38 protein-coding genes, 1 pseudogene and 3 CRISPR repeat arrays (2 of these 42 cut by a window edge) are annotated in these 57,671 nt (G+C 46.9%); of the genes and pseudogenes, 20 read left to right on the forward strand and 19 right to left on the reverse strand.

Annotated features, from left to right (window positions below; genetic code table 11):
- Nucleotides 1–666 carry the 5' portion of a hybrid sensor histidine kinase/response regulator gene (locus tag OCU74_RS20460; RefSeq protein WP_087482915.1) on the reverse strand. 1,989 nt of this gene lie to the left of the window's left edge, so the window shows 666 of its 2,655 coding nt (coding positions 1–666); its start codon is at nt 664–666; its stop codon lies beyond the left edge, outside the window.
- Nucleotides 667–767: 101 nt separating this feature from the next.
- On the opposite strand from OCU74_RS20460, the gene OCU74_RS20465 reads away from it, so the two are divergent.
- Together OCU74_RS20465 and OCU74_RS20470 are read left to right on the forward strand one after the other, a co-directional pair.
- Complete coding sequence (locus OCU74_RS20465; RefSeq protein ID WP_234993648.1) at nt 768–1,208, forward strand: type 2 periplasmic-binding domain-containing protein; 441 nt, start codon at nt 768–770, stop codon at nt 1,206–1,208.
- A complete protein-coding gene (locus OCU74_RS20470; protein WP_234993647.1) occupies nt 1,205–2,242 on the forward strand; it encodes a porin family protein in 1,038 nt (345 codons plus the stop codon). The genes OCU74_RS20465 and OCU74_RS20470 overlap by 4 nt, the downstream gene beginning before the upstream one ends.
- Before the next feature lie 27 nt (nt 2,243–2,269).
- On the opposite strand, the gene OCU74_RS20475 is transcribed toward OCU74_RS20470, so the two are convergent.
- The 4 genes from OCU74_RS20475 to OCU74_RS20490 all read right to left on the reverse strand — a co-directional run bounded on the left by OCU74_RS20475 (nt 2,270) and on the right by OCU74_RS20490 (nt 6,396).
- Entirely contained in the window at nt 2,270–3,307 is a 1,038-nt protein-coding gene (locus OCU74_RS20475; protein ID WP_087482914.1) for a hybrid-cluster NAD(P)-dependent oxidoreductase, read from the reverse strand.
- Between the two features lie 110 nt (nt 3,308–3,417).
- Nucleotides 3,418–5,079 (reverse strand): hydroxylamine reductase, encoded by a 1,662-nt coding sequence (gene hcp / locus OCU74_RS20480; protein ID WP_087482913.1) that lies wholly within the window; start codon nt 5,077–5,079, stop codon nt 3,418–3,420.
- A gap of 230 nt (nt 5,080–5,309) precedes the next feature.
- Nucleotides 5,310–5,924: a LysE family translocator gene (locus OCU74_RS20485; protein ID WP_087482912.1), complete on the reverse strand. Its 615-nt coding sequence runs from the start codon at nt 5,922–5,924 to the stop codon at nt 5,310–5,312.
- A 7-nt stretch (nt 5,925–5,931) separates the two neighbouring features.
- Nucleotides 5,932–6,396, reverse strand: coding sequence for an Lrp/AsnC family transcriptional regulator (locus OCU74_RS20490; protein ID WP_087482911.1), 465 nt, complete (start codon nt 6,394–6,396; stop codon nt 5,932–5,934).
- A gap of 189 nt (nt 6,397–6,585) precedes the next feature.
- Between OCU74_RS20490 and yjeH the strand changes: the two genes are divergently transcribed.
- Entirely contained in the window at nt 6,586–7,848 is a 1,263-nt protein-coding gene (yjeH, locus tag OCU74_RS20495; RefSeq protein WP_087482946.1) for an L-methionine/branched-chain amino acid transporter, read from the forward strand.
- 38 nt (nt 7,849–7,886) lie between these two features.
- Here the strand turns inward: yjeH and OCU74_RS20500 are convergent, their stop codons facing one another.
- Nucleotides 7,887–9,203: an MATE family efflux transporter gene (locus OCU74_RS20500; RefSeq protein ID WP_087482945.1), complete on the reverse strand. Its 1,317-nt coding sequence runs from the start codon at nt 9,201–9,203 to the stop codon at nt 7,887–7,889.
- Between the two features lie 384 nt (nt 9,204–9,587).
- On the opposite strand from OCU74_RS20500, the gene OCU74_RS20505 reads away from it, so the two are divergent.
- The 3 genes from OCU74_RS20505 to OCU74_RS20515 all read left to right on the forward strand — a co-directional run bounded on the left by OCU74_RS20505 (nt 9,588) and on the right by OCU74_RS20515 (nt 15,003).
- Nucleotides 9,588–11,399, forward strand: coding sequence for a family 43 glycosylhydrolase (locus OCU74_RS20505; RefSeq protein ID WP_087482910.1), 1,812 nt, complete (start codon nt 9,588–9,590; stop codon nt 11,397–11,399).
- A 112-nt stretch (nt 11,400–11,511) separates the two neighbouring features.
- Nucleotides 11,512–12,192 (forward strand): hexitol phosphatase HxpB, encoded by a 681-nt coding sequence (gene hxpB / locus OCU74_RS20510; protein ID WP_087482909.1) that lies wholly within the window; start codon nt 11,512–11,514, stop codon nt 12,190–12,192.
- 519 nt (nt 12,193–12,711) lie between these two features.
- Nucleotides 12,712–15,003: a methyl-accepting chemotaxis protein gene (locus OCU74_RS20515; protein WP_159457481.1), complete on the forward strand. Its 2,292-nt coding sequence runs from the start codon at nt 12,712–12,714 to the stop codon at nt 15,001–15,003.
- A 41-nt stretch (nt 15,004–15,044) separates the two neighbouring features.
- Here the strand turns inward: OCU74_RS20515 and OCU74_RS20520 are convergent, their stop codons facing one another.
- From OCU74_RS20520 to OCU74_RS20540, 5 genes are all read right to left on the reverse strand, one after another.
- Nucleotides 15,045–16,016, reverse strand: coding sequence for a diguanylate cyclase (locus OCU74_RS20520; RefSeq protein WP_087482907.1), 972 nt, complete (start codon nt 16,014–16,016; stop codon nt 15,045–15,047).
- Nucleotides 16,013–20,815 carry a CHASE domain-containing protein gene (locus OCU74_RS20525; RefSeq protein WP_087482906.1) on the reverse strand — a complete coding sequence of 1,601 codons (4,803 nt, stop codon included), beginning with the start codon at nt 20,813–20,815 and terminating at the stop codon, nt 16,013–16,015. Before OCU74_RS20525 ends, OCU74_RS20520 begins: the two co-directional genes overlap by 4 nt.
- Nucleotides 20,812–21,780 (reverse strand): putative bifunctional diguanylate cyclase/phosphodiesterase, encoded by a 969-nt coding sequence (locus OCU74_RS20530; RefSeq protein WP_087482905.1) that lies wholly within the window; start codon nt 21,778–21,780, stop codon nt 20,812–20,814. Before OCU74_RS20530 ends, OCU74_RS20525 begins: the two co-directional genes overlap by 4 nt.
- Before the next feature lie 15 nt (nt 21,781–21,795).
- Nucleotides 21,796–22,893 carry a response regulator gene (locus OCU74_RS20535; RefSeq protein ID WP_087482904.1) on the reverse strand — a complete coding sequence of 366 codons (1,098 nt, stop codon included), beginning with the start codon at nt 22,891–22,893 and terminating at the stop codon, nt 21,796–21,798.
- Between the two features lie 240 nt (nt 22,894–23,133).
- Complete coding sequence (locus tag OCU74_RS20540; protein WP_087482903.1) at nt 23,134–23,388, reverse strand: hypothetical protein; 255 nt, start codon at nt 23,386–23,388, stop codon at nt 23,134–23,136.
- A gap of 83 nt (nt 23,389–23,471) precedes the next feature.
- Here OCU74_RS20540 and OCU74_RS20545 point away from each other — a divergent pair, with 83 nt between their 5' ends.
- On the forward strand, nt 23,472–23,831 hold the full coding sequence (locus OCU74_RS20545; protein ID WP_087482902.1) for a MerR family transcriptional regulator: 360 nt from the start codon (nt 23,472–23,474) through the stop codon (nt 23,829–23,831).
- Between the two features lie 47 nt (nt 23,832–23,878).
- Nucleotides 23,879–24,454 carry an NAD(P)H-dependent oxidoreductase gene (locus OCU74_RS20550; RefSeq protein ID WP_087482944.1) on the forward strand — a complete coding sequence of 192 codons (576 nt, stop codon included), beginning with the start codon at nt 23,879–23,881 and terminating at the stop codon, nt 24,452–24,454.
- Between the two features lie 156 nt (nt 24,455–24,610).
- Here the strand turns inward: OCU74_RS20550 and OCU74_RS20555 are convergent, their stop codons facing one another.
- The gene (locus tag OCU74_RS20555) at nt 24,611–25,768 is read right to left on the reverse strand and encodes an iron-containing alcohol dehydrogenase (protein WP_087482901.1); all 1,158 of its coding nucleotides are present in this window, start codon (nt 25,766–25,768) and stop codon (nt 24,611–24,613) included.
- Nucleotides 25,769–25,933: 165 nt separating this feature from the next.
- Nucleotides 25,934–28,594, reverse strand: a complete 2,661-nt coding sequence (locus tag OCU74_RS20560; RefSeq protein WP_087482900.1) for a cation-translocating P-type ATPase — start codon at nt 28,592–28,594, stop codon at nt 25,934–25,936.
- A gap of 283 nt (nt 28,595–28,877) precedes the next feature.
- A CRISPR array of direct repeats spans nt 28,878–29,145; the repeat unit is 28 nt; unit sequence CTTCACTGCCGCATAGGCAGCTTAGAAA.
- Nucleotides 29,146–29,285: 140 nt separating this feature from the next.
- Between OCU74_RS20560 and OCU74_RS20565 the strand changes: the two are divergent.
- The 6 genes and pseudogenes from OCU74_RS20565 to cas6f all read left to right on the forward strand — a co-directional run.
- Nucleotides 29,286–29,522: pseudogene (locus OCU74_RS20565) on the forward strand (type I-F CRISPR-associated endonuclease Cas1f); the annotation flags it as partial.
- Between the two features lie 97 nt (nt 29,523–29,619).
- Nucleotides 29,620–32,961, forward strand: a complete 3,342-nt coding sequence (gene cas3f, locus OCU74_RS20570; RefSeq protein ID WP_087482899.1) for a type I-F CRISPR-associated helicase Cas3f — start codon at nt 29,620–29,622, stop codon at nt 32,959–32,961.
- A 32-nt stretch (nt 32,962–32,993) separates the two neighbouring features.
- Nucleotides 32,994–34,292, forward strand: a complete 1,299-nt coding sequence (gene csy1, locus OCU74_RS20575) for a type I-F CRISPR-associated protein Csy1 (protein ID WP_087482898.1) — start codon at nt 32,994–32,996, stop codon at nt 34,290–34,292.
- Complete coding sequence (csy2, locus tag OCU74_RS20580; protein ID WP_087482897.1) at nt 34,289–35,242, forward strand: type I-F CRISPR-associated protein Csy2; 954 nt, start codon at nt 34,289–34,291, stop codon at nt 35,240–35,242. The genes csy1 and csy2 overlap by 4 nt, the downstream gene beginning before the upstream one ends.
- Before the next feature lie 10 nt (nt 35,243–35,252).
- Nucleotides 35,253–36,236: a type I-F CRISPR-associated protein Csy3 gene (gene csy3 / locus OCU74_RS20585; RefSeq protein WP_087482896.1), complete on the forward strand. Its 984-nt coding sequence runs from the start codon at nt 35,253–35,255 to the stop codon at nt 36,234–36,236.
- A 2-nt stretch (nt 36,237–36,238) separates the two neighbouring features.
- Nucleotides 36,239–36,793 (forward strand): type I-F CRISPR-associated endoribonuclease Cas6/Csy4, encoded by a 555-nt coding sequence (gene cas6f, locus OCU74_RS20590; protein WP_087482895.1) that lies wholly within the window; start codon nt 36,239–36,241, stop codon nt 36,791–36,793.
- Between the two features lie 140 nt (nt 36,794–36,933).
- Nucleotides 36,934–37,382: direct repeats of the CRISPR family, unit length 28 nt; unit sequence CTTCACTGCCGTATAGGCAGCTTAGAAA.
- Nucleotides 37,383–37,407: 25 nt separating this feature from the next.
- On the opposite strand, the gene OCU74_RS20595 is transcribed toward cas6f, so the two are convergent.
- Both OCU74_RS20595 and OCU74_RS20600 read right to left on the reverse strand, forming a co-directional pair.
- Nucleotides 37,408–37,728 (reverse strand): hypothetical protein, encoded by a 321-nt coding sequence (locus tag OCU74_RS20595; RefSeq protein WP_143693318.1) that lies wholly within the window; start codon nt 37,726–37,728, stop codon nt 37,408–37,410.
- Nucleotides 37,703–38,089, reverse strand: a complete 387-nt coding sequence (locus OCU74_RS20600) for a hypothetical protein (RefSeq protein WP_087482894.1) — start codon at nt 38,087–38,089, stop codon at nt 37,703–37,705. The genes OCU74_RS20595 and OCU74_RS20600 overlap by 26 nt, the downstream gene beginning before the upstream one ends.
- Nucleotides 38,090–38,437: 348 nt before the next feature.
- Nucleotides 38,438–38,825: a CRISPR direct-repeat array (repeat unit 28 nt; unit sequence CTTCACTGCCGTATAGGCAGCTTAGAAA).
- 169 nt (nt 38,826–38,994) lie between these two features.
- Here OCU74_RS20600 and yiaY point away from each other — a divergent pair.
- Nucleotides 38,995–40,143 (forward strand): L-threonine dehydrogenase, encoded by a 1,149-nt coding sequence (gene yiaY / locus OCU74_RS20605; RefSeq protein WP_087482893.1) that lies wholly within the window; start codon nt 38,995–38,997, stop codon nt 40,141–40,143.
- A gap of 227 nt (nt 40,144–40,370) precedes the next feature.
- Nucleotides 40,371–41,231: a helix-turn-helix domain-containing protein gene (locus OCU74_RS20610; protein WP_087482892.1), complete on the forward strand. Its 861-nt coding sequence runs from the start codon at nt 40,371–40,373 to the stop codon at nt 41,229–41,231.
- Between the two features lie 65 nt (nt 41,232–41,296).
- On the opposite strand, the gene OCU74_RS20615 is transcribed toward OCU74_RS20610, so the two are convergent.
- On the reverse strand, nt 41,297–42,157 hold the full coding sequence (locus OCU74_RS20615) for an AraC family transcriptional regulator (protein WP_159457480.1): 861 nt from the start codon (nt 42,155–42,157) through the stop codon (nt 41,297–41,299).
- Nucleotides 42,158–42,289: 132 nt separating this feature from the next.
- Between OCU74_RS20615 and OCU74_RS20620 the strand changes: the two genes are divergently transcribed.
- From OCU74_RS20620 to OCU74_RS20635, 4 genes are all read left to right on the forward strand, one after another.
- Entirely contained in the window at nt 42,290–43,726 is a 1,437-nt protein-coding gene (locus tag OCU74_RS20620; protein WP_087482890.1) for a sucrose-specific PTS transporter subunit IIBC, read from the forward strand.
- A gap of 123 nt (nt 43,727–43,849) precedes the next feature.
- Nucleotides 43,850–45,517, forward strand: a complete 1,668-nt coding sequence (locus OCU74_RS20625) for a glycoside hydrolase family 13 protein (protein WP_087482889.1) — start codon at nt 43,850–43,852, stop codon at nt 45,515–45,517.
- A 324-nt stretch (nt 45,518–45,841) separates the two neighbouring features.
- Complete coding sequence (locus tag OCU74_RS20630) at nt 45,842–46,537, forward strand: phosphatase PAP2 family protein (RefSeq protein ID WP_087482888.1); 696 nt, start codon at nt 45,842–45,844, stop codon at nt 46,535–46,537.
- A gap of 222 nt (nt 46,538–46,759) precedes the next feature.
- A complete protein-coding gene (locus tag OCU74_RS20635; RefSeq protein WP_087482887.1) occupies nt 46,760–48,397 on the forward strand; it encodes a phosphoethanolamine transferase in 1,638 nt (545 codons plus the stop codon).
- Between the two features lie 32 nt (nt 48,398–48,429).
- On the opposite strand, the gene OCU74_RS20640 is transcribed toward OCU74_RS20635, so the two are convergent.
- The 3 genes from OCU74_RS20640 to OCU74_RS20650 all read right to left on the reverse strand — a co-directional run.
- Nucleotides 48,430–49,608, reverse strand: coding sequence for a glycosyltransferase family 9 protein (locus tag OCU74_RS20640; RefSeq protein WP_087482886.1), 1,179 nt, complete (start codon nt 49,606–49,608; stop codon nt 48,430–48,432).
- A gap of 88 nt (nt 49,609–49,696) precedes the next feature.
- Nucleotides 49,697–51,403: a cyclic peptide export ABC transporter gene (locus OCU74_RS20645; protein ID WP_087482885.1), complete on the reverse strand. Its 1,707-nt coding sequence runs from the start codon at nt 51,401–51,403 to the stop codon at nt 49,697–49,699.
- 9 nt (nt 51,404–51,412) lie between these two features.
- Nucleotides 51,413–57,671, reverse strand: the 3' end of a protein-coding gene (locus OCU74_RS20650) for a non-ribosomal peptide synthetase (protein WP_087482884.1). The gene runs 7,484 nt beyond the window's last position; 6,259 of the gene's 13,743 nt are visible here — the last part of the coding sequence; its start codon lies beyond the right edge, outside the window; it ends in the stop codon at nt 51,413–51,415.

The raw sequence follows: 57,671 nt of genomic DNA on the forward strand, positions 1-57,671 counted from the left end.
GGCACCGAAATTGACAAAATATTCCAGATAGGTCTGCTGTCTGGCAATAATCTCAAAGTATTCCTGCCTCAGAAAAGAATCGACATGCTGATTCATCCGGATTTCCTGCATCAGCCAGGCTTCCCGCTCAATCCAGTACAAAAACCAGCTTAACTGATCAAAAGTCGCTTCCATCTGGTAAATATTGGTGGGAGCCAGATGGCCTGACTGTTTCTGTAGGGCAACCAGCATTTCATAGACTAAATCAAACCCCCACAGAGACTGAGCAATCAGCACTTCATTCTGAATGCCGGACAACCGATCCGTCAGTTCTGACAATTCATCCAGATTGGAGACGATAACCTGCCGGTCGACAGAAGCCAGAACGTCCTCCGGTCCCTGTTTTAATCCGGTTCGCAATGTGTCGGAAGTTTGATGAAACAGAGATAACTGATGAGGCTCAATCGATCCCATTTCCTGTCTGATATTCAAAAGCTGGTAAAGTTGATCAGATAATGTAGAAATTTTCTCCAGCATCGAAATCCGGAATGTCGTATTGGCATATCCGCTCATCCGGTCTTCCACCTGCATGAACCATTGATACGCACCCCAGCTAATTATCATGGCCGGTACGATACATAGAACAATGAGTCGGGTTTTTATCGATAAACATCTGAGTATCGACATGATTTCTTCCTTGAAACTTTGCGAGGCTGACCTACTGTTTAAATATAGACGCTATGTAATGACTTGCCCGAACTTAATTTCACTGCCATGGAGAACTATATTTGCGTATTGTCGGTGTTTGGTGGTTTCTCTGTATTTCATTGTTCAGTACGTCCTGTATTGCAGATCAGTTCGCAATTGTTACCGGGGCCAATGCGCTCCCGGAGTTAACCGACATTCAGGTCAAGATGCTCTACCGGGGACGATTGACTCATATCGGCGGCAGCAACGTTCAGTTAGCCGATCTTCCTTCCGGTTCTGCCATCAGAGCGCATTTCTACCATCGTCTGCTGGGGAAGTCTCCGACACAGATGCAGGCAATCCGGGCCAGACAAAGTTTCTCCGGCAAGTTTATCCCCCCTTATGAATTACACAATGAGGATATGAATACCGTCAGCCAGTGGCTGAACGAACATCCGAACGGCATTGCTTACATTCCTCAGGACTGGATTTCAGATCAGGTACGCATTCTTTATCGTTTGGGTGACGAGGAATCTCTATGAAGCATTGGATAATAATTATTTCATTATGGATGATCACTTTCGGAGCCTGCGCACAGTACAGCTTCAATGATGCCATTCGTGTCAGTGGATTCGGCACATTCAGTCTCAGTCGTTCTGACAACAGCGTTCCGGTATTTTCCTACCGGGATATTCATGATGAAACCTGTGAAAACTGCGACAGCACACTCGGACTTCAGCTCGACTGGGTTATCAATGAACAGTTCCGCAGTTCAGTTCAGGTTGTTAAACGCCCACAGGACGATTATTCAGACCCGGAACTCGAATGGGCTTACCTCGCTTACACTCAGGGCAGTTCAACGCTGAAGCTTGGCCGTCTCAGAATCCCGATTTTTCTGCTGTCGGAATATTATTATGTTTCAGCAGCCTATCCCTGGATTCGTCCGCCCCACGATATTTATGACAGTTTTGTCGGCATTACTCACTACAACGGCGCAGCATACGAATGGGAACACTGGCTGACAGATCAGTTACAACTCAAAGTTTCTCCCTATGTTGCTGCACCGGAAAAAAATGATTACCAGTTCTACGGAGAACCGTTCACACTTGATAGTGACAGTGCTTACGGTCTGACCGTCGATCTATTTCAGGACGATCATCAGCTACACCTGTCTTATCTGTCCGTCAACTCCGATCAGAAACAGAACGGCAATACAGTCTATCACTATGATCTGGATATGCTTTCTGCCGGATTTAACTATCTGTATCACGGCTATAATATTTCCTTTGAAACCCTCTATGAATCCGGGCTTTTTGCCGACTGGTATCTTGGCATATCCAGAGATATCGGGAGCTGGTCGCCTTATGTTCAATACGGGCAACTGCGCGGACATGCCAACCAGACTTATCTGGCCGGCATTCGTTATCCGATCACACCACGGCTGGTGCTGAATGCTGAATGGGAATATGTCCGTACTCCGAAGATACCATTGACCGGTCACTTTACTCAGGTACAGACCGCTCCCATTGATAACGACAGCAACATATTTACGCTGGCTCTGTCATTTACATTCTGACCACTATCGGGATGGCATGACTTTTCCTCACAGGGAAACTTTCAGATCCGAGCGGATACGACTCGAACAGGACAGAACATAACCTGACCGAATCTCTTCTTCACTCAGGGTTTCCTGGCTGGAAAACTCAATCTGTCCCTGTTCAACCCGGCATTTACATGAGCCGCAAATCCCACTGCGACAAGCAGCTATCACAGGCACACCGGCAGATTCCAGCGCATCCAGCAACAACTCCCCTTTCTGCGCTTCGACTGAAACACCAAATCCGGGGACATCAACCGTGACAGGTGAGTTACTGCTATCGGATACCGGAGAGAAAGTCTCCATTCCCATCGCTTCGGCGCTGAACTTCTCCTGATAGCAGTCGTCCATCTGAAATCCAATCTGCTCAAGGTAAGTTGTCACATCCTGCATAAAACCTTCCGGCCCACACAGGTAAACTGTTCGTTCCAGAATATCCGGACACAGTTGCAGCAGGTAGTTCTGATCCAGCCGTCCTTGGGTATGGCTGCTGTCCCCGGCCTGCTTGAGCAGTAGCTTCAGATGAAACGACGGGTGAACCGCATTCAGATGCAGCAGTTCTTCATAATAGATAGTATTAAGTACATCTCGGGCAATATGGATAAACACAATATCGACATCACCACGGGACAACCAGTCTGCCGTCATCGACATTACCGGCGTGATCCCACATCCGGCACTGATCAGTGCCACACGACCCCGGTGGGTACAATCCACATTGTTAAATGCGCCCTGAGGTTTCAGCAACTGAACAATGTCACCTGAATTCAGGCTGTCTACCACATGGTTTGATACTTTTCCGCCTTCGACCCGTTTGACCGTAAACTTCATCATCGTCTGATCAGGCAGTGTACTGATCGAATAGGCGCGATATTCCACTTTTCCGTTAATCTCAAACCCCAGACTGGCAAACTGGCCGGGTTTAAACTGAAAACGGCGTGCATTTTCCGGGCAGGCCAATACAAAACTGACAGTATCCGGCGTTTCATGCCACTTCTCGGTACAAACTAAGGCTACCGGCGTATCAAAGTCCTCTGCGATCATGTTTTATACTCTCTTGAATGACTGTTCTTTTCGAATCATGGGAAACGACAAATGCTCCTCCCGGTAAACCGGGAGAAGCATAAAATATGCATGCACGAGCATATCTATAATTACGCTGCAAGAATTGTATTCAGATCATTTTCGACCGTGGTAATGCTACGCATATCAAATTCGCGTTGCAGAATCTCCATCAGGTTCGGCGTCAGGAATGCCGGAGCCGACGGCCCGGTATAAATTCCTTTCACACCTAAAGCCAACAGTGTCAGCAGAATCACAATAGCCTTCTGTTCAAACCATGACAGCACCAGTGTCAGTGGCAAGTCATTCACACCACAATCAAATTCACCCGCCAGCGCCAGTGCCAGCTGGATAGCTGAATAAGCGTCGTTACACTGACCGACATCCAGCAAACGAGGAATACCGTTGATGTCACCAAAGTCATTTTTGTTGAAGCGATACTTTCCGCAGGCCAGAGTCAGAATCACACTATCCTGAGGTGCTTTCTCGGTAAACTCGGTGTAATAGCTTCTTTCCGCTTTGTCCCCGTCACATCCGCCAACCAGGAAGAAATGTTTGATATTGCCCTGTTTGATCTGATCAATCACCGCCGGAGCAGCCTGCATCAAAGCATTACGGCCAAATCCAATGGTAATGAAATGTTCGATTTCGTCATGGCGGAATCCTTCCTGAGCCAGTGCACACTCAATCACCGGGCTGAAGTCATCCCCTTCGATATGCTGAACACCCGGCCAGCCGACGATACTGCGGGTAAAAATCCGATCGGCGTACTGACCGATATTCGGATTGAGCAGACAGTTAGAAGTCATCACAATCGCACCGGGGAAGTTCGCAAATTCTTTCTGCTGATTCTGCCAGGCACTTCCGTAGTTACCGACCAGATGCGGATATTTTTTCAGTTCAGGATATGCATGGGCAGGTAACATTTCACCGTTGGTATAGACATTGATGCCTTTCCCTTCGGTCTGCTGAAGAATTTTTTCCAGATCGTGCAGATCATGGCCGGAAACCAAAATACATTTGCCTTGTACCGGTTTGACGTTGACTGTAGTCGGCTCAGGATGACCAAAGGTATCGGTTTCTCCTTTATCCAGCATTTCCATGATCTTAAAATTCATCAGACCAATTTCCATTGCCGTATCCAGCAGAGGTTTGGCTTCTTCCGGATCGCTGCCCAGCCAGGACATAATCTTATGATATTGCGCGTACATTTCTGCATCAGTCTGACCGAGAACCCGGGCATGTTCCAGATAAGCCGCAGCACCTTTCAAGCCGTACAGACACAGGAGTCTTAAACCAATAATATCTTCATGAAGCGAGGAATGTCCGCGGTTCACGGCAGCATCCGGAGCAAGAGCCAGCAGCGCATCACGGCTTTCCGGCAAATCGTTTTCTGCGGCAGCATAAGGTGCCGGAATCTCAATATTATGCAATACAGCCGCCGCACGCACCTGTTCAGCCAGTGAACGACGATACTGATTCGATTCGATTGCCAGCTCAACAATCCGGTCCGGATCAAAATTCACATTGGTTAATGTTGAGAAGAAAGCTTTCGGCGCCCACTGATCAATGATCGGGTCAATCACTCCGCAACGCCGTCCAAGATTTGCCCAGAAAGAGACACCCTGAAGTGAATAGACCAAGACATCCTGAAGATCAGAGACCTCAGCAGTTTTTCCACACATGCCCTGTGCATAGGCACAACCTTTTCCTGCCGGGGTTTGAATAGTCTGTTCACATTGAATACAAAACATAGGCTCGCTCCAGTTATTGTTGTATATACCCAAATAACTTCTTCAGTAACTCAGGTATGAATCCACTTTAATCCGGAGCTGAAATGGCATAAACCGTGCCACTTAATGTGCTTATATTTATCAATAAGTTATATTAATAATTTTGTTCCATTCGGGTCATTTTAACACGACCACATTATTCATAAAGACACAATGGAGTCATAATGACTCCATGCAAAAATTGATTTAAATCAAATAGTTGTCAACACCCGACAGGCTAGTGCAATCAAAACGACTCCGGAAAGCCGGTCAATCAGAACCGCTTTTCTCTTGAGTCGATTCAAAATCACCGGGCTGGAAAGAAACAGCGCCAGCAAGGTGTACCAGAGCCCATCGACAACCAAAGGTGTAATAACAACGATTGTCTGACTCCAGCGGTCATGAGCCAGTGTGATAAACTGGCTGAATAACGCGATAAAAAACAGCGCAATTTTCGGATTCAGCATCGAAATTAAGAATCCTTCTTTCGCCGACTGCCAGACAGAAACATTTGTCCCGGTTTCCAGATTGGCAGCGACACCGCCCTGCGAGCGGATCGCCTTCCAGCCCAGATAAGCCAGATAACCGGCCCCGGCAAAGCTGATCAGACGGAAAAGCCATTGCGCCTGCTGTAATACAATCGATAACCCAACAACCGTCAGGAACGCGTATGCACCAATGCCTACAGCATGTGCCCACGCCGTTGCAATACCATTCCGACGGCCTCCGGCAAGACTGTGTTTAGTTACCATCGCCAGACTTGGTCCCGGAGACATCGCTCCTAGCAGACAAACGGCAAACAGTGATAGCCAGGCTGAAAATGTCATATGGAATTTATCCTTCTTTCTGGGTGAGATGGTTGAAAAATTCATTAATCACCGTATGTGTCACAAGCTGCCTCAGATGCGGGTAAGTCTGAATCGTATCACGGATTTCCCGGAGTCTTGCCATCGTCGGAACCGCAACATAGAGGATGAGATCGGTTTCACCACTAATGCCATGGCACCACTGCACACCTTGAATATCTTCCAGTGAGCGGGCATAGTCCGCACACTGATGCGTTCCGGATGAGGTATCGAATTTCAGCGCCAGATAAGCACAAATCATCGGCTGCTCATCTTCCGGTGTCCCGACGGATATTTCCGCCCGGTAACCGACAATCACCTGAGTCTGTTCCAGTTTTTTTATCCGGGCAGTTACCGCTGAACGCGACAAGTTAACAGCCTTGGCAATATCACTCACCGGTGTGCGGGCGTTTGTTCTGAGAATCTCAATAATATGTTGATCAAATTTATCCATGTTCTGGCTCATCACCCTATCACAATTTATGTCATAACCCCTTGTGTCATAACCCCGATAACCGCCAATGTGACGGCTGATATTCCCCCAAACCGTCACTTTGACTTATGAATATATCATTTTGCCACGTGCATACGAACACAGAACACCATAAACTTGCCACATGATTCGTTATTCAGAAATATTGCCGTGTCACAACAGCTTAAGAAAGAAATCACCCTGATATCCGGTATCGGTCAGCTTTCCACAACCCTGATGGGAACCGGATTATTTATGATTCCTGCGATTGCAGCCGGAATCGCCGACAGAATGACCCTTTGGGCATGGCTGTTTCTGTTTATCGCAGTGTGTCCGATTGCACTCACTTTTGCCGGGCTGGGCAAACGCTATCCCAATGCAGGCGGAACGGCTTATTTCGTCCGGATGGCATTTAATCCTCGTCTGGAAAGATCCGTTGCCTGGCTGTTTATCAGTGTTATTCCGGTCGGTATTCCCGCGGCCATCACTATGGCCGGTGGCTTTTTACAGCAGCTATTACCATCACCACTGAATACATCGCTCTGGGCACAATCGATCACCTTATGTTTATTAGTGCTGGTGAATCTGTCCGGCTCCAAAACCAGCGGGCGTCTGCAATCGCTGATCGCACTGAGTATTTTTAGTCTCGTGGCTGCGCTGCTTTGGAAGGGACAGATTGCGCCGCAGGACTTCACGATGCCACCACTGACAAGTACCAGCCTGTGGCCTGTGGCTTCAGCCCTCGGCGTGATGTTCTGGTGTTTTGTCGGAATCGAAGCATTTGCCCATATGGGTGAAGAGTTCAAACGTCCGGGCCGGGATTTCCCTTTAGCCATTTTACTTGGCTGCCTGATTGCCGGCCTCACTTACTGGGCCTGCTCGGTCGTTATCCTGAAGTTTGGTGCCTACGGCACGCCGGAGTTTGATGTCACCTCAATTCCCTGGCTCAGTGATCATCTGTTCGGAACGCAGGTTTCAGCCCTGATAACACTAGTTGGATTCTGCGCCTGTTTCGCCAGCCTGAATCTGTATCTGCAAAGTTTCTCTCGCATGCTCTGGGCACAGACTAAACAGTCCCGGCCTCAGAGCCGGATTGCCCGGCTCTCAGCCAGAGGGATTCCGGCCAATGCGACGCTACTGATTGCGGCAGTTATCTATCTGTTGATCCTGCTCGGAGAATTTGCCCGGCTGGATTTATCCCTGTTTCTCAAACTGGCAAATAGTGTATTTGTCTTTATCTATCTGCTGGCAATGCTTTCCGCCTGGAAACTACTACACGGCATGGCTCGTTATCTGGCAGGAATTGCTCTGATCTTATGTGTGCTGGTATTTTTCTGCCTTGGCTGGTCCGCAATGTATGCTCTAATCATTTTTATTGTACTGGGATTCTTTCCGGGCAGGAGAACCGATCCGCTTCAACAGCACGCAACATGACAAATCTATCGCGTCATCAGATTCATCATACAGGGACGCTATGATGTACAACAGCGCTGACGCACTTCACCGATATACGGATAAAGAAACGCAATCCGCCCGATATAAAATAGGGTAAATGCCAGCCAGAGTCCCTGATTTTCCAGCGTATCCAAGGCGAGATAGATGGTCAGCAGAAAGACTAGCAAGGCCATAAAAGTAGAGTTTCTGACCGGACGGGTGGTTCCACTGCCGGTAAAAATGCCATAAACCGTCAGACCGAATCCCGCCACCAGCGGGAATGCGATCAGCCATAAACTAATCTGGTGAAACTGCTGAACCACTGCCGGGATGTGAGTAAACAGCAAGACCAGCTGGCTATGCGTCACGGCAATCACAAGCGTCAGCGCCACCACAAACAACAGAGTCCACTGAAAATTCATTTTTAACACCTGCGCAAGCAGAGCCGGTGATTTTTCTCCGACAGACTTCCCGCTGAACACACTCGAAGCATTGGCAATCCCGTCGAACATATAACTAATCAGAAAGGTAATCTGCATTACCACAGCATTGGTCGCTAACGTATCGGCTCCCAAAGCTGACCCGAACCGGGCCATGCTGTTGAACATCACCAGCAGACAGACAGTACGCAACAGCAGATCGGTATTAGCGGAGATGATGGTTTTCAGTTCCTCTCTGCCCATTCGGGCCAGCGCAAGATAAGGTGCAAATGAAAAACCGGCGGCCTGACGCACCAGCCAGATGCCGACTGCAAATGTTGCGATCTGAGCTATCAGTGTCGCAATCGCTACTCCGGCAACCCCCATATCCAGAACGGCTACAAACAGAATATCTAAAACAATATTGAGTACATTGCCGAAGATCTGTGTCAGCAGGGTTTCTTTCACCTTCGCCTGCCCCATCAACCAGCCAATCACGGTGTAATTGAGCAATACAAAAGGTGCGCCCCAGATCAGAATCAGGAAATACTGCTTTGCCTGTGCTGCTACTTCAGCCTCAGGCCGGATCATCCACTCAGAAGCCTGCCAGAGAATGCTCTGACTCAGAATAAAAATCCCCCCGACAATGACCGCCAGCACAAACGGATGAAGCAGACTGACGGCTTTGGATTGCTCACAGTTTTTGCCCAGAGCAATCGCACTCTGACCCGTGGTGCTGACCCGGAAAAAACCGAACAGCCAGTACAGTGTATTCATGATCACCGTACCAATCGCCACCCCGCCAATCAGCGCCGCAGAACCAAGCTGGCCAATAACCGCTGTATCCACAGCACCAAGTAACGGCTGGGTCACGGTTGAAACAATAAAAGGCAGTGCAATTTTTAAGTAATTTTTATGCGTCAGTAAGGTTGTCATATTGGTCATCTGGGGCATTCAAACATCAGCCGGTATCGGCAATGGCGTTATATTACTGATCGGTGGTGGATCGTAAAGTCTATTTATCGATAGTTTGCTGAATTGTGAAGATTAATCTACATCTGGATTATTACTGGCTGAATGGTTTGATGCGTAGACAAACATCCGTGGGATCGGTAACCGCCTCCTATACTCCTACCTTTCTATCAATAAATAACTTTCATTACTTGGATTACTTCACCCTTTCAAATTGTCAGCTCCGATACTGACACAAACCATCGATATATGAAATAAAATGCATTTGTTTATCAATGTTAATTCAGATAAATGGCAATTTCTCATTCAATAGTGAAGCAAGCAATTACAACAACTAGAGAGATAACAATGAACATAAAATACACATTACCAACGTTAGCGAGTTTGATATTATTAACCGGTTCCCCATTCAGTTGGGCGGACAACCCGATTATTAAACACATTTATACTGCGGATCCGGCAGCGGCGGTATTTAACGACAAAGTTTACATCTATACCGGTCACGACGAAGCCTCACCAACGGATCGCAACTATAGAATGGATGACTGGCATGTATTTTCTTCCAGTGATCTCACAACCTGGGAAGATCATGGCGAAGTCCTGTCGCTGGATGACTTTAGCTGGGCTTCAGCTGACGCCTGGGCAGGGCAAATGATTCAGCGCGGCGATAAATATTATTGGTATGTCCCCGTCAATAATGACAAACAAGGATGGTTTGGTATCGGCGTCGCTGTCAGTGATTCACCAACCGGCCCTTTTCATGATGCTCTGGGCCATGCGCTGATTTCCGATAACATGACCCCGGATGAAACACTGGATATTGACCCGACCGTTTTTATTGATCATGACGGACAGGCTTATCTGTACTGGGGGAACGCCACAAATAACGGGATCGTCAAAGCAGTTAAACTGAAAGACAATATGATCGAACTCGATGGCTCAATTCAGAGCATCGGGACCGATCAAGTCCCAGACTTTACCGAAGCACCCTATCTCCACGAACGGAACGGAATCTACTACTTATCCTATGCCGCAGGATGGCCGGAACGCATTGAGTATTCAACAGCGACTCATCCCATGGGGCCTTTTACCCATAAAGGCGTGATTCTCAATGCCGATGATGTGAGTTCTCCAACCAGCCACCAATCGATCATCGAATACAAAAATCAATGGTACTTAGTCTACCATAACGCAGACTTGCCGGATGGTGGTGAGTTTCGTCGTAGTGTGGCAATGGATAAACTGTATTATGACAACAATGGCAATATCAAAAAGGTAATTCCGACCAAAGAAGGGGTTGGAACTCCCGGAATTGAAGAAGGCCAGTACGTCGTTAAAAATGTCCTTAGTCACCGTTGTTTACAACCTCTCGACGGAGCAACCAGTGATGGCACGCAAATCGTACAACACAGTTGTGACGATTCAGCGGCCCAGAATTTCACCTTAAAACACTCATTAGACGGTCGTTATAAACTGGTACATCAGCAAAGTGGTAAGTTGCTTGATATCAGCCGTGGCTCAGCAGCAAATGGGGCCAATGCAATATTATGGTCCGATTATGACGGCCCGAATCAATTCTGGAACCTCACCAGAGAACGAGACAATTCACCATTGTTCAGTATCGAAAATGATCATAGTCAGCGTTTACTGGAAAGTCTGAATGCCAGTACCGAGCAAGATGCAAAAGTTGGTCAATGGCAGGATAATGGCGGTAATCAGCAACGATGGTGGCTGGCGAAACCCGGCGCAATTCAGATTGAGCCGATCGCCTATCCGGACAGAGTGCTCACCTATCGGGCCAACGGTGTCTGGATGGAAGAAACACCCGCGCCACTGTCATCCAGCCAGTTCAAGCCGGTCCCCGGACTTTATGATTCTACCGGTGTATCTTTTGAATCCGTAACCCATCCCGGATACTACTTACGCCATCGTAACTACACGTTATACATGGAATACAACAATCATAAAGGCACTTTTGCTCAGGACGCCACATTCTATCGCCGGAGCGGATTGTCCGACAGCAAAGGCGTTTCTTATGAATCCAGTAACTTCCCGAATTATTATATTCGCCATGAATACTATAAACTGCGCATCGACCCAATCGAATCGCAACTTGATCGCACTGATGCAACTTTCTTAGAAGTATCACCACTGAAATAAGTCAGTGTTAATTTTTTGATATTGCTGATTCAGGTAGAATCACCGTTGCGTAACATGGTTTAGGTATAGCAATAACTTTGGTTGCTATACCTTTTTATTTTTTGAGGTAAGTATGTATAAAAAAGCAGTTATTTTCGATATGGATGGTGTTCTCATTGATTCTGAACCTTTGTGGCAAACAGCACAAATGGAGTCACTCGTCAGCTTCGGTGTTGTAATAACCCCTCACGATTGCGAACAGATGACAATGGGGAAGCGTATTGATGAAATAGCGCGTACTTGGTGTGAGGCCTATACACTGCCTGTTTCAGCGCAGCAGTTGCAAACCATGATTCTGACCCAGTTGTGCCATCTCATTTCCACCACAGGTGAGGCGATGCCCGGGGTTTACGAAGCTCTGGACTATTTTGCCAGCCAAGGATTAAAGATTGCGTTGGCAACATCTTCTAACCATGTGGTGATCAAGGCAGTTTTTGATCGTCTCCAGTTGTGGAATAAATTCAGTGTTGTCTGTAGCGCTGAAGATGAAGTGCATGGCAAACCTCATCCGGATGTCTATCTAACGGTGGCTGGTAAATTACAACTTGCTGTCACTGAATGTTTAGTGATTGAAGACAGCTTTACTGATCTGACTGCGGCCAAAAGAGCGAACATGACCACTTATTTAGTTTCTCCATATAGTGAACAAAGCAAATTTTCTATTGCAGATAAACGCTTCGTCAATTTAGATTGTGTTGTACAAAGCTATGAAAAACTAGTCTCTCAATCGAATCTTTCAGATTCTCTGCAATAATATAAAATTTTGCTCTGCCGATTATGCTATGGGTAAAAGCCCCCACTTCCCTAGCCCGCTAACAGTAAAATACTCCAGAGCCAGCCTTAGTATTTCTGCAGCATCGTGCGGCGTGATATATTTGTGCTCCCCGATGGCAAGCAAGCCGTGTTCGGTGAGTTTCTCCTGCACTGCCGAAATATCTTTCTACTCAGATTCCGGTAATATTGAACGCGGTGAGCATACTGCAATAGTTCGTCTTTTCTCTGCTCTTTTGGTAACGCAACGTCTTTTGAAATCGGTTAAAAACGTTATCAACCTCCGGCATACGGGATTCTGAGTCCTTCCGTATTTCACATCCCATTACATTTAATTTGATGATTTCTGCGAGGTAGTTCTACTTAATTCAATATGAATCCGACTGAATATTGATTTCAATCATCATGTGAGCCGAAAAATCCAGTCTTAAAAATGAATTATCTATAATTAACACAATAATGACAAATAATGCTCATTGGTGTTTTGTATGGAGTTGCTGTAATGAAACATGTCAGTTTGCTTGTCCGTTTTAGCGTTACAGGTTTTATTTCTATTATATTGATCTGTTTTTTGTTTCTCTGGGGAACAATACGTCTGGCTCAGCAGCTATCTGACGATTTCATTTCTGGAGAAATGGTGGGATTAGAGCAACAGTTTAACGCCCAGATCGACTCAATGCTGGCTCAAAGCAAATTAGCTGTAGACACGATAGCTGCGTTACCAGAGGTACAGCAAGCCGTTGCCCTGCATGATAAAAATGCGCTTTCCCGGTTATTTGATGCTCAATGGCCGGATATCCGGGCCGCAGGGGTACGTCAGTTTCAGTTTCATCTTCCACCGGCATACTCTCTTTACCGGGTACATAAGCCTGAAAAAAGTGGTGACGACTTGTCGTCTTTTCGTCATACCGTCGTTGACGTCAATACATTACATCAATCCGTTGCCGGCATTGAAGAAGGTGTCGCGGGGATTGGCTTGCGTTATGTGAGACCCGTCAGCTTTGAAGGGCAACATGTCGGTAGTGTTGAGTTCGGTATGTCTTTGAACCGGGATACTTTTGCTGATCTGTTAAGTGATAAGTTACTTGATTTGACCATTCGTGTTCATCACTCCGGCGAACTTAAAACAGTGATACAACCACAGTCAGGCGATGTGTTTTCTCTGAAACAGGAACAATATCAGCAGGTACTTTCCGGTAACACCCTGAATATAAACATGAGTCTGCATGAACATAGTATGGTTGTCCGGGCTTTTCCGCTGAAAGATTATTCCGGCAGAATCATCGGTATTGTGGAGATAAGCCATGATATATCTCCATTGCAGGCAGTCATTTGGTCAGATGTAAAAATGTTGATGCTGTATGGATTGCTGAGCGCATTGGTAGTTGCTTTAGGGCTGGTCTGGATGACCCGGCATTCGATCAAACCGGTTCAGCAGATCATTACAGCAATCGATCAAATGGTTGAAGGCCAGCAAGGGCTGGGAGCCAGATTAGAACAGAGCGGTCCTCAGGAAATAAACCAGCTGACGCAGGGTTTCAACCGCTTCTGTGATAAATTACAGTCAACCTTTGAGCAGATGTCAGACTCGGTGAATCATATGGCCATGCAATCTGAGCATTTGTCTAAAGAGTCGGTCATGAGCGATAAGGGGATGAAAGATCAGAAAGAAGAAATCATTCATATTTCTACAGCGATGACTGAAATGACAGCCACGGTTCACGAAGTGGCGCAAAGTATTGTGCAGGCAGCGGAAGCTGCATCTCATGCTAATGATAAAGCACAGTCAGGCAGAGAAGTACTGCAACTGGCCATTGAACAGATGCTCCATCTGGCAGAGTCGATTCAGCAGACCGGAACATTGAGTATGCAGGTTCATGAAGCAACAACTGCGATTGCCTCCATTCTGGAAGTGATTCAGGGAATCTCAGAACAAACCAACCTACTGGCATTGAATGCGGCGATTGAAGCGGCTCGTGCCGGTGATCAGGGCCGGGGATTTGCCGTCGTAGCGAATGAAGTCAGAGATCTGGCCCAGAAAACACAGGGTTCAACCGAAGAAATCAGACAAAAAATCGCAATGTTGAAAAACAGTGTCAATGAAACCGTTACTGTCATTAAATCCAGTCAGGAACAGGCGCAGAAAAGTGTGGACGATATTCAGAGTACGGGGGAAGTCATCCGCGATATGGAACAGTCTGTCAGCCAGATACACGATATGAACACACATATCGCGACAGCTTCAGAACAGCAGGCCCATGTTTCTGATGAAATCAATGCCAATGTAAGCAATATCCATGAGTTATCGGAGGTAACCGCCGAGTCTTCTCTTCGTACGGCGAAACTGGCAGCTCAGATTGCCAGAGATATTGAAATACTGAGTTCAGAATGTGCCACGTTTGCCGGAGATTCGGACTTGCAGAAACTGAAACAGGCAAAAACGTCTCATTTAGCGTGGAAAACCAAAATTCGCAGCTACTTAGCCGGGTTAACTCAAATGAGTCAACAAGAAGCGGTTTCCCATAAAGAATGTCGTTTTGGCTGTTGGTATGAATCCGCCGGTCGTCAGAAATTCAGCCATATTCCGGCTTCCAGTGCAATTGATCAGCCCCACATGGAACTACATCGCACCATTCAGGAAATCATTCATGCCAAAGAGAACGGAAACCTGCAACAGGCTGAAAATCTGTATAAAGATATCGAGAAACATTCAGCTCGGGTAGTTTCTCTCCTCGATGAAATCATTCATCACGTAGAGTCTCAGGAATCATCCCGGCATCACCTGTCCGGTTAAAAAATGATTCACAGTCTGATGTTCAGATAGTTTATGAGCGCTCACCCTGGCTGCTGCCCGGAAGCATTAGAGTACAATATTGGAAGGTGCTTAAATGTCGCCTGATTACGTCCATTATCCTTTGATATATAAAGAGCTTCGTCGGCAGTCTGTACCAAGTCTATTGCCGTAATTCTGTTGAAATCACACTGCTCCGGCCACATCGTTGTATATCCGGCAGAAACCGTAATAAAACGGTGTGTAGCATCAGGTGCATGATTAATTTCTAATACTTCAATCTTTTTCATTAACTCGGTAAAAACCATGATAGCACCATGATCATCGGTATCCGGCAGAATTAAACTGAATTCTTCACCACCATATCGTGCCGCCAAATCGGTAGGTCGTTTAGCAACTGTACTTAACGTTAGTCCGATACTCCGGATACATTTATCCCCCGAGATATGACCATAGTAGTCGTTGAATTTTTTAAACTCATCAATATCAATCATCATGATGGTTAAAGGTTCCTGCTGCCGCCTTGCCCGTTTGAATTCCAGCTCCAGTTGTTCATCAAAAGTTCGTCGGTTTGCTAAACTGGACAGACTGTCGGTATGTGCTAATTCATCTAGCTGGAGCATCGCCCGGTGATAAGCCAGATGAGTCTGAACCCTCGCAGCCACAACCCTTGGTTTCAAAGGTTTAACGATGTAGTCTGATGCGCCTGCGTCAAATACCTTTTCTTCGAAACCGATCTCAACTCGGCTGGTGATAAAGAGTACCGGAATGTCACAGGTTTCCGGGTTCTCTTTGAGTTTGTTGCATACATTCAGCCCATTCATATCCGGTAATTCTACATCAAGTAAAATAAGCTCAGGCTTTGTCTCTTCAATCAGCAGAAATGCCTGAGCGGCATCAGATGCAAAACGAATTCTGCCGATATGACAAAGCACTTTATGCAGCGCCATCACGACTGTACTGTCATCATCTATAATCAGAATATTAGGTAATTCCCCTTCTGTGGATTTATTCATGATGGTTTTCCTGATTTTTCGCTTAGTTTCTCAATCAATACCGTTGCCTGTTTAAAATCCAATCGCTCTAACGAGTCAGCCAAAGCCTGAAAATCAGCACTTCCCATAGCAGAAAATAACCCTTCTCTGTTGGCTTCGACCAATTCAAGTACACTCAAGTCCTGATCTGTGAGTAGCTCTAATAAATGCTGAAGCGTCTCAGGAGAAACCTGTTCATCTGACTTCACTGCCATTTGAGATAATGATGACAGGGTGGCTTCATCCCAGGCAGCCAGAGCTTCTTCACTTGCAGCAGATAATCGCCGTAACTCTACTGAGAGTTCTCCCAAAACCAGACCGGCAGATGAATTTGGCTGACGTAGTATGTTTTCTGCATCTGATGCCAGCACGTAAATTTTTTCAGAACCAACCATACCCGCAGTGCTGCGTAGCTTGTGGATCTGAGCTGCGAGCGCAAAACGTAACTCATCCATATCGGCATTATCAACTGTTGATAAATCGTCATTGATGAGATTACGGTTATCTTCAAGCAGATGTTTCAGTGTCGTATAAAACAAATCTTTATTTCCCGACAAAAGCTCTTTTGACCGTTCGCTATCGAGTCCTTCAATTTGGGGCCAGTTCCCGGAATCAGAAGTCCGAGAGAAAATTTCTTCAATATTAATTTCTACGCCCCTGTACTGAGTAATGTGGGAGCGTAATACATTGATTAGTTTTGAAGGGCTAATCGGCTTAGTCAGAAAATCATTCATACCGGCTGCGAATGCCCGGTTACGTTCCTCAACTAATGCCCCCGCCGTCAACGCAATAACAGGCAATGAAGTCTCCTGTAGTGTCTGCCGGATGTAGCGCGTCGCATCTAACCCGTCCATTCCCGGCATTTGGACATCCATCAGTACAGCATCGTATTTATCTGGTGATTTTTCCAGTTTCTCGAGAGCATCTTTAGCATTGTCAGCGATCTCAGGAATTGCACCCTGTTGCATCAGCATATGTTCTGCAACCTCAAGATTTATTGCATTGTCATCCACAACCAGCACATGAACACCCGGTAACCATTTGGCCTTAATCGTAGTCGTGAAAGTTGACTGCAAAACTTTATCAGCGATACCTGTATGGCGGCTTACAACTTCATTGACCGAGTTAAACATCGAAGACGCGTTCACAGGTTTTTGCATAAAATCGTTGATCAGATTTTTGGAATCAAATGCTTTAATCCGTTGATGATCATAGGCTGAAACCATCAATATGGCCGGCACTTCATCCGGTCCGATTGTCTGAGTAATCTTATCAACCGCAGCCAGTCCATCCATATTCGGCATTTGCCAATCCACAATTAAGGCATCGGGCAGACGTAAAGCTTGATCTCGACGTGAGACGATGGTTTCAACCAAAGCAGTACCATCATTGACAACTTCTGTACGCCACCCTAAAGAACGGGTAATCGACTGAAGATATTCCGAGTCTTCAGGATCATCTTCCGCAATAAGCACATATAAGGTTTGTTGCTTATACTGCCCCTGAATTTCCAGTTCCCGCTCTGAGACCTCCAGAAACGGAATTTCAACCCAGAAGGTACTGCCATGGCCTTCGCTACTTTCAACGCCAACTTTACCTGACATCAGATCAACAAGGTTTTTGACTATAGAAAGTCCCAGCCCTGTTCCGCCAAATAATCGGGTTGTGCTGATATCGGCCTGAGAAAACGGTTGGAATAAGTGATTCTGAACCTCTTCGGAAATACCAATACCGGTATCAGTCACTACAAATCGTAAAGTCGTTCGGGTATGGATACTTTCAAGTTCCTGCTCTTGCTGACCAATGACTTCGGCCTGAAGTTCAATTTTACCCAGATTGGTAAATTTCAATGCATTGTTGAGCAAGTTCATCAGAATCTGACGCAGGCGGACTGCGTCGGCCTCTATCCACTGTGGTAGTTGAGGATCCAGCGTCAAAGTAAAACTGATATTTTTAGCTTCGGCCTGAATCGAGAAAATATTACCGATTTCGTCTATAAATTCCCGTAAATTCAGAGGTAGCATCTCCAGAGACATTTCGTTTGCTTCGATTTTCGATAAGTCAAGAACATCATTGACGATTCCAAGCAGAGATTTACCCGATAAATTGATCTTTTCAACCAGCCGACGCTGTGATTCAGTCAATTGTTCCTCATCGGACAAAAGATGAGTAATGCCAATAATTGCATTCAGTGGTGTTCTGATTTCATGGCTGGTATTCGCTAAAAAGGCACTTTTTGCCTGTGTAGCACGCTCAGCTTCGTGCAAGGCATTTTTCAGTTTTTGTTCAAAGTCTATACGTTCAGTAATGTCACGAATAACGACTGATACTAAAACTTCATTCTCCATAGAAACTGAATTTAAACTGACCTCTATCGGAAACTCTCGACCATGCGCATCAACGGCAAACAGTGGCAAATTTTTCCCCATACGACGCTTGTGCGGATTTTTGAGAAATGTTCTGACATGAGAGGCGTGCAACGTTCTCAGGTTGTACGGAATTAACCGTTCGATCGTATGATTTTCCAGATCACAACGATCATAACCAAATATTTTTTCGGCTTCCTCATTTACCATTTTAATGTAGCTATTTGAGTCAACAATTAATGTCGCCTCGGGAGAAGATTCAAGTAACGCTTTGAAACGGGCAAGTTCTTGTTCTTGCCAGGACTGAATCTGGGTATTCCATTCATTTTTTCGGGAGGTTAACTCACTTAACCATAACCAGTATTGGATTACAGCACCGATGATGCTCAGGGAAACAATAGTTATACCAACCATCACAATTTGCCCGAATATACCGATCACCGACGGCGTTTGTTGCATCGTGCTATGAATGGTTAATATCCGGGAATCACTCAGCGGATACACCCATTGCTTTTCCCAAACGGTGCCCTGATCGCCAATTAAGCTTTGAATATTCTCTGCACCAAAAGAAAACCAGCCACCCGACTGAAAACTATCCTCCCAGCGAAAAGAACCGCCACGATCAAAAGCAAAACTCTGATGCGAACTGGGATGATATAGATATTCATCCTCCGTATTTGTAATAAACAACCTGATATTCTGATTTGTCGCCGCGGTGAGCAATTGCAGCATGTGAGTCGCATCAACATTAATGATCACAATACCGAAGGGAAGCCCGTTATCAGAAAAAACCGGAGTCGCAATACGCCACATGGGACGTTCGGGATATTCGACAACGCCATACTCGCGGTTCAGATTAATGTCTGAGACATAAACACCAGACTCACCGACCTGAAGACTCTTCTGTATGTAAGGCTCGCGACTTTTATCCTGAAGGTTATTACCATAAACTTTTATCAGTTCTTGATTATTACGCTGTACTTTTACCCGCTCCGACCAGCCAGATTCAGCCGTGAGCAATCTCACCTGATAAACATCCGGAGAGGTCAGCATATAAGCCTGAAAAATATCGTAAAGTCTCTCTTGCCATTGTGCTATATCGTCCAGATCATTGGGAGTAACCTTAGTCTGCATATCTGCTAACATTCTGACCGGAGATGTACTGGCAAGGAAAAGTACATCTCGGCTGAGTTGTTTCACTTTAAGGTCGAGAACAGATAACGCAGCATCACCACTACGATTGATCTGGTTGATTACTTCTGTACGTCCATGATCAACGATAACCCATACAGCAGCAGAGTATATCAACAACATAGCGGTAATAATGACTGGCCAGGTCCGTTTGACTAATCCACTATGTAAAAACAAAAAAATACTCTGAAGACCTCCGGGAATATCCTGCGAAATATCGGACTCACGATCAACTTTCATACGTAATATGTTCAGAACAAATACCACTAAAAACGTTAAGCTCAATCCGATAAAAATGGTCTGGCGGATATCCCAATGGTGGTATTGATATGCCAGCTCATTGGGGATGATTTCCAGTTTCCAGTACTGCCCTAAAACATAAATTTCGCGGGTGATTCTGTCTTGAGGGTAGTATTTAACGTTTCCTTCACTGGTTCTGAAAAATGGTTGTTCTTCAAGCCGATTACTTAATAAAAGCTGAGCCTGATCCATGACATTATTCAGATCCGACAGAACATCATCGACGACCAAAGGTGCATAAGACCAGCCTAATACATGCTGCTCGCGCTGCTCCGGTGTATTCAACTCGGCCTGACTGTCATAAACCGGGAGCAGGATAAGCAGTCCACGCCGCGTTTTTTTGTTTTTCTGGACGAGGGTGATAGGCGCGGTTAAATAAGGTTTATTCTCACGAGCGGCAGCCAGCGCAGCAGCACGACGATTGGCTTCAGAACCGATATCCAGCCCTACAGCCTGTATGTTGGGCTGTACCGGATAAATATATTGAATAATAAAGCGATCACCATCATGAGGTGTTAAGGTTCTGATTGAGAAGCCAGGAGCACTGTCACGCCTTGCCGATTCAATAAAACTGGCCTCTTCCATCATAGGAACACGTCTGATAAAACCAAACCCCAGCGCACCGGGAAACTCTGTCTGCAACTCCCGGCTATTGATGTAGCTCTCGAATTTATCCCGTGTAATATCATTCACACCAGCCGCAATTATCGCCCCACGTGTTCCCCTGAGCCCATATTCGAAACGGCGAAAATGTGCTTCGATAAGCGCTTCAGATTTATTCGCCAGTGACTGGATATGAAGCTTGTCATCATGTTGATTCTGATAGTGAAACACGATAGAAATCAACGTCGTCAGAAGGATCCCTAAAAAAAGTGGGCTCCACCAGATCAATGAATAAACTTTATTGAAAATCGTATTTCTCATAGCGGATAATTCTTCTGAATATCTTTCGCAGGAACCGGGCGAGAGAAGTAATAGCCTTGTAACAAGGATACGCCAATATCTTTTAATCGCTGAGCTTGAAACCGGCTTTCGACACCTTCAGCAACAGACTGAAGACTCATGCCGATGGCTAACTGAGCAATCGTCTGTACCAGAGCTTCATCTGGATTTTCAGTCGAGATTTGATTTATAAATGCTTTGTCGATTTTGAGTACATCCACCGGTAATTCTTTAAGATAACTGAGACAAGAATATCCGGTACCAAAGTCATCAATCGAAATCGAAATACCAAGCTGTCTGAACTGCATCATATCCCGGATGATCTGTTGTAAATTTTGCAACATAAGACTTTCAGTGACCTCTAATTCAATCATTGATGGCTTCACACCATAGTGTTCAATAGCACTAAGAAGAAAGGGGACAAAATGAGGATCGAGAAACTGAACCGGAGAAATATTCAGGCACAGGCGGATCGACAACTCGTTCTCATGCCATTCTTTCAACTGAGCCAATGCCAGATGGATCATCTGCTCTCCCAGAGGAATGATTAAGCGTGTTTCTTCGGCAAGTGAAATAAATTCGACAGGCGGAATCGTATTCCCTGCTTCATCCCGAATCCTCATTAGCGCTTCAACCGCCTCTACATCTCCGGTAAATGGGTTAACCATCGGCTGATAAAGCGCTATGACACGTTGGTGACTAATTGCATTTTTGATTTGAGCATAGTGCGCACGGCGGGAAAGACTTTTGGACTCCATTTCTTCTGAATAAAAACAGATACCTTCATGATATGAATCGACTTTCGCTTTGTGCAATGCTGCATCGGCATGGAGTACCAGTGACTGAGAGTCAATGGCATCTTCAGGGTATACACTTAGCCCGATACTTACAGAAAAGCCATTGATTTCAGGATGTAACTGGCCAAACTCTGCAATATTTTCTCTCATGGACAGAGCCAGATTTTACAACTCTCCCGGATGATTCATTTCCGGGACTAAGACCATGAATTCATCTGCATTGTGTCGGCTTACCATTTCATTATTGCGAAGGTGTTTTTTAATTCGCTGAGCAATTTTTTTTAAGAGAGTGTCGCCAAAGTCGAAACCAAACTCCTCATTAATAAGCTTGAAACGATTAATATCGAGTAACAGAAGACCCAGTTTTTTCTTATTGTGCTCGGCTTTTGCCATTTCTTTACTGAGATGGTCCATAAACAAGAAACGATTAGGCAAACTAGTAAGCTGATCATACTGAAGAGTGTGAGACATCTTCAGTGCCATAGCCCGGGACTCATTGATATCATCAAATACAATCACGCCACCGAGGGTTTCACCAGACTCAGAAATTAATGGTGCGGCACTATCTTCAACAGAAATCCATTGTCCATTCTGACACTTCATCTGACAGTTTAATGCCATACCGACCACTCGCTTATCCTGAATCGCCAGTCGGATCGGATTTACATGTGAAGGTCCGTCATCACCGATTCTCAGCGGCATGACCTCTTCAATCGTTTTCCCCTGCGCCTCATTGAAGGTCATTCCAGTGAGTAATTCTGCTGCCGGATTCATATAAGTGATATAACAGTTTTTATCTGTGGTCATCACTGCATCGCCAATTGAGTCTAAAGTCACCTGAGCATGACGATAGATATCGGCAAGCTGTCGTTCACGGTTGCGAAGCATAAGTTGAGTACGGACACGCGCAGCAACAACGGGGGGTTGTAGTGGTTTAGAAATAAAATCAACAGCTCCGTTTCTTAAACCATGGAGCTGATCTTCGACTGAATCATGCGAAGTGATAAAAATAACAGGAGTCAGTGCCGTCACATGATGGCTTTTTAATTTGGTCAATACCTCGTAACCATTCATACCAGGCATTTGTATATCTAATAAAATGATATCAGGTTGAATATTAACGGACTTCTTTAATGCTTCTATTCCATTTTGTTCAAAGAAAACCTGACCAATCGATCTCAATACCTGATATAAAAGGTTAATTTGATCAACATCGTCATCCACTAACAAAATTCGCGGCGAAGATCCACTGACTGAAAACATACCATATCCCTATCACTCAATACGCTGAGATTCTGTTCAAATAAACATAGATACTGATGAAAGCTGTCGGCAATACTCCTTCTTATATAAAAGACACAAAGGATGCATATGATTGAGTATAGAAGAAAATTGTGATATGTGTTTTCAACAACGCCCCGAACAACCTGACCATTCGTCCCTGAATGGTTTTTTCGTTCTGTGGTCAAACAGACTTGGTTTAAATCCCTCTGCTGTGAACAATCAAGAGACTGTCTGAGTTTCTTCCATTTCTTCTTTCCTCAGATTAATTTCATCAAAAGTAATCAGGTTATTGAGAAACAGCAGAATCTCCCGCAGTTCGTTTTGGTTGGTCGTGGGATCGGTATTGGTAATAAGAAAATCAATCAGATAGCCGCGGGCGGTCAGGTGTAAATCGAGTGAACATGAAAAAGCAATAACGACAGATTCGCAACGCTTGGCATTTTTTGTTTGAATTGATTTTAGTGTATACGGCACAATGGATTGGTTCAGTGGTGACGTTGCTCTCCCCTTAACGAGGCATTAGTCATCCAAACTAATCTACAGGATAAGGACTCCAAATGTTTATTAATGAAGCATCTAAATTATCTGGAGCGACTCAAAGAGCAATCAGGTTATACGAGTCTCTCGGATTACTGAATGTTTCTAGATCAGGGAAATACCGTGTTTATAATCAAGAAAATATAAACATGATAAAGATAATTAAACAAGCTCAAACTCTTGGGATTACGCTTTCCGATATGGTTGCTTTAAAAAGTAAGCAAGAAGATTTTGACTGGAAATCAGTCAGTAAATTTCTGCTTCAAAAGCAAGAAGAAATTGAAAAAAATATAAAAGAGCTAGAGTTACAAAAGCAGCGTATTAAAAATTATCAAATTTCGATTGATAAGTGTGTTCAAGGACTTGACTCTGACCTTTAGGTAAGAGTTTAAACTGCACTTTCTACCTAATTCGGATATGTATGTTTATGAAAAAAGTGTTAGTTATCAATGCGAACCCCAAACCTACTAGTTTGTGTAAGTCTTTAGCTGAACAGTATACGTCGGTTGCGACAGACAAGCATAGTGTTGAACAGATTAATATAGGTGACTTGAATTTCGCAATAAGTTTAGACGAAGGATATGATAAAATTATCGCCTTGGAGCCTGATCTAGTGGATTTCCAAAAGAAGATTCAATGGTCTGAACATGTTGTCATTATCAGCCCTGTTTGGTGGGGAACGATACCAGCAAAATTTAAAGGTGCTATTGATCGAGCATTTTTACCTGGCTTTTCATTCAAATATGCTGATGGTAAATCAATTCCAGAGAAGTTATTGAAAGGGCGTACCTCTGAACTAATTATTACACTTGATACTCCTCCTTTTTGGTATAAATATGTCAAAGGTAATGCCATATATAAACAGTTAAAGCACTCCATTTTGGATTTCTCTGGTATTAAAAATACTTCTTCAACTTATTTTGGCCCAGTTATCAATTCTAATCGTGATAATAGGAAAGTTTGGTTGAATAAAGTGGCAGCGTTAGCAAATAGAATAAAGTGACCATCATTATGTGAATTGTCACAGAAGGCTGCTACAAGCATTTAAGAGTGAACAGGAAGCCCGTAAAAGCGGCCCCTGAATCACAACTAACCAAACCAATTGATAAGGGGTTGGCCAAAAGTGGGAACAAAAAACTGCCCCACTAACCGTAAAACACTACAAAGCCAACCTTAATATCTCTGCGGCATCGTGCGGCGTAATATCTTTATGTTCCCCAATGGCAAGCAGGCCGTGTTCGGTGAGCTTTTCCTGCACTGCCGGAATGTCTTTTTCAGTCAGGTTATAATCAGACAGCCGGGTTGGATTGCCCATTTGGCTGAAAAAGTCTTCCGTTTTCTGAATCGCCAGCTCAATCTGCTGTTCTTCTGTACCCTCGGTAATATTGAGTACGCGATGTGCATACTGCAACAGCTTGCCTTTTTTCTGCTCTTTTTTGTAACGCCACAAAGCCGGCATCACAATCGCCAGCGTCTGGGCGTGGTCCAAGCCGTAAAGCGCGGTCAGCTCGTGACCAATGGCGTGAGTTGACCAGTCTGTCGGTACGCCGTTTTTCAGTGTGCCATTGAGTGCCATAGTCGCTGTCCACATCAGATTCGCGCGCACATCATAATCATCAGGTGTCGCCAGCGCTGCCGGACCATCTTCCAACAGAGTGAGTAACAGACCTTCGGCAAAACGGTCAGAAACTTTTGCGTTGACCGGATACGTCATGTACTGCTCCATGATGTGGACAAAGCTGTCAACCGCACCATTGGCGATTTGCCGGGCCGGAAGTGTATACGTGGTTTGCGGATCGAGTATCGAGAAGACCGGACGAACAAGATCGGAGCCAAAGGATAATTTATCCTGAGTCGCAGCGCGGGTAACGACACTGTTTCTGTTCATCTCCGAACCCGTTGCAGGCAGAGTAAGCACACACCCCAGAGGTAAGGCGCGCTGCACACAGCCGCCACCGATGGTAATAATGTCCCAGGAATCGCCTTCATAACATGCTGCGGCTGCAATAAATTTACTGCCGTCAATCACCGAACCACCACCGACAGCCAGAATCACATCGATCTGCTCCTGTTTCGCAACAGCAACGGCTTTGATCAGTGTTTCGTAATGTGGATTCGGCTCAATACCACCAAATTCAAATACAGCACACTCTTTGAGTGCATCGAGTACCTGCTCATAGACACCGTTGGTTTTGATACTGCCGCCACCGTAAGTCAGCAGAACACGGCTATTGGGGGAAATTTCTTCTTTCAGTGTGGCAATTTGTCCTTTGCCAAAGTGTACTTTGGTCGGGTTGAAGTAGGTAAAGTTGTCCATGCGATTTCCTGACGCTGACTGAATATTGTTATCAATTAGGCTATCAATTAACGCATGCGATTCCTATCGCAAATTGTTCTTTTTACCCTTTTTTATCTGTCCATGAGCGTGGAGATGATACTCACCCGGTAAATAGTGAAAGGTAGAACTGACCTGAACCACGTTTTAGAATCTAGCCCGCCGGCGCTGATACCACTTATGTGTTTCTTCAACCACCAGCAGAATCAACGCCATTAACACCAGCTGGACTGACTGTTCCCATGAGATGGGCTGGATTTGCAGTACATCACTGATCCATGGCGTATACATTGCCGAAACATGGACAAGTAAAGCAATAGGAACGGCAAAGGTTAAAAACCAGTTGTCTCTGAGTGGTAATGAGAAGATAGAACGAGTTTCAGAGCGGCTACTCAGTGCCCGGATATTACCGAAAAGCACCATCAGCATCAGCGTTTGGTTCCTTGCCATCGTGATCGACTCGCCTGACTGAAGTGCCAGATAGTAGAGAAGGAATGCCAGCCCGCCCATCACGATGCCGGAAACCAGAATATCCTCGACCAGTCTTTTATCGAAAACCGGCTCATCAGGACTTCTCGGTTTACAGACCAGTTCATTCCCTTCTTTAGGTTCAAAAGCCAGCGCCACATCCTGCAATCCGTTTGCAATTAAGTTTAACCATAACAACTGTACTGCGATCATCGGCATCGGTAACCCGGCAATAACGGTCATAAAAAACAGCAAGAGAGCGGAAAAACCAGTCGCAACAAGCAACGCAACCACCTTGCGTATATTGTTATACACCACCCGGCCCTGCTCAATTCCTGCGACGATAGAGGCAAAATTATCATCGGTAATGATCAGATCCGCCGTCTCTTTAGCAACATCAGTACCACGTTTGCCCATCGCAATTCCGGTATTGGCCCGACGCATTGCCGGTGCATCATTGACACCATCGCCGGTGACAGCAACAAAATGGTTCTGCCGCATAAAACTATCGACAATCTGCTCTTTTTGCTGCGGTTCAATGCGGGCAAAGACTCTGGCTGGGCGAATCAGGTCATCGGCGGCTTCCGGGTCTTTCGTCATCGCCTGACGGATCATCGTGCCGGTCACAACCCGTTCATGTTCTTTGCACAGGCCGAGCTCGACCGCGATCGATTTTGCGGTCGACGGATGGTCGCCCGTAATCATCGCCACTTCAATCCCTGCCAGACGACAACGACGAATTGCGTCATAGGCTTCTTTGCGCACCGGGTCGATCATCGCAACCATACCTAAAAAGCTCATCTGTTCCATTTTGTGATGGTGATTCTCCACCACTTCCCGTTTAGCAAGAGCAATCACCCGGTAACCCTGCCGGGCCAGAGACTCAAACTGTTCTTCAATCAGGTGGCGCTCGATATCCACCGGACCGTGAACAGTTTCCATCTGGTCACACATCTCCAGCATTTTCTCCGGACTACCTTTGGCATATAGCCACTTAGTATCTCCGTCAAAGTTCACACTACCACAGTAAGCATTTTCCGGTTCATACGGGATCAGTTCCAGCTGTGTCTGCTGACGTCTGAGTTCCGTAATCGACATACCGAGCTTTTTCGCCAGAACCAGAAAAGCGATATCCACGATGTCACCGTCGGAGATCCATTCTCCCTTGGCATAGTTCAGGTGACTTTCGTTCGCGAGTACTCCGGCGACACACAGTTCACGCAGATGGCGTAATTCAGTATCACCATGAATTTCCCCTCCGGGAGCAACGCCTTCTCCCGAAACCTGAATAACATGGCCGTCCGGTAATACAATCCGGCGAATGGTCAGTTCATTGACGGTCAGTGTCCCGGTTTTATCAGAGCAGATAAAAGTACAGGAGCCTAACGCTTCGACAGCAATCAGTTTACGGATGATCACGCTACACTTCGCCATCCGTTCCATACCGATTGCCAGCGCAACGGTCAGCGCAACAGGCAACCCTTCCGGAATCACCGACACCGCCAGACCGATCGTCATCAGAATAATGGCTTCGATGCTATAACTGCCTTTGAGCAACATGATAATAATTAAGATAAAAATAGCGACAGAAATGCCTGCCGAGACCTGATAGGTAAAGTTCTTAATCCGGATCATCAGAGGTGGTTCTGAGGTGCGTTCTTGCGTCACATGCGTGGCAATTTTCCCGATTTCAGTGCTTGTCCCGGTTGCAGTGACAATAGCCTGTGCCCGGCCATGCGTGATAATACTACTGGCAAACCCCTGATTGACCCGTTCAGACAACAGTGCATCTTCTTCAACTTCAGCACCTGCATTTTTACTGACCGCCAGAGATTCCCCGGTCAGCATCGATTCGTCGATCGCCAGATTATGACTGCTGACCAGACGGACATCCGCCGGAACCCGATCTCCGGATGACAGAATCACCAGATCACCGGGAACAAGTTCTTCAACATCAATGGAAAGACCGATGCCATCCCGGATGACATGAGTCACACCCTTGACCATATTTCTCAGCGCAGCAGCAGAACGTTGGGCCGAATACTCCTGAATCATGCCGATGACAGCATTCAGGATAAGAACAGCCAGAATAAAAATACCACTTGGATTTTCGCCAAGCATAAAAGAGACAATGGCCGCAATCATCAGGATATAAATAAACGGGCTTAAGAACTGCCGCAAAAAGATCCGCAACGGCCCGGCCATCGGAGGTTCCGGAAGACGATTCCGGCCATATTTCTCCAGTCTTTCTGCCGCTTCCCGTTGCGTTAAACCGGCCAAAGGTTCCGGTTCTGTTTTCTCTTGAGCTGTTTTTTCGTCAAAGGAGCCGAATTCCATCATTCCGAACCCTCCTGTATGCCAAATCACTGATGTCCTTTATATCTCAGAAAAGGATAGCAGCTCAGGCCACTACAAATCATGATCTGGGTTTCAAGTGTTATTGAAGGTTGGCGGGAATTTTGCGCAGTCTGTCCCTGTAACTTATCTGTTTTTAACCCTATTTTTAGGGATAAAATATAATTTATAAAAATCAATTAGTTATAATTCAGATAAAAAATAGGGTTTTTACTATGATTTCATCGTCTGCTCTTTAATAATCTGGCTGACAGAGATATATTGAACCCTTCACTGCCGCATAGGCAGCTTAGAAATGTTTGCGCTGTAGACATATCCCCGGAATTAACTTCACTGCCGCATAGGCAGCTTAGAAACAATCTCTCAGACTACATGGACAGCGATCCGGCTTCACTGCCGCATAGGCAGCTTAGAAATTCCACTTTTTCAACTTCCATCAGCGTTGTTCCTTCACTGCCGCATAGGCAGCTTAGAAAATCTCGTTATTGGTTCCCATCGGCTTTAGTTTCTTCACTGCCGCATAGGCAGCTTAGAAAATCCTCGGTTTTGACTTCGCCATTGGCCGTTGCTTCACTGCCGCACAGGCAGATTTCCAGAACCCATAAAAAGCACTTGATAGCATAAAAAACATTTGCTTATGATAGATACCTCCTCCGACCACTGATAAGGACATCTCTTGGCCAGTGAATTTTCTCCCAGCGAACTGAAAACGATTCTCCATTCCAAACGCGCCAATCTCTATTATCTGCAGCACTGCCGGGTACTGGTTAACGGTGGCCGGGTTGAATATGTCACCGATCAGGGCAAAGAGAGTCTGTACTGGAATATCCCGATTGCCAATACGACTGTAATAATGCTGGGGACCGGAACTTCCATCACTCAGGCAGCAATGAGGGAACTGGCAAAGGCCGGTGATAAACGCTGCCTGAATGGTTTTCGCACAGTACAAGCACTTGATGTGATGATTGATACCCTACAAGATACCGCAACTCAACTAGCGGTGTAATCTGATGAATATTCTGCTGATCTCACAATGTAGTAAACAAGCACTGCCAGAAACCCGCCGGGTACTAGACCAGTTTGCCGAACGTAAAGGCCGCCGGACCTGGCAAACGCCAATCACTCAGGAAGGACTGAATACACTGCGCAAACTGTTAAAGAAGAACGCCCGACGTAACACTGCGGTTGCCTGTTACTGGATTCGCAGCAAAAATCAGACAGATCTTCTTTGGATCGTAGGTAACCGCAGAAAATTCAATCCTGACGGCACTGTCCCGACCAATACCACGCAACGCGACATTCTGCGTAGTCAGGATGAAAACCCGATGCACAGTATTCAGACGGCAGCACTCATGGCAGCAATCGCCGGGCTGTTTCACGATTTTGGTAAAGCTGGCTTCATGTTCCAGAGGAAGCTGAAAAAAAGGTACGGGTTCGAACCCTATCGTCACGAATGGCTTTCCTGTCAGTTATTTATCCGCTTTGTTGCCGGACGCACTGATCAAGAATGGCTGCAACATCTGACACAGTTGACCGCTCAGGATGATATTGAGTTAGGTAAAGAACACGATCCAATGCAACTGCATGGTTTCACTGAGCTGCCACCGTTAGCACAATGCATTGTCTGGCTGATTCTCTCCCATCACCGAATGCCGAAAGATTACCGTCAGACCTCCGCCTTTGATGGCACAAAATCCGCATCATCAGCGTTAACCGATGTCGATAACTGGCTGAATCAGGGATTGGATGCTAACTGGAATGCTCTCAATCATCGCTATGATCAATTTAAACCGCAGGATTTTAAAGCGGTACTGAATTTCTCAGATGGTACACCAATCCGTAGCCATACCTGGCGAATGAAAGCCCGGGAGCTTGCCCGCCGGGCACTGAATCTACCCAATCTGGCTGAATATGCAGCACTTGATCAGCCTTTTCCTCTCCATATTGCGCGTATGGCGCTGATGCTGGCCGATCACACCTACTCCGCCGATGTCGCTCACAGCAAATGGCAGGATGTCGATTATCAGCTATTTGCCAATACGGATCGTAAGACCGGAGAGATGAAACAGCGTTTGGATGAGCATTGCATCGGCGTTGCACACCACGCCTACATTATTACCAGAACAATTCCCCGCTTTCGGGCTGTCATGCCCAGTATCACACGTCACAAAGAAATGAGACGTCACAGCCCGGACAGCCGTTTCCGCTGGCAAAACAGAGCATTTGATCAGGCTACCAGCCTCACCGAACGCAGTCAGCAACAAGGTTTTTTCGGTATCAATATGGCCTCAACCGGAAAAGGAAAAACACTGGCGAATGCCCGGATCATGTACGCGCTGTCAGAAGAACAACTCGGCTGTCGTTTCAGTATTGCGCTGGGGTTAAGAACCCTGACCCTGCAAACCGGTGAAGCATTGCAACAACGCCTGCATCTGCAAGAAGATGATTTGGCCATTCATATCGGTTCACAGGCAGTGAAAGATCTGTTCGACTACCAGAAAAACTCAGCAGAGGAAGAAAAGGCTTATGCAAACGGCAGCGAATCGGCAGAGATTTTTGCCGAGCATCAGTATGTCCGTTACGATGGTGAAGTCGATAACCATTATCTCAACCGCTGGCTGGAACAGAAAAGCAGTGTTCACCGTTTCATCAGTGCGCCATTGAGTGTCAGTACCATCGACTATCTGATCCCGGTTTCCGAAGGGATCAGCGGCGGTCAGCAGATCGCCCCAATGCTACGGCTGCTCACTGGTGATTTGATCATTGATGAACCGGACGATTTCTCGCTCGACGATGATCCCGCTCTGGCAAGGCTGGTCTATTTTGCCGGATTACTCGGTGCCCGCGTATTACTTTCGTCCGCAACACTGCCACCGTCACTACTCACTCACTTGTTTGCCAGCTATCAGGCCGGGCGCGCACAATATAATCAGGTAACCGGAGCACAACAGCCTCAGCCGGTCATCTGCGCGTGGTTTGATGAATTCATGCCGTACACCACCGATGTGACGTCATATACTGATTTTCTGAGCCGGCACCAAAAATTTACAGAAGACCGAGCCAGTGCACTGTGCAAAGATAAGCGGCCATTACACTGGGGAAACTGGCTGAATATCGAACCCTCTCAGGCTGGGATGAGCACATCTGAGCAGTTTGCCAGAACCGTTTACCGGGGAATCACTCAGCTCGCACCACAACACAACACAAAGTCGCAACAACCGGACTGTAAGGGTAAAACCGTCTCAACCGGGATAGTACGCATGGCAAACATCGAGCCGCTGATAGCCGTTGCCGCGCAATTGATGATGTATTCACCACCGGCAGACACCCGCATTCATTACTGTGTCTATCATAGCCAACAACCACTGGCAGTCCGCTCAGAAATCGAGTTAACCCTCGATAAACTACTCCAGCGAAATGCCGGCAATTGTCAGGATATTTTCAGTCAGCCATTGATCCAGTCGCTTCTGGCCCGGTTTACTGAACCCCATCATATCTTTGTTGTACTTGCATCTCCGGTTGCGGAAGTCGGCCGGGATCACGATTATGACTGGGCAGTTATCGAGCCCAGTTCCGTCCGTTCACTGATCCAACTGGCTGGCCGGGTACAACGCCACCGGCATATCATACCGACAACACCCAATATTTTACTGTTAACACATAATTTCAAAGCGCTGAAACAAGAAAAAATTGCCTATAGCCGACCGGGATATGAAAGCAGTAAACACTACGCATTGAATGGTTCCGAGTCTTCTTACCTGACGTTAACCTCTCATGATCTGCGAGAACAAGGTCTCGGTGATATTCTGCAACACATCAATGCCATCCCGCGCTTCACCGAACCCGAACGACAGTTACTGATCGACCAAAGCGTTCAACAGGCCAACGGTTTTATTGAACTGGAACATTTGGCAATGCTGTTAGAACTCAGAGATACCGTAAAACCGTGGTGGAATAGTCGCTATGCCCATCTGTTTGGTGAATTTCAGCGCCGCACACCATTTCGGCGCAGCCAGCCCGTAGTCGATTATGTGTTGATACCGGATGAAGACGATCCGGAGAAGCTGCCCCAGTTGCTTCAGTTTGACCACAGCCATAAAGAATGGCGTAACAGCGGCCTGTTACAGGACTGGCCCGAACCGCCTATGGCGAACGGTATTTGCGTGTGGGGCAATGCTGAATTAACCAATGTCCTTGCAGAAATTGCAGACCGTCAGGAAACGTCTCTGCGAGATACCAGCCTGATTTACGCCACCATCAATCTTGCGGCACAGAGTGAAAGCAATCTGGGCTTAACATGGTATTACCATCCGGTGTTTGGCGTGTTTAGAGGAAAGGAGATGGTGCATTGACAGTATATTCAAATAACCCTGAAGGAGGGCAAATGCTATCGCAGCAAATAGAACGCTACATCCATGAGCGCTACCTTGCCAAGCAGGAAGCGCTCGATAAAACCTACGCAAAAGCCCGGCAGGATGCCGTATCAGAGACAACCGCCGCAGAAGTTGAAACAGAATACGCGGCCAAACGGGAAAAGCTGCAACAGGATTTTCAGATCTCTCACTGGCTCGATAGCGCAGCCCAGCGTGCCTCGCAGATCAGTATGGCGACCCACGCCATCAAATTTACCCACAGTGGTGCCAAAGGCAGCAACCTGCTCGCCAGTAATCTGGGCAGCGATCCACATTATCTCGACACCAGCGCACTGAAAAAACCGGCGGTTGATGTGGTCGGAAATGCAGCGGCCCTTGACGTTGCCCGGTTATTGCAACTGACCGATGAACATGGCACTTCTCTGTTTGACTACCTGAAACAGGAAAACACCACACCACTGCAACCTTTCACCACCGATGAAACTCAACTATCCCGCTGGACTGACGGACTGAAACAGGCTCTGCATGATCAGGCACCCAGTAGCCATACGCTCGGCAAGCAGATCTATTTCCCGATCGGTGACAATCAGTATCATTTGCTGGTGCCGCTATACTCTTCTTCTCTGTCACAGGCTTTTTACGATGCCATTCACCACAGCCGTTACAGTCAGGAGATGAAAGCGGTCCGGGATGCACGAAAAAACCAGCAACCACACAACACACCGCTGGTTGCCTACCCTGATTTGGCCGTGACCATTGCCGGCGGCTCCAAACCGCAGAATGTCTCGCAACTCAACTCTGGCCGTGGTGGCCGTAATTATCTGTTTTCGGCCCGCCCGCCTGTCTGGCAAACCCGGCAGAAACCACCGCTCACCAGTGACAATATCTTTACTCATCCTGAGTTACGTTACCTGACCCGCGACACGATTCGTCAACTAAGACGTTTTCTGACTCGGCTCAATCAACAGCAGACCGACAGCAACCAACGCATCCGTAACTATATCAGACAACAGGTTGATGAAGTGATCGATCAAGCCCTGAGCAAAGCGGGTCAGTGGCAACAGCTCCCGGCCCGCTGGAGCGATCAGGCAAGCGATTTACCCTTAGCACAACGCCGCTGGCTCGATCCGGAGCATCCGCAATGGGATCGTCATGACCAGCAGTGGCAGCAAGAGCTTGCTCAAAATTTTGGTCTGTGGCTGAAAGACAGCCTCAATTATCACAATCAGGAAAGTTTTGTACTGGGCAATGAGGAAGTTGAGATCTGGAAGAAAGCATTTCTTGAAGCCTTGCAGGAGGCAGGACAATGAGCGAACAATATCTGATCCTCAAACGTATTCAAGTGAGTGGCGCCAATGCAATTTCCGGATTTACTTATGGTTTTCCGGCGGTGACCCATTTCCTCGGCTATGTCCATGCGCTTTCACTCAAACTGCAACACAATCATAAAATTACCCTGAGTGATGTTGCCATCATCTGCCATCACCATCAGCTTCATGCTTACCGGGAATCCCGCTACGAACCGTATGCATTCGCCCAGACCCGCAATCCGCTGACCAAAGAAGGCAAAACTGCCCCGATTAACGAAGAGGGGAAAATGAATATGAGCGTCTCACTGATCATCCGGGCCAGTGGTTTCAATGTCGTCAATGAGGCCGGGCAAAAAGCACAGTGCGAACTCATCCGGGAACTGGCAATACAACAGAAACTGGCCGGAGGCCGGATTACCGGGATACAAAGCTGTTTTCTCAGTAGCGGCGACACACCCCGCAAACTGTTACGTCCGTTACTACCCGGCTTTGCCTTGATTGATCGTTCAGCGCTGCTGGCAGAAAAAAATCAGAAGAACAAGGACAATCAAATGCTGGAAAACTGGCTCAGTTTTTCTGCTTTCAAATATGCGGCCACCGATGAACCACTGGAAGAAGACCCAGATAAAGTCAAATGGCAACAGGTTGATCAGCATGAAGGCTATCTGGTCCCGATTCAGATCGGCTACAAACAGCTCGCCAAACCTTATTCTCCCCGTGAAGTCAGCCATGTGCGTAACCCAGATGTCCCGGTCAGCTTTGTCGAAGCGATTCACAGCATCGGGGAATGGATCGGCGCGCCAAGCCGACTCGACTCACTATCAGAATTGATGTGGCAATATCATTATCAGGAAGAATCCCCTTTCTATGTTTGCCACAGTCAACAGACCATCAACGCTATTTCTGCCGGACAAGACACTGACCGGAAAGAGCTCGATTTTGGAATTTAAGGAACTCAACATGACAAAATTAACCACCCCTTCCGTTTTAGCTTTTGAATCGAAACTGGCCTGTTCTGATGCCGTAATGCTTTCCGGCAACTGGCAGGAAAAGGATAAGGCAGAGCTGTGGAAACCGATTCCGGTCATTGAAAAATCGGTCCGCGGCACGATTTCCAACCGGCTCAAAGGAGCCAAAGCCAGTAAGCTTGATGCTGAAGTTGAAAAAGCCAACCTGCAAACCGTCGATAATGCCGCACTGCCATTTCAGAACGACACCCTGAAAGTGATGTTCACTCTGCGGGTACTTGGCGGCTTGGGTCAGCCATCAACCTGTAACAGCCCGGATTATCAAACCAAACTACAGAAAAAAGTCACTGATTATGTCAGCCAGTATGGCTTCGGCACACTGGCAAATCGCTATGCCACCAACCTTACCAACGGGCGTTTTCTGTGGCGTAACCGGATCGGAGCCGAGCAGATTGAAATCCGCATCCAATGTCAGGATCAACAATGGACATTTAATGCCCATGACTTTTCACTCCGGAACTTTGACCAACAGAATCCGTCTGTCACTCAGATGGCTCAGATGATTGAACAGGGTTTACTGGGTGAAAAAACGACATTGTTATCGGTAGAAGCTTATGTTCAGCTCGGCGAAGGTCAGACCGTTTTTCCTTCTCAGGAACTGGTCCTCAATAGCGGGGATAAAAAAAGCAAATACCTGTATCAGCTTGACGGACAGGCTGCGATGCACTCCCAGAAAATCGGCAATGCACTGCGCACCATCGACACCTGGTATTCACAGGCAGACGAGTTCGGTCCTATCGCTATCGAACCATATGGTAGCGTCACCAATCGGGGTGTGGCCTATCGCCAGCCAAAAGAGAAGAGTGATTTTTACACCATCATCGACCAATGGATGCTGAAAGATGAAATCCCACAGGAAAACGAGCAGCATTATATGATGGCGATGCTGATTCGCGGTGGTGTATTCGGGGAGTAAGTATGGATTATTATCTCGATATACAGGTTGAGCCAGACCCGGAGATGAGTGCTCCGGTACTGATCAATCACCTGTTCGCTAAATTTCACCGGGTGATGATGCAAATTTGTCCCAACCAGATAGGTGTCAGTTTCCCGCATTATGGTAAAACTCTTGGTTCAGTATTACGTTTGCACGGTACGCAAACCGAGCTTGAAACATTGATGGCAGAAAACTGGCTGAAAGGTCTGCGGGACTATACCTGTGTGAGCCCTATACAGGCAGTGCCTGATTGCATTCATGGATATTGCACGTTTTCCCGGATTCAGCAAAAAAGTCCGCATAATATGCGCAAACGCTCCATAGCAAAGGGTTGGCTAACACCAGAGGAAGCACTGACAAAGATCCCGGATTCACAACAAAAGTGTCTGGCACTTCCTTACCTGCAACTGCAAAGTCTCTCGAATAAACAGGTTATGCGGATATTTGTTCAACGGGGAGAACTGAACCAGAAACCGGTCAGCGGTTCATTTTCCAGTTACGGCCTGAGCCGCAGTACAACCGTTCCCTGGTTCTGACCCTGTTTTTACCCTATTTTTCACCCCGGATATAACTGTTTGATTTATATAGACCATATTCGGAGCCTGAAAAATAGGGTTTTTCGGGTGATTTCCGTCTCCGCTCTTTAATAATCCGGTCTGCAAAGATATATTGAACCCTTCACTGCCGTATAGGCAGCTTAGAAAGGCTCCGGAGTAAACCTGATATCGATAACCGACTTCACTGCCGTATAGGCAGCTTAGAAAAAGCGACGGATGGCATCGAACACGTAACGCTCCTTCACTGCCGCATAGGCAGCTTAGAAAAATAAAGACCGTAACCCTCTAAACCATAATCACTTCACTGCCGCATAGGCAGCTTAGAAATCATTCGTCCTGTCAGCGGCCAAGGCGATTAGCTTCACTGCCGCATAGGCAGCTTAGAAATCACTGCCGAGGAACAGGCGGCAGCAGCGGAGCTTCACTGCCGCATAGGCAGCTTAGAAATCATAAACTTCTGTCAGGATGGTAATATTGAACTTCACTGCCGCATAGGCAGCTTAGAAACATTAAATCGCCTTCAGGCAATAACGACCAACCTTCACTGCCGCATAGGCAGCATTAGAAAATGCAAATACCGGTGTTTTTCAAGATCAATGCCAAAATCCATAAGGGATTTTACGAGGGTCCGTAGGTAAATCTCTCAATCCATATTCATCTTGCAAATAACGTTTTTCAAAATTTCGTCTTCTTGCACCATCTGCCGGTAATTCTCTAAGAATATTAACAATATGCTGTATTTGAGGATCATTAAATCTTCTTCCTTGCATCAAATAATCATGAAGAAGTGGTATTAATTCACAATAAAGCTCATCAGCATGAGATCTATCGTCAAATACCCCTTTCACTATTTTATAAACAGTGTATACAGGGCCACCTTTTCTTATATTAGAGATCACACTTGCTACGTTCACGCCTAGCTTCCTTAAATAGAATAGTAAAAATGAAAATATTGATGATTATGTCAAAACCAAAAGTAGACATTAGATCAGTGGGATCTTGTTCTGAATACTTAAAATATGGATAGATATAAGAAATCAATGTCATTAAAACTGTAATATATGCCAGTAAAAACAACTGCTTATAGCTAAATAGTGAAGTCCCTTTATAAACAGAAAATAATGCAATCAGGACAAAATAGTTTGAGAATACCCCGACTGTATTTATCACTTTCTCAAAAATATCGCCCACGTACTGATACCCACTAACTACAGAGAATGCAGAAATGACAACTAAAAATATGATTATTGAGAGATATTTATCTGACTTAGCCATAAGAACCTCCTTAAAAAAAATGAGTCTATCACAATAATTTCAGGGGCAAAAACTTGCTCAGTCGTGCAGGCGAATGCCATATACTTTCAGCGGGGAATCAGGTTTCTGTCTGGGGTGTTCAATGCCAGACTCTTTGTTCTGTGGCGATTTGACCCACCTGAAATCTTGCAAAATTTCAAGGTAATTATGGAGAATGACTGGGTAAAACGCTGGTTTTAACCCTATTTTTTCACGTTGATATAACCTATTGATTTATATAGACCATATTCGGAGCCTGAAAAATAGGGTTTTTCGGATTATTTCCGTCTCCGCTCTTTAATAATCCGGCCTGCAAAGATATATTGAACCCTTCACTGCCGTATAGGCAGCTTAGAAATACACCGCCAACCGATGGGTGAAGAATTGAAACTTCACTGCCGTATAGGCAGCTTAGAAATGGTTAAGGCTGTTCAGGAATTTAATCAACAGCTTCACTGCCGTATAGGCAGCTTAGAAACGGGGACATGGCCAGCTGATCACATCGATGCCCTTCACTGCCGTATAGGCAGCTTAGAAAAGGGTGTATTCATTGCCTGGAAACAGCTTGGGCTTCACTGCCGTATAGGCAGCTTAGAAAACGAAGATCATCACATTCATCAACGTACAGGCCTTCACTGCCGTATAGGCAGCTTAGAAACTGCAACATACACCCACCGGCTAAACTCCTGACTTCACTGCCGTATAGGCAGCTTAGAAATTTCTCCCCTCCGCTTGATCTGGATCTATCGTCTGCCTCTGGTTTTGAAAATTTGAACTATTTTACTGAAAAACGCGTTAGTTCCTGATCGGGCCTCTTGATAGCCTACAGACATTGATTATTACTGTTCAGCGAAATGAAATACGTAGGTATTTCGAGGAGTTACGCGATGTCTAATATGTTTTATATCCCTTCTTCTAACCTGATGGGTCCGGGCTGTTTGTCTGATGCAGCGAAAGAAATCGCGGCTCATGGTTTTAAGAATGCTTTGATTGTCACCGATAAAATCCTGAATCAAATCGGTGTGGTGGCAAAAGTAACAAAATTGCTTGCGGACTCAGAAGTTCAGGCCGTTGTTTTTGATGAGACCAAACCGAATCCAACCGTAGGTAATGTGGAAGCCGGGCTGGCGATACTCAAAGCAAACCAGTGTGACTGTGTGATTTCTCTGGGTGGCGGTTCACCTCATGACTGTGCAAAAGGTATCGCTTTGCTCGCGACCAACGGCGGAGAGATTAAAGACTATGAAGGGATTGATCAGTCAGCCAAGCCTCAGTTGCCTCTGATTGCAGTCAATACAACAGCGGGTACTGCATCGGAAATGACCCGTTTTTGCATTATTACCGACGAAGTCCGTCATATCAAAATGGCGATCGTTGACAAGCATGTCACGCCAATGATGTCAGTCAATGATCCGGAACTGATGCTGGCCAAACCTGCATCACTGACAGCCGCAACCGGTATGGACGCACTGACTCACGCGATTGAAGCTTATGTCTCGATTGCAGCGACACCGATTACGGATGCGGTCGCATTAAAAGCGATTGAAATGATTCAGGGTAACTTACGTCAGGCGGTCGCACACGGTGATGATATCAAAGCACGTGACAACATGGCTTATGCGCAGTTTATGGCGGGCATGGCTTTTAATAATGCCTCACTCGGTTATGTCCACGCGATTGCGCATCAGCTTGGTGGCTTCTATGATTTGCCGCATGGCGTATGTAACGCGGTGTTACTGCCCCACGTTCAGAAGTACAACAGCACCGTGGCTGCGGGCCGTCTGGCAGATATTGCGGTAGCGCTTGGCGTTGAGACGAAAGAGATGACTGACACGGATGCTGCCAGTGCAGCCATTGCTGCAATCTGTCAGTTGTCGGCTGATGTCAACATCCCGAAAGGGTTGCAGGAACTCGGTGTTCAGGAAGCCGATTTCGACGTATTGGCCGAAAACGCACTGAAAGATGCCTGTGGTTTTACGAATCCACAGCAAGCCACACATGAAGAAATCGTTGCGATTTTAACAGCAGCCATGTAATACCAATCGCAGTCATTATCTGAGCTTGATATCAGCTCTGCGGTCACCATTCAAGCATACGGGCAACCCACATCATATCTGTCGGGTTGCCCATTCTGTATTTGAGTATAGATCTTTTAGTGAGTTTTTTATTAATATAGGCGCCCGGCAATATCCCAAAGCTTTATCGCATCATTCATCTGTGGATAGCCGTTTATCTGATGCCTGTATAGAGATCGCCCGATTACATGAAGAGACTGAATTGTTTTTCCCGCATCGCAGAGACCGAATTTGGTCTGGCGACCAATCACGTCAATATCCTCTACTACGATCTGCCAAGGCATTTTCATGATGAATACCGTTCTTATGAGTCGCCACGATTGTGCACGATCCTCAGCGGCACCAAGCAGGTCAGTATCAATCAGTCCGAGCAGTTCAGTTACCAGAAAGATCAATGTGTTCTACTGCCGCCTCATTCCAATGTCTATATGTCGATGTCTGAGTCGACCCAGGCACTTGTCTATGAGTTCAGCGATGAACTCATAGAAGAGGTACGAGCGAAAGTCAGCGAACAGTTGCTGATTGAAGACACGCCGGGGTTTGACACACACGCTTTCCATCTGGAATCTGTGCAGCAGCGGCTGTCGGTACTTCATCACCGAGTTCAGGATGTGCTGCTCAATGAAAAAGAGAGTATTGGTTTCCTGCTCGATTTGACCTGTCAGGAGCTGGTCTATGAGCTGCTCAAGCGTCAGGGTTGTCAGAAAATCTTACTGGATAACGCCAGTCATCCGGTGACTAAAGCCATTCGCCTGATGAAATCAAACCAAGGCCCATTATCCATTTCACAGCTCGCAGAAGAGGTAAACATGTCTTTACCTAACTTCAGCCAGAAATTCAAACTGGTGACCAGTCATACGCCGAAAGAATACGCGACGAAGATTCGTCTTCATCAGGCCCGACACTTTCTCAAACAGCTATCGGTCACGGATACGGCTTATGAACTGGGTTATGAGAATATCTCACATTTCATCCGCCTGTTTAAAAAAGAATTCGGCCTCACACCGAAACAGTTCAAACTCAACAATACAGGTACACACTACTCCTGAGGATACATTCAGGTCAGCTTGTGCTGGATTTGGTACGCTCAGACCAACTGCCCGAATCCGGGAAATCAAACTCCCCGCACTTCTTTCGGAGACATCCCTTTGATTTCTCGGAACACCTTGGAAAAATAACTCAGATTATTAAATCCGGTGCTGAATGCAATATCGCTGATCTTCCGATCAGTCGTGCTGAGTAAATAACAGGCATTTCTGATTCGGGTCTGATTAATATACTGAAAAATCGTCAGTCCTGTTGATTTCTTAAATGCTCTGCATGCGTATTCTTTGCTGATGTTGGTTGCCCGGGCGATCTCGTCAAGGTCAAGTTCCTGCTCATAGTGAGAGTGGATGAAAGAGATAATGGATTTGACGATACTCAAATTTGTTTTGACCCGGTGCTCAGAGACCAGCTCGTGAAATGATCCTTCTAAAAACAGTGCCCACAAGTTAAGCATCCGTATTTTGATATGCAGCTCCCAACATTCGGGCTGATGTTTAAATAACTCGATGATATGAGCCAGGCAGACCTGACATGCTGCATACGCAGATAATTCGATCACTATATTTTTAAATCGACGCTGAGAAAATAAAAATTCATTGAAGTACTTGTCTTCAATCAGATCATTCACTTTATTGGCAATCAGAGCACTATCCCATACCACAGCATAATGATGAGAAGGTTCTCTGGATTCATTCACGATCGAATGCAACTGCTGAGGATTGACGATCATCAGTTGATGGGCTTTCAGATAAACGCTCTCACCATCAACAATCACTTTCAGGCATCCCTGAGTCACCCAAATCACCTCGTACTCGTCATGCCAGTGAGCTTCGACACGATAAACACATTTTTGATCAAAATGATCATAAAGTTTAATCGGAAAGTCTTTCTTGCCATGTTCGGTGACTTCTTTGCCTGACTTAATCATGATTCTATATTGAGTTTTGTCACAGTTATCCATCAAGGTCAATATAGTATTAGTATTGGTCAATATTCAGCAATTTTTATCATAAAAAGGTTAATAGAATTGCAATCCACAGCAAATAAACAGGATGCTTCTATGACCCGAAATGTTGCAGAACAGCTCCTCCGCTACCTCGGAGGAAAAGAAAATATCAGCGCGCTGGCACACTGTGCTACCCGCCTGAGACTCGTCGTTAATGACCGTTCTCTGGTTGATTTTGAAGAAATTGACAAGATTGACTTAGTCAAAGGCCAGTTTGAAATTTCAGGTCAGCTACAAATCATTCTCGGCACCGGTATTGTCAATACTGTTTATGCCGAAATGGCCGCACTGACAGATATCCGGGAGATGTCGACCAAAGAGGTTTCTCAGGCTGGCGTCAAGAAACAGAATGTAGTCCAGCAGGCAGTAAAAACACTGTCGGACATTTTTGTGCCGATTATTCCTGCCATCGTTGCAGGCGGCTTGCTGATGGGGGTTTATAACCTGTTGACGGCAAAGGGGCTGATTATTGACGGCATGTCAATCATTGAAGCTTATCCGGGAATCGAACAACTCGCGTCACTGATCAATACATTTGCCAATGCACCTTTTGTTTTTCTGCCTGTTCTGCTGGCCTTCTCTGCCACATCCCGGTTTGGTGGCAACGCTTATCTGGGAGCTGCACTGGGAATGCTAATGGTTCATCCGGATCTGCTTAATGGCTGGGGATTCGCCGGAGCCAGTCTGAACGATAAGATACCGGTCTGGCATATTCTGGGCTTTGATATTCAGAAAGTCGGTTATCAGGGTTCGGTACTTCCGGTTCTGGTTTCTGCTTATATTCTGGCTAAAACCGAGATCAATCTCCGTAAAGTGATTCCCAGTATTCTGGATAACTTACTGACACCATTACTCAGTATATTTATCACCGGAATCATCACATTCTCATGCGTTGGTCCGCTCACCCGGGATATCGGCTTTTTTATCGGTGATGGTCTCAACTGGTTATACGAGACTGCCGGTATCATTGGCGGTGGCGTCTTCGGATTTATTTATGCGCCATTCGTGATTACAGGAATGCATCATAGCTTCATCGCGATCGAAACTCAGTTGCTCTCTAATATTGCGACTACCGGCGGATCGTTTATTTTCCCGGTTGCTGCGATGTCAAATATTGCTCAGGGCGCATCCTGTCTGACTTTCTCGTGGCTCAGTCGCGATAAGAAAGTGACAGGTATGGGAATTCCTGCCGGTATTTCTGCCATGTTGGGTATTACCGAACCTGCTATGTTCGGCGTTAACTTAAAGAATAAGTATCCGTTTATTGCGGCAATCTGTGCTTCGGCAATTGGCTGTATGTATGTCACAGCTTTCCATGTCAAAGCACAGGCAATGGGTGCTGCCGGTATTCCCGGAATTATTTCCATTCGGCCTGAATCTGTCTCCTTCTACATGATCGGCATGCTGATCACTGCCGGGAGCGCATGCGGCTTTACCTATATTTTGAGAAAACGTGAAATGAGAAAATTACGTCTGTCTCAGGCTAATTAATATTTATCTCCGCAAAAATCTGACCGGATGTCCAGAGCGGAACGTTTGCATTGAATTAATTAGCTTTTTTATTCACAGACAGGCATCTGCTGCCTGTCTTTATTCGTATACAGGAGAGATAAGGTGTTTCACGATAAAAATTGGTGGAAAAACGCGGTCATATACCAGATTTATCCCCGTTCTTTTTACGATACCAACGACGATGGCATTGGCGATATACAAGGTATTATTCAAAAACTGGATTACATCAAGAGCCTGAATGTCGATGCCATCTGGTTATGTCCGGTCTGCACATCACCGGATGTCGATAATGGCTATGATTGCAGCAATTATCTGGAAATCGATCCCCGTTATGGCACCAATCAGGATATGTCTGACCTAATCGCCGCAGCCGGAGAAAGAGAAATGGGGATCATTATTGATTTGGTATTAAATCATACTTCGGATCAACACCGATGGTTTCAGAATGCGCTCACCGGGCGTGATGCGAAATTCCGGGACTTCTATATCTGGGGAGAAGGAACAACGGATCACTACGGAAACAGGTTACCGCCCAACGATCTGCAATCCAATTTTGGTGGTTCAGCATGGGAATATCATCGGGAAACCGATCAGTTTTATCTTCATCTGCATGATAAAAGCCAACCGGATCTCAACTGGAGCAATCCTCAGGTAAGAGATGCACTCTACGGTATTGTTCAGTTCTGGATTGATCAGGGTGTTGCCGGATTTCGTCTGGATGTGATTGATTTAATCGGCAAAGAGCCATTTCAGAACATCACTCAGAATGGCCCGAAAATGCATGATTATATTCATGAACTTGCGGGAAAAACCTTCGCCGGTCAGCCCGTGATGACCATTGGTGAAACCTGGGGAGCCACGCCGGAAGAAGCTTTAAAATTTATCGCCCCCGAACGGCAGGAGCTCAATATGGTTTTCCAGTTCGAACCGATGCAACTGGATAAACAGGCAGGCGGACAGCGCTGGGATCTGGCGCCACTGGATAAGCTTGCCTTCAAAAAAAACTATCTCAAATGGCAGACCAGCCTCAGAAACCGTGGCTGGAATGCTCTGTTTGCCAATAACCACGATCTGCCAAGAGTGGTGTCCCGATGGGGCAATGACAGAGAATACCGGGCTCAGTCAGCCAAAGCACTGGCCGCAGTACTGTATCTGATGCAGGGGACGCCTTTCATTTATCAGGGGGAAGAAATCGGGATGACGAATATCCCGTATGATTCAATCGATGATTTCATTGATATTGAAACCATCAACACCTGGCATGAAAGGAAGCAACGGGGAATTGCCGAAACAGAAATTCTCACATCACTCAGAGCCAAATGCCGGGAAAACGGACGAACACCGATGCAGTGGAATAGCCAGCCTTATGCCGGTTTTTCAACAGCTTCACCCTGGTATGCTGCCAATCCCAACTACCCGGAAATTAATGTCGCAATACAAGAGAGTGATCAACACTCAATACTCAATTTCTATCGGACTTTACTGCAATACAGAAAAGAGAACCCGGTGATCCGAGACGGAGAGTTTCAGCTACTTCTGACAGATCACCCGGATATTTTTGCCTATCAAAGAGCCACTCAGGAACAATCGGTATGGGTCATTGCAAACCTCAGCGATCGTTGTACTTCATGGGCCCAAACCCAGTTCAAAGAACCCGGCAGAAAAATCATGTTCTCAAATTACCCGACAGACCATCATGAAATACAGGAAAGAATGACACACGAAACGATTCGATTCGCCCCATGGGAATTGTGGGTGATTGAAGGTTAGCAAGTAAAATTCAGGGCTATTGAAAACGGGGGAGAATTTATTCTCAGGCAGTTCATACCTTTTTAGAGAATGTCAGAAAAATTGTCCCTGATTTCTTTCCTGAAAAATCCCGATTCTTAAGTCTTTCCTAAGATTTCCATCTTAACCTGCTGATTGAATTTGTTTGCACATGAGAAAGTATCTTTATGGGAATCCTGAATCATCGGCTACTTCACAAATATTGGCACTCACATATTTCTCCGCTGACAGCTGCTACGCTTAATGTAGATGACAGAATATCAGATAACCTGATCCGAAAATAAGGAATGCATTCAGGTGAATCATATGCCGTATCAGTTTTCTCATCGCTTCTACCTACAACAAGCCGGAATACTGTTTGTTCTTGCTGCGGTATTTTTTGTGCTTTCAAGATATCGTCCATTTGACCTGTATTTCAGTGATCTCTGGTTTGATCCGCAGATAAACCGCTTTCCTCTCACCGAAAATTACTGGCTTGAGGTGGTCAATCACCATTACGTCAAATACTTTGTAATTGCGATTGCAACAGGAACACTGATACTCGGCATTATTCAGAAAAAATTCCACTGGATTGCTATCGCGTTAATCATGGCTTCAGGGCCGGCAATCATCGGCTTATTAAAATCGTTCAGCCATCACTCCTGCCCCTGGGATCTGATCCGATACGGCGGTAGCGGACACGAATACCCGCTACTTGGCAGTATCCCGGAATTTCCCGGTGATGGGCGCTGTTTCCCTGGTGGACATGCTTCCGGAGGATTCGGGCTGATGGCATTTTATTTTCTTCTCTACCCAATATCCCGGCGTATGGCAACATGGGCGATTATTGGTGCTCTTAGTCTTGGCATGATTATGGGCTATGGTCAGGTCATGCGGGGCGCGCATTTCTTTAGTCATAATCTGTGGACAATATGGTGGGTCTGGAGTATTCAGCTTATCCTTTATTACCTGTATACCTTCGGTTATTACCGCCTGTTTCCGGATAAAGAATCATCACATTAACCGATAAAGATACAGTACTGATTCAGCATTGGTTCTATCCAATGAAACGATTACTATTTATGCAATACAAATCATATATAATGTTTTCTTGTTAACCAGATCACATCGTTGATTACATCGTTTGGCAAAGTATTCATCCGCAACATATACAGTAATAAATAAAATAATATTTCGTTGAACTTTTGTTCAATTAGAATTTTCAATTTAAAATACTGTTGTACGATGAAAATAAAAAACTTCTTCAAAGAATTAAAATTATCCTATCATTCTGTCACGTTCTTACTTGCTATTTATTTTGCTTTTGTATTAAATCTGCCATTATACAAGTCACTCCATGAAATTTTTAACCGGTTAGACGCTGTAGATACCGGATTCATCATTTCTATTCCATTTTTTCTTATTTTTTCCTTAACAATACTTTTTAGCCTGTTTTCATGGCCGAAGATAACCAAAGTATTCTTCTCTATACTCATCCTGACATCAAGTGTTGTCTGTTATGCCACGTACAATTACGGTGTTATTTTTAGTTCGGAAATGATAGAGAATTTTGTTGAAACCAATGTTGGTGAAGCTGAGGCATATTTAAGTGCCCGCTCAGTTATCTGGTTTATAGTCTCGGGACTCATACCGACTATTTTATTAATTATTACGCCACTAAAAACTGAAAAATTACTCCCTTTTTTAGCCAAAAAAACAGGTATAATTGTTATTTCAGCACTGGGGATTTTGATTATTGCTTCAGCATATTATCAGGATTATGTATCTGTCGGACGAAATAATAGTCATGTCAAAAAAATTATTATTCCGACATATTATGTCAACGGTATTGCCAGCTATATACACCAGACTTATTTTTATACACCGCTCCCTTATGTCCAGATCGGACTGGATGCAAAACAGACGGCGACACCCGGAGAAAAACCATCGTTAGTCGTGCTTATGCTGGGTGAAACCGCCAGAGCGCACAACTACCATTCAAATGGTTATCTGAGACCAACCACGCCATTCACCGATCCACTGAATGTTATCTCGTATAAACATGTATATTCTTGTGGTACTGCAACCGCAGTCTCCGTTCCCTGCATGTTTTCCAGACTCAACAGAAGTAACTATAACGAACAACAGGCTTATCATCAGGATAACCTGTTAGATGTATTACAAAGAGCCGGGATTGATATCTTCTGGAAAGAAAATGACGGGGCAAACAAAGGAATCCCAAAAAATGTCAAATATCAGGAACTCATCCGAAGTTCCGAATATCCTTTGTGTAGTATTGCCGGATGTATGGATATGGCTTTACTCGATGACTTCGATAAAGATATTGAAGCATTACAGGGCAATCGTTTTATTGTTCTTCACATGATGGGCAGTCATGGACCAACCTATTTTGAGCGTTATTCAAAAGAATTTGCTCATTTTCTGCCTGACTGCCAGAGAGCCGATATTGAGAACTGTACTCTTGAGCAGTTGATCAATACCTACGATAACACCATCCGCTACACCGATTATGTTATCGCCCAGACCATAATCCGCTTAAAACAGCTGTCCGAACAGTACAACATTGCACTGATCTATTTATCTGATCATGGTGAATCTTTAGGTGAGAATGGCATTTATCTTCATGGTTTACCCTACTCGATCGCCCCCGATGAACAGACTCGTGTACCGTTTATAGTGTGGTTGTCCGACGGATATAAAGCAGCGCAGCATCTTGATGAGTCCTGTCTGAGAGAGCAGGCTGAAACGGAACACTTTTCGCAGGATAATCTGTTTGATTCGATCCTTGGTGCGCTCAACGTTTCAACCCACATCTATCAACCGGAAAAGGATATGTTTTCAGCCTGCCGGATGAATAAATAGTAACAGGGGCGATTCAGCCCTGCATATTTCGGTCAGCCGGATAACGCATTGGTGGTAATCCGGATATTGCCCTGAAGCGGCCGGACTTGTGATGGAATGAACCGATAAGGTTTAACCAGACTGTCAGACGGCGAATGAAAGAGCCGTCTTAATACTTTAGCGGCGTCAAACGCCGTAATATCACGGATATGAACACAGCGTTCTCCCAGCAGACCATATTCTTCAGGATTGGTATGAGTATAAAGCCCGATACATTTCGCATCGGCTGCATCCGCCAGATGGAGTGGCCCGGTATCACAACTGATAAAAGCATCGGTATATTTCAGAAAACAGGCAAGTTCTCTTAAGCTGGCATTTTTATAAATATGAGCGCCGGATTTCAGCGGTGCTTCAATTTCAGGTCCCATAATTTCAACCCAGGTGATTTTCTCCTCCGAACTGTGCTCAAACTTATCCAGTATCGCCAACCATGCTTCATCGGAAAGCCACTTGTTACCTCTCGCTCCCCGGAAAAACGCAATACACCTCCCTTCATCAGGACAAATCATCCGTCGTTCCGACTGACCTTCTGATAATTCCAGATGACTGAAACTCATCTGATGCCGAATTTTATGGGCTGGTGTCTGAATCATCTGCGGCAATAGCGACAGACATTTCAGAGCCATGTGTGAATGAGTGGATTGCTCAGGAAAAGTATGGGTAAAAGCCTGACTATAGTGTTGATTGGTAAATGCGACTTTATTTTTCGCCCGGATCAGAGCGCAGATGATCGAATCCTGTGCCGAGCCAAATGGCATCAGACAGAGGTCGAATGACGACTTTCTTAACACCGATAAAGTACTGAAACATTGCCGCAGTCTGCTAAAAGAGAACTGACTGAAGACAAATTTACCGACTCCTATATGGGCAAATATGTCCCGCTGTTGCGGAGATTTAAGCACCAGAGTGATATGGGCATGAGGAAAGGTCTGTCTGACCTGACGGATAAATGGTATCAGAAAAACCGTATTTCCCACCCGGCTGTTATTGCGTACGATGACTATACGGTGAACCCTGTTCGTCGGAAGTAAGGCATCATCAAGCATGGTACGGTTTTTTATCATTCCCAGAAACCCGTTCAGAAACACAGACATCCGTTTCTTCCGGGCGCGATCAAATCGGCGTAAAGCATTTTTCAGATGTAATTTCGTGTAGGCCGGTAACCTGCTCATTTGCGTCCCCTTAGATTTTCATCTTACTAACTGATGAAAGAGTCTAAGGGGCAAATATTAAGATTTACTTAAGGACCGGCCTGCCAGTCTAAATCGACACCGTAATCCAGCGGTGATCGATCCCTTGCCCCGGTGTGTTTTCCGGTTTCCCGGATACGGAATGATCAACAATCTTACCGTTTTCAAACTGAATCAGCTGATCCGCCAGATGGAAATAACGGTCATCATGACTAATCACAATCACCAGTTTATTCTGACGTTTCAGCTCAGGGATAATCCGGGTGTAAAAGATTTCCCGGAAACGGGGATCCTGATCAGCGGCCCACTCATCGTACAGGCAGACCGGCGTATTCTCGATATAAGACATCAGCAACGCCAGACGCTTTTTCTGCCCCTGAGACATGGCAACGGAAGAAAGTTTGCCATCTTTTGAGGTGACTTTGCTGCCAAGCTCCAGATCCAGCAGGTACTTCTCAATCACCGCATCACTTTCCGGTTCTCCGGCTTCGTTCAGGACATGCTCAAACAAGTGAAAGTCAGAAAAGATGGTTGAAAACATCTGTTGATATTCATGCAGTTCAATCGTGTCTGACACCACCTGCTCATCCAGCCGGATTGTCCCCTGACTCGGCTGATACAACCCGACCAGCAGTTTGGCAAATGTCGATTTACCGCTCCCGTTACCACCAGTGAGAAATATCGCTTCTCCACGCCGGAATGCAGCATGAACCGGACCAACGTGGAATGTATATTCATCATCACTGTCCGGCTGATACTGAAACTGAAGATTCTCAACAGACAGCGTTTGCCAGGAATCACACGCTGCTGACGACTCGCTCTCACCTTCGGTGGTACGCTCAAAGTCATCCAGATCAGCCAGCGCCAGTTCTTCAATCTTGCGGTAAGACGCCGAACAGTCACTGAAGCGGTTGATCGAATCAACCACACTCTGCAACGGATTCACCATATACAGAATGGTCAGAACAAATGTCACCACGACTTCAAGCGGCACATCGGGAAAATAAACCCGGCTGCCGAAGACAATCACCCCAATCACAAAAAACACCAGAGTGGAAGCCATACTGCCCAGCATAGTAAAAATCACCGAAACCTTGATACTTCGCTGGCGAATGGCCTTGAAGTTAGGTTCAAGAATCTGGTTGTAGGTAAAACGACGCCGATTGGCATTGATACTCAGCTCTTTAATCCCGTCAACCAGCGTTCTTAATCCTGAGAACATCTCATCTTCGTATTCCCGCAGCAGCGTGTAGTGACGAAAACCGATTTTCAGGAAGAACTTTGCAATGATGATAATCGCGGAAATCAAAATAAAGACCACCACAAACAACTGCCAGGAGGTATACATCATGTATCCCAGACACAACAGCACACTCACCAGGCTATACATGAAACCGGGCAGGATCAGTAACCCGTCCGACAGCTTCGTCACATCGGTTTTCATCGCAGCCATAACCCGGTGCCCGCCGATTTTTTCCAGCATTGCATAAGACGTCGACAACAGACGTTTTGCCAGCGCATCCCGGAACTCATAGACAATCCGCGCACTGAGCTTTGCCAGCAGATAGCGGGAAGTCAGACTGAACAGCAGCACAACGAAAACAGCCCCGACAAAAATCAGGAAAGCATGAGGGCCGGGAGATTTCCCGGCACCAATCAAACTGACCTGAGTGGTCATGATTTTCAGCATCAGAATCCCTGCCAGCGCACCAATGACGCTCAGGAATGTTGCCGATAAAATCGACCATTTAAAACGACTTAAAATGGATTTAAACATGTCGCATCCTCATCGTTTGAATTCAACTGGTTTGGTATCAGTATGCTTACCGACAGCCGGTAACACAGCATCCTGCCGCTTTGATGCTGCACGCAGGGTAATTGCCTGAGAAATCGCAGCACCGGTAGTCGTCACATAAGGATGCATGACCAGAACTTCATGCTCTCCGGGAACCGTAACCAGCCTGATTTGATCGGTCGGTAAAACCTGATCCCAGCCCAGATAAGGCGCAACAGACGGCGAATCCTGTGCCGCAATCATATCAATGTGAACCGCCAGCGGCAGCGCCTGATAATCCATCCGGATGAAATCCTTCTGGTGAATCAGCATCTGGCTGAAATAGTGCTCATCCCAGCCGGGAGGAAGACATGCCAGCTGATCGGCAATATGATAATAATCCTGCCAGTCTCCCTGTTCCGGTAATGCAGTCTCCTGTTCCGGAAGATGTGCAACCAGATACTGGACGATAGCGCGAGCCAGCGTACTCGTCAGTTCCTCATCAGACAGATCGGGTTTCTCAACGGTGCCCGGAACCCAGCTATCCAGCATTCCCAGAAACTCAACCGTCTGATCCTGCCCGATCAACTGCGCGGCGACTTCATAAGCAAGTACACCACCGGAAGACCAGCCGAATAAACGATATGGTCCTTGTGGCTGTGTCCGGCGAATCATCTTCACGTAACGTGCCGCCATTTGCTGATACGTTTTCAGTGAAGGTTGCATCCGATCCGGAGCAGACAGTCCGTACACCGGGATATTCTCATCAATCGATGCCGTCAGAGCCGGGGCATACAACAGCTCTCCGCTGAATTCAGGTACGATAAACAGCGGTGTCTGATTGCCTGTCTCGCGGAACGCAAGCACCCGATCAGCGGCTGGCTGTGCCGAAGTAGCCTTCCCGGCCAGCAGATGTAAGGTCGGCGTCGCCATCAATGTCGCCAGATCGAAAGTCAACCCGCGTTTTTGTGCCTCACTGACCATCCTCACGGCCAGCAGTGAATGACCTCCCAGTTCGAAGAAACTATCGTAACGCCCGACCTGTTCTACTCCCAGTACCGACTGCCAGATTTCAGCCAGCGCAGTCTCCGCTTCTCCCTGCGGCGCTTCATACGCACGCCGGACAAAAGCATCGTCAGCCGGTTCAGGTAAAGCGCGGCGATCCAGCTTACCATTTGCCGTCAGTGGCATCGCATCCAGTGCGATCCATGCCACCGGCACCATATAGTCCGGCAACTGCCGGGAGACGGACTCACGCAGCTCTTCCGGATCGGCCTGTCCGATATAATAAGCCACCAGCTGTTTGTCATCGGTACGACTCTGGCGGGCCTGAACCACTGCATCATCAACACCGGCACAGCAACGGATACAGGTTTCAATTTCACCCAGCTCAATCCGGAAACCCCGAATTTTCACCTGATCATCATTACGTCCCTGATACTCAATTGTGCCATCGGCCAGCCAGCAGCCCAGATCTCCGGTACGGTACATACGGACACCAACCTGACCGGAAAACGGATCGTCAAGGAAGGATTCCTCGGTCAGATCCGGGCGGTTCAGATAACCTCTGGCAACCCCGGCACCACCGATGTAGATCTCTCCCGTTACACCGATCGGAACCGGCTGTCTGTGACTGTCGAGAATATAAATGGCAGTATTCGCAATCGGTCCGCCAATATGCAAGATCTCATCGTCGTGCCGGATAGCGCCGGAAGTCGCAACAACCGTCGTTTCTGTCGGACCGTAGTTATTTACCAGCGTGAAGGTTGCATCCGGTGCCGGATGACGTTTCAGCCGGTCACCGCCAACCAGCAGCGTCCGCAAGGTTGGGTGCTCCAGCTTCCGGGAAAATGCCAGCTCAGCAATCGGCGTCGACAGGAACCCGACTTCGATCGGTTGCTGTATCCACCATGCCAGCAGTTGGTCCGGATCCCGCGAAATCGCCAGCGACGGCAATGTCAGACGGGCACCGACACAAAGCGGCGGCCAGATTTCCCACACCGTGGCATCAAAGCCTAATCCGGCAACGGCAGAGACACAGGTTCCGGCTTGCACTTCAAAACGCTGGTTATGCCAGTGCACCAGGTTGGTCAGGTTGTCATGCCCGACCATCACGCCTTTGGGTTTACCCGTCGAACCTGAGGTATAAATGATATAGGCCAGATTATCCGGACTCAGCCCCGCCGGACGCAGATTGCTTTCTGGTAATCCAGCCCAGCGGTACGCTTCGTTCTCCATACGAATCACATGAGGACACAGGCGTTCGGCTTCGAAGAAAACTTCAGCTTCCAGAGCACCATCAGTCAGTACCACATCCGGCATACTATCGGTCAGCATGTACTGTAGACGCTCTGCCGGATAAGCCGGATCCATCGGTACATAAGCGCCGCCCGCTTTCAGCGTCGCCAGCATGGCAACAATGAATGCCGGTCCCCGGTCGAAGCAGAGTGCGACCCGTTTTTCCGGACCGACACCCAGCGAGCACAGATAATGGGCAAGCTGGTTCGCCTGAGCGTTGAGTTCACCATAAGTCAGTTGCCGTTCATCACTGATTAGTGCCACCGCCGCCGGATATTGCTGCGCCTGCGCTTCAAACAGATGATGGACACAGGCATAAGTCCGGGCTTCATTGCGGGTCGCATTGAAATCCGACAACACCTGGCGCCGCAGTTTTTCTGGCAGCACACCCACACGGGCAATAGCACAGTCCGGTTTAGCCACTAATGCATTGATCAGTTGTGAGACGGCTTCGGTCATCATGGCAGTGATTTGCTCACCGCACAGTCGCTCATCGGTCAGAATATCGAGAGAGAATCCCTGTCCGACATGGTCATTGATCGACACACTGATCGGATAGTTCGTTTGCTCCCGGCTGTATATAATATCGGCATCTCCCGGAATACCCCGGTCTTCCAGTTGTCGGCTTCCGCCATCGTAACGATAGTTCAGCAAACTGCTGAACAACGGCACCTGTGCCGAAATACCACTGCATTGCTGCGCAAGGACCAGTGACGCATGTTCGTATTCAAGCAGTTCTGCAAGACCTTCATGTGTCCGCTGTACTGCGGCTTTGACCGACAGATCACCCAGCGATAAACGTAGCGGTAAGGTATTCAGGAACATCCCCAACACCCGGTCGGCACCGTCTCCGGCATCCATCCGGCCGAAGAGTACCGTACCGAATACCACATCATCCCGGCCGGTAGTTGCTCTCAGCACCATGCCCCACGCCAGATGGAACAGGCTGGCGGTACTGACACTCTGCTTCCGGGCCTGTTCCCGGATTCTTTGTGCCAGCGTGTCGTCCAGCGGAACATGGAATTCCTGAATCTGCTGTCCTTCACTCTGAACATCCAGCAGGCCATATGGCGCACAAGGTTCATCGATATCTCCCAGTAGCTCCGTAAAGTAAGCTGCCTGTGCATCTTTATCGACACCCAGAGAGGCCTGAGCAACGAAATTCCGGAACGGCAGCGGCTTCGGTAGCCGATCCGCTTCGCCCCGCAGGTGAGCATGGATTTCTTCAACCAGCAGTTCGAGCGTTGTATGGTCATTACACAAATGGTGGAACAGGAAGCAGACCAGCCAGCGGTCATTCGCCGGATCGGCCACTTTATAAGCCTCAATCATCGGCGCCCGCTGCACATCCATCCGGGCATGGTCCTGCTCGAAGTAAGCCTGCAACGTTGCCGTCATATCATCATTCGGCTCCAGATCCAGTGTTTGCAGAGACATCGGCGCTTCCCGCCAGACAACCTGAACCGGTGTTTCCAGCCCTTCCCACACAATGGCAGTCCGCAGAATATCGTGGCGGTTGATCACCGGCTGAAGCGCCCGAATGAACGTATCGATAGCTGCTTCATCCGGGAATACCTGGATAAACCGGTTCACATACGGGTCACCATCCAGTGCCAGCAGATGATGGAACAGAATACCTTCCTGCAACGGCACCAGCGGATAGATATCCTGAATATTGGCACTGCCACCTGTCACGGTTGATGTGATGACATCGATCTCTGCTGTCGTCAGTTCAACCAATGGCAGCATTTCCGGCGTAATCATCTCGCATCCGGCCGGAATCAGGTTTGGCGGAACATCGATGTGATGTTGTGTCGTATCTCCGGAGATTTCAGCAGCCAAGGCAGCCAGTGTCGGCTGGTCAAACAGAGTTTTCACCGCCAGATGATAACCTTGCTGACGCAACTGCTCGATCAGCTTAATTGCCAGTAACGAGTGACCGCCCAGTTCGAAGAAATTGTCATGACGCCCGGCCTGCTCAACTCCCAGCAGAGACTGCCAGATTTCAGCCAGCATCATTTCGGCCTGCCCTTGCGGCGCTTCATAAGCCTGCCGCACAAAAGCATTTTCATCCGGCTCCGGCAGTGCTTTGCGGTCCAGTTTTCCGTTGGCGGTCAACGGCATGTTGTCTAAAGCAACCCACGCTGCCGGCACCATATATTCCGGTAACTGTGCCGCGACATGTTCGCGAAGCGTCTCAGCTCCGGCTGCGCCGACATAGTAAGCAACCAGCTGTTGCAGACCGGCACTGTTGGTCCGGGCCTGAACGACCACATTTTCAATTCCGCTATAACCCCGGATACAGGATTCAATCTCACCCAGCTCGATCCTAAAGCCCCGCAGTTTGACCTGATCATCGTTACGCCCCTGATACTCAATCGTACCGTCGGGAAGCCAGCGTCCCAGATCTCCGGTCCGGTACATGCGCGCACCGGGCTGACCGGCAAACGGGTCTGCCAGAAAACGGCTTTCCGTCAGATCCGGGCGGTTCAGATATCCTCTGGCAACACCGGCACCACCGATATAAAGCTCGCCGGTCACACCAGCCGGTGCTGGCTGTCCCTGTCCGTCAAGGATATAAACCGTGGTATTTGCGATCGGCTGGCCGATATGCAAGGCCACATCATCAGCCTGCACGACCCCCGAAGTTGCCACGACCGTTGTCTCTGTCGGGCCATAGTTATTCACCAGCCGGAAAGTGCTGTCCGGTGACGGATGACGGTTCAGCCGGTCGCCGCCAACCAACAGCGCACGTAACGTCGGATGTTGCAGATGACGGGAAAAAGCCAGTTCAGCGATTGGTGTCGATAAAAATCCGACTTCAATCGGCTGTGCCATCCACCACGCCAGTAACTGGTCCGGATCGCGGGAAACTGATGACTCAGGCAGAACCAGATAAGCGCCCACGCACAACGGTGGCCAGATTTCCCAGACAGTGGCATCGAATCCCAGCCCGGAAACACTTGAAACACACGATCCCGGCTTGATGTCAAACGCCCGATTATGCCAGTGCACCAGATTAGCAAGATTCTGATGTTCAATCATGACGCCTTTCGGCTGTCCGGTTGAGCCCGAGGTATAGATAATATAAGCGAGATTGCTGGCTGTCAGATTGATCGTTTCTGCTGCAATATTTTCCTGACTGTGATTCCGCCACGGCACAACCTCACTTCCTATCTCAATCAAAGACAGGCGTTCGGGCAGTGTCCCGACGCGCTGACAGAGTTCTGCCGTCGTGATCAGAAGTTCAGGTGCGCTATCCTCCAGCATATAAGCCAGCCGCTCTTGCGGATAATTCGGATCCATCGGCACATAAGCCCCGCCTGCTTTGAATATTGCCAGCAGCGACACAATCAAATCACAGCTTCGTTCCAGAAGCACGGCCACCCGGCTGTCAGGGCGAACACCCTGCTCGATCAGCCAGTGAGCCAGTTGGTTCGCCTGTATATTCAGTTGACCATAGGTCAGTTGCTGATTGCCAAAGACCACGGCAACCGCTTCTGGCGCAATATCAGCCTGACGCTCAAATAACTCCTGAATACAGTCTCCGACAGGAAACCCGATCCGGGTTTCGTTCAATTCATACAGAACCCGGTGGCGTTCCGCGGCCGAAAGCACAGTCAGACGACTGACCGGATGCTCCGGTGCCGCTGCCAGTGTTTCAACCAGTTGGGAAACCGCTGCGGCCATCATTTGCGCAATACGTTCACCATCCAGACGTTCATCGACCAGAATATCGAGAGAGAATCCCTGTCCGATATGATCGTTAACAGAAACACTGATCGGATAGTTGGTCTGTTCGCGGTGGTACACCACATCGATCTCAGTCCGGATGTTACTGCCTTCCAGCTGTTCACTGCCACCATCGTAGCGGTAGTTAAGCAGACTACTGAATAACGGCATCTGAGCCGACATACCGCTACATTGCTGAGCCAGCACCAACGATGCATGTTCGTATTCCAGCAGTTCAGCC

The sequence above is a fragment of the Vibrio mangrovi genome, from assembly GCF_024346955.1.
GTDB classification, from domain to species: domain Bacteria; phylum Pseudomonadota; class Gammaproteobacteria; order Enterobacterales; family Vibrionaceae; genus Vibrio; species Vibrio mangrovi.

Excerpts from the sequence above, each read along its gene's own strand:
- OCU74_RS20470 (WP_234993647.1), top strand. The coding sequence starts at position 1,205 with ATGAAGCATTGGATAATAATTATTTCATTATGGATGATCACTTTCGGA.
- OCU74_RS20645 (WP_087482885.1), bottom strand. The coding sequence starts at position 51,403 with ATGTTTAAATCCATTTTAAGTCGTTTTAAATGGTCGATTTTATCGGCA.
- hxpB (WP_087482909.1), top strand. The coding sequence starts at position 11,512 with ATGTATAAAAAAGCAGTTATTTTCGATATGGATGGTGTTCTCATTGAT.
- OCU74_RS20630 (WP_087482888.1), top strand. The coding sequence starts at position 45,842 with ATGCCGTATCAGTTTTCTCATCGCTTCTACCTACAACAAGCCGGAATA.
- OCU74_RS20485 (WP_087482912.1), bottom strand. The coding sequence starts at position 5,924 with ATGACATTTTCAGCCTGGCTATCACTGTTTGCCGTTTGTCTGCTAGGA.
- OCU74_RS20500 (WP_087482945.1), bottom strand. The coding sequence starts at position 9,203 with ATGACAACCTTACTGACGCATAAAAATTACTTAAAAATTGCACTGCCT.
- OCU74_RS20475 (WP_087482914.1), bottom strand. The coding sequence starts at position 3,307 with ATGATCGCAGAGGACTTTGATACGCCGGTAGCCTTAGTTTGTACCGAG.
- OCU74_RS20635 (WP_087482887.1), top strand. The coding sequence starts at position 46,760 with ATGAAAATAAAAAACTTCTTCAAAGAATTAAAATTATCCTATCATTCT.
- csy3 (WP_087482896.1), top strand. The coding sequence starts at position 35,253 with ATGACAAAATTAACCACCCCTTCCGTTTTAGCTTTTGAATCGAAACTG.
- OCU74_RS20620 (WP_087482890.1), top strand. The coding sequence starts at position 42,290 with ATGACCCGAAATGTTGCAGAACAGCTCCTCCGCTACCTCGGAGGAAAA.
- OCU74_RS20490 (WP_087482911.1), bottom strand. The coding sequence starts at position 6,396 with ATGGATAAATTTGATCAACATATTATTGAGATTCTCAGAACAAACGCC.
- OCU74_RS20515 (WP_159457481.1), top strand. The coding sequence starts at position 12,712 with ATGAAACATGTCAGTTTGCTTGTCCGTTTTAGCGTTACAGGTTTTATT.
- cas3f (WP_087482899.1), top strand. The coding sequence starts at position 29,620 with ATGAATATTCTGCTGATCTCACAATGTAGTAAACAAGCACTGCCAGAA.
- OCU74_RS20535 (WP_087482904.1), bottom strand. The coding sequence starts at position 22,893 with ATGTTTTCAGTCAGTGGATCTTCGCCGCGAATTTTGTTAGTGGATGAC.
- OCU74_RS20640 (WP_087482886.1), bottom strand. The coding sequence starts at position 49,608 with ATGAGCAGGTTACCGGCCTACACGAAATTACATCTGAAAAATGCTTTA.
- OCU74_RS20610 (WP_087482892.1), top strand. The coding sequence starts at position 40,371 with ATGAAGAGACTGAATTGTTTTTCCCGCATCGCAGAGACCGAATTTGGT.
- yiaY (WP_087482893.1), top strand. The coding sequence starts at position 38,995 with ATGTCTAATATGTTTTATATCCCTTCTTCTAACCTGATGGGTCCGGGC.
- OCU74_RS20615 (WP_159457480.1), bottom strand. The coding sequence starts at position 42,157 with ATGATTAAGTCAGGCAAAGAAGTCACCGAACATGGCAAGAAAGACTTT.
- OCU74_RS20520 (WP_087482907.1), bottom strand. The coding sequence starts at position 16,016 with ATGAATAAATCCACAGAAGGGGAATTACCTAATATTCTGATTATAGAT.
- OCU74_RS20530 (WP_087482905.1), bottom strand. The coding sequence starts at position 21,780 with ATGAGAGAAAATATTGCAGAGTTTGGCCAGTTACATCCTGAAATCAAT.
- cas6f (WP_087482895.1), top strand. The coding sequence starts at position 36,239 with ATGGATTATTATCTCGATATACAGGTTGAGCCAGACCCGGAGATGAGT.
- csy1 (WP_087482898.1), top strand. The coding sequence starts at position 32,994 with ATGCTATCGCAGCAAATAGAACGCTACATCCATGAGCGCTACCTTGCC.
- OCU74_RS20525 (WP_087482906.1), bottom strand. The coding sequence starts at position 20,815 with ATGAGAAATACGATTTTCAATAAAGTTTATTCATTGATCTGGTGGAGC.
- OCU74_RS20555 (WP_087482901.1), bottom strand. The coding sequence starts at position 25,768 with ATGGACAACTTTACCTACTTCAACCCGACCAAAGTACACTTTGGCAAA.
- hcp (WP_087482913.1), bottom strand. The coding sequence starts at position 5,079 with ATGTTTTGTATTCAATGTGAACAGACTATTCAAACCCCGGCAGGAAAA.
- OCU74_RS20600 (WP_087482894.1), bottom strand. The coding sequence starts at position 38,089 with ATGGCTAAGTCAGATAAATATCTCTCAATAATCATATTTTTAGTTGTC.
- OCU74_RS20505 (WP_087482910.1), top strand. The coding sequence starts at position 9,588 with ATGAACATAAAATACACATTACCAACGTTAGCGAGTTTGATATTATTA.
- csy2 (WP_087482897.1), top strand. The coding sequence starts at position 34,289 with ATGAGCGAACAATATCTGATCCTCAAACGTATTCAAGTGAGTGGCGCC.
- OCU74_RS20545 (WP_087482902.1), top strand. The coding sequence starts at position 23,472 with ATGTTTATTAATGAAGCATCTAAATTATCTGGAGCGACTCAAAGAGCA.
- OCU74_RS20560 (WP_087482900.1), bottom strand. The coding sequence starts at position 28,594 with ATGATGGAATTCGGCTCCTTTGACGAAAAAACAGCTCAAGAGAAAACA.
- OCU74_RS20550 (WP_087482944.1), top strand. The coding sequence starts at position 23,879 with ATGAAAAAAGTGTTAGTTATCAATGCGAACCCCAAACCTACTAGTTTG.